General features: G+C 63.6%; 38 protein-coding genes and 1 pseudogene. 14 read left to right on the top strand and 25 right to left on the bottom strand.

Annotated elements, in window-relative coordinates:
- Both MTBSS4_RS10985 and MTBSS4_RS10990 read right to left on the bottom strand, forming a co-directional pair.
- Window positions 1-393 (bottom strand): DUF2924 domain-containing protein (locus MTBSS4_RS10985; RefSeq protein ID WP_173983450.1); only part of this gene is annotated, 393 nt, incomplete at its 3' end.
- Window positions 390-587 carry a hypothetical protein gene (locus MTBSS4_RS10990; protein ID WP_173983451.1) on the bottom strand — a complete coding sequence of 66 codons (198 nt, stop codon included), beginning with the start codon at window positions 585-587 and terminating at the stop codon, window positions 390-392. The genes MTBSS4_RS10990 and MTBSS4_RS10985, both read right to left, overlap by 4 nt.
- A 196-nt stretch (window positions 588-783) precedes the next feature.
- Between MTBSS4_RS10990 and MTBSS4_RS10995 the strand changes: the two genes are divergently transcribed.
- The 3 genes from MTBSS4_RS10995 to MTBSS4_RS11005 all read left to right on the top strand — a co-directional run bounded on the left by MTBSS4_RS10995 (window position 784) and on the right by MTBSS4_RS11005 (window position 1,876).
- Window positions 784-1,005: a hypothetical protein gene (locus MTBSS4_RS10995; protein WP_173983452.1), complete on the top strand. Its 222-nt coding sequence runs from the start codon at window positions 784-786 to the stop codon at window positions 1,003-1,005.
- A 99-nt stretch (window positions 1,006-1,104) separates the two neighbouring features.
- On the top strand, window positions 1,105-1,668 hold the full coding sequence (locus MTBSS4_RS11000) for a DUF3489 domain-containing protein (RefSeq protein ID WP_173983453.1): 564 nt from the start codon (window positions 1,105-1,107) through the stop codon (window positions 1,666-1,668).
- Window positions 1,669-1,678: 10 nt separating this feature from the next.
- Window positions 1,679-1,876 carry a hypothetical protein gene (locus tag MTBSS4_RS11005; protein ID WP_173983454.1) on the top strand — a complete coding sequence of 66 codons (198 nt, stop codon included), beginning with the start codon at window positions 1,679-1,681 and terminating at the stop codon, window positions 1,874-1,876.
- Window positions 1,877-2,004: 128 nt separating this feature from the next.
- Here MTBSS4_RS11005 and MTBSS4_RS11010 read toward each other — a convergent pair whose 3' ends face one another.
- The 4 genes from MTBSS4_RS11010 to MTBSS4_RS11025 form a co-directional block, all read right to left on the bottom strand.
- Window positions 2,005-2,463, bottom strand: a complete 459-nt coding sequence (locus MTBSS4_RS11010) for a PIN domain-containing protein (RefSeq protein ID WP_173983455.1) — start codon at window positions 2,461-2,463, stop codon at window positions 2,005-2,007.
- A 4-nt stretch (window positions 2,464-2,467) separates the two neighbouring features.
- Window positions 2,468-2,704 carry a type II toxin-antitoxin system Phd/YefM family antitoxin gene (locus tag MTBSS4_RS11015; RefSeq protein WP_217425532.1) on the bottom strand — a complete coding sequence of 79 codons (237 nt, stop codon included), beginning with the start codon at window positions 2,702-2,704 and terminating at the stop codon, window positions 2,468-2,470.
- A gap of 376 nt (window positions 2,705-3,080) precedes the next feature.
- The gene (locus MTBSS4_RS11020; RefSeq protein ID WP_173983457.1) at window positions 3,081-6,173 is read right to left on the bottom strand and encodes a toprim domain-containing protein; all 3,093 of its coding nucleotides are present in this window, start codon (window positions 6,171-6,173) and stop codon (window positions 3,081-3,083) included.
- 176 nt (window positions 6,174-6,349) lie between these two features.
- Window positions 6,350-6,985, bottom strand: coding sequence for a hypothetical protein (locus MTBSS4_RS11025; RefSeq protein ID WP_173983458.1), 636 nt, complete (start codon window positions 6,983-6,985; stop codon window positions 6,350-6,352).
- Between the two features lie 133 nt (window positions 6,986-7,118).
- Between MTBSS4_RS11025 and MTBSS4_RS22370 the strand changes: the two are divergent.
- A pseudogene (locus MTBSS4_RS22370) lies at window positions 7,119-7,220 on the top strand (IS110 family transposase); the annotation flags it as partial.
- Between the two features lie 3 nt (window positions 7,221-7,223).
- Here MTBSS4_RS22370 and MTBSS4_RS11030 read toward each other — a convergent pair.
- The 6 genes from MTBSS4_RS11030 to galE all read right to left on the bottom strand — a co-directional run bounded on the left by MTBSS4_RS11030 (window position 7,224) and on the right by galE (window position 16,734).
- Window positions 7,224-10,325: an EAL domain-containing protein gene (locus MTBSS4_RS11030; RefSeq protein WP_173983459.1), complete on the bottom strand. Its 3,102-nt coding sequence runs from the start codon at window positions 10,323-10,325 to the stop codon at window positions 7,224-7,226.
- 84 nt (window positions 10,326-10,409) lie between these two features.
- Entirely contained in the window at window positions 10,410-12,356 is a 1,947-nt protein-coding gene (locus MTBSS4_RS11035) for a glycosyltransferase (RefSeq protein WP_173983460.1), read from the bottom strand.
- A complete protein-coding gene (locus tag MTBSS4_RS11040) occupies window positions 12,343-13,563 on the bottom strand; it encodes an HlyD family secretion protein (RefSeq protein WP_173983461.1) in 1,221 nt (406 codons plus the stop codon). The genes MTBSS4_RS11035 and MTBSS4_RS11040 overlap by 14 nt, the downstream gene beginning before the upstream one ends.
- Window positions 13,564-13,680: 117 nt before the next feature.
- A complete protein-coding gene (locus MTBSS4_RS11045) occupies window positions 13,681-14,754 on the bottom strand; it encodes an endo-1,4-beta-xylanase (protein ID WP_173983462.1) in 1,074 nt (357 codons plus the stop codon).
- A complete protein-coding gene (locus MTBSS4_RS11050; RefSeq protein WP_173983463.1) occupies window positions 14,751-15,740 on the bottom strand; it encodes an HD-GYP domain-containing protein in 990 nt (329 codons plus the stop codon). Before MTBSS4_RS11050 ends, MTBSS4_RS11045 begins: the two co-directional genes overlap by 4 nt.
- A complete protein-coding gene (galE, locus tag MTBSS4_RS11055; protein ID WP_173983464.1) occupies window positions 15,727-16,734 on the bottom strand; it encodes a UDP-glucose 4-epimerase GalE in 1,008 nt (335 codons plus the stop codon). Before galE ends, MTBSS4_RS11050 begins: the two co-directional genes overlap by 14 nt.
- 200 nt (window positions 16,735-16,934) lie before the next feature.
- On the opposite strand from galE, the gene MTBSS4_RS11060 reads away from it, so the two are divergent.
- The 5 genes from MTBSS4_RS11060 to MTBSS4_RS22785 all read left to right on the top strand — a co-directional run bounded on the left by MTBSS4_RS11060 (window position 16,935) and on the right by MTBSS4_RS22785 (window position 19,750).
- Window positions 16,935-18,107, top strand: coding sequence for a PP2C family protein-serine/threonine phosphatase (locus MTBSS4_RS11060; RefSeq protein WP_173983465.1), 1,173 nt, complete (start codon window positions 16,935-16,937; stop codon window positions 18,105-18,107).
- Window positions 18,104-18,433: an STAS domain-containing protein gene (locus MTBSS4_RS11065; RefSeq protein ID WP_173983466.1), complete on the top strand. Its 330-nt coding sequence runs from the start codon at window positions 18,104-18,106 to the stop codon at window positions 18,431-18,433. The genes MTBSS4_RS11060 and MTBSS4_RS11065 overlap by 4 nt, the downstream gene beginning before the upstream one ends.
- Complete coding sequence (locus tag MTBSS4_RS11070; protein WP_173983467.1) at window positions 18,430-18,858, top strand: ATP-binding protein; 429 nt, start codon at window positions 18,430-18,432, stop codon at window positions 18,856-18,858. The genes MTBSS4_RS11065 and MTBSS4_RS11070 overlap by 4 nt, the downstream gene beginning before the upstream one ends.
- Window positions 18,855-19,160, top strand: coding sequence for an STAS domain-containing protein (locus MTBSS4_RS11075; protein WP_173983468.1), 306 nt, complete (start codon window positions 18,855-18,857; stop codon window positions 19,158-19,160). Before MTBSS4_RS11070 ends, MTBSS4_RS11075 begins: the two co-directional genes overlap by 4 nt.
- Before the next feature lie 167 nt (window positions 19,161-19,327).
- The gene (locus MTBSS4_RS22785; RefSeq protein ID WP_173983469.1) at window positions 19,328-19,750 is read left to right on the top strand and encodes a response regulator; all 423 of its coding nucleotides are present in this window, start codon (window positions 19,328-19,330) and stop codon (window positions 19,748-19,750) included.
- A 99-nt stretch (window positions 19,751-19,849) separates the two neighbouring features.
- Here the strand turns inward: MTBSS4_RS22785 and MTBSS4_RS11085 are convergent, their stop codons facing one another.
- Both MTBSS4_RS11085 and MTBSS4_RS11090 read right to left on the bottom strand, forming a co-directional pair.
- Window positions 19,850-20,785: an NDP-sugar synthase gene (locus MTBSS4_RS11085; protein ID WP_173983470.1), complete on the bottom strand. Its 936-nt coding sequence runs from the start codon at window positions 20,783-20,785 to the stop codon at window positions 19,850-19,852.
- Window positions 20,786-20,796: 11 nt separating this feature from the next.
- Complete coding sequence (locus MTBSS4_RS11090; protein ID WP_173983471.1) at window positions 20,797-22,281, bottom strand: WecB/TagA/CpsF family glycosyltransferase; 1,485 nt, start codon at window positions 22,279-22,281, stop codon at window positions 20,797-20,799.
- Window positions 22,282-22,490: 209 nt separating this feature from the next.
- On the opposite strand from MTBSS4_RS11090, the gene MTBSS4_RS11095 reads away from it, so the two are divergent.
- The 4 genes from MTBSS4_RS11095 to MTBSS4_RS11110 are packed head-to-tail and all read left to right on the top strand — an operon-like array spanning window position 22,491 to window position 26,752.
- Complete coding sequence (locus MTBSS4_RS11095; protein ID WP_173983472.1) at window positions 22,491-23,753, top strand: lipopolysaccharide biosynthesis protein; 1,263 nt, start codon at window positions 22,491-22,493, stop codon at window positions 23,751-23,753.
- Complete coding sequence (locus tag MTBSS4_RS11100; protein ID WP_173983473.1) at window positions 23,750-24,706, top strand: glycosyltransferase family A protein; 957 nt, start codon at window positions 23,750-23,752, stop codon at window positions 24,704-24,706. Before MTBSS4_RS11095 ends, MTBSS4_RS11100 begins: the two co-directional genes overlap by 4 nt.
- A 16-nt stretch (window positions 24,707-24,722) precedes the next feature.
- Window positions 24,723-25,718, top strand: coding sequence for a glycosyltransferase family 2 protein (locus tag MTBSS4_RS11105; RefSeq protein WP_173983474.1), 996 nt, complete (start codon window positions 24,723-24,725; stop codon window positions 25,716-25,718).
- Window positions 25,715-26,752, top strand: coding sequence for a glycosyltransferase family 4 protein (locus tag MTBSS4_RS11110; protein ID WP_173983475.1), 1,038 nt, complete (start codon window positions 25,715-25,717; stop codon window positions 26,750-26,752). The genes MTBSS4_RS11105 and MTBSS4_RS11110 overlap by 4 nt, the downstream gene beginning before the upstream one ends.
- Before the next feature lies 1 nt (window position 26,753).
- Here the strand turns inward: MTBSS4_RS11110 and MTBSS4_RS11115 are convergent, their stop codons facing one another.
- The 10 genes from MTBSS4_RS11115 to MTBSS4_RS11160 form a co-directional block, all read right to left on the bottom strand.
- Window positions 26,754-28,418 (bottom strand): ATP-binding protein, encoded by a 1,665-nt coding sequence (locus MTBSS4_RS11115; protein ID WP_173983476.1) that lies wholly within the window; start codon window positions 28,416-28,418, stop codon window positions 26,754-26,756.
- A gap of 173 nt (window positions 28,419-28,591) precedes the next feature.
- Window positions 28,592-29,299, bottom strand: a complete 708-nt coding sequence (locus MTBSS4_RS11120; RefSeq protein WP_173983477.1) for a phosphatase PAP2 family protein — start codon at window positions 29,297-29,299, stop codon at window positions 28,592-28,594.
- Window positions 29,300-29,310: 11 nt separating this feature from the next.
- The gene (locus MTBSS4_RS11125) at window positions 29,311-30,558 is read right to left on the bottom strand and encodes an O-antigen ligase domain-containing protein (protein ID WP_173983478.1); all 1,248 of its coding nucleotides are present in this window, start codon (window positions 30,556-30,558) and stop codon (window positions 29,311-29,313) included.
- Complete coding sequence (locus MTBSS4_RS11130) at window positions 30,513-31,961, bottom strand: hypothetical protein (protein ID WP_173983479.1); 1,449 nt, start codon at window positions 31,959-31,961, stop codon at window positions 30,513-30,515. The genes MTBSS4_RS11125 and MTBSS4_RS11130 overlap by 46 nt, the downstream gene beginning before the upstream one ends.
- A gap of 2 nt (window positions 31,962-31,963) precedes the next feature.
- Entirely contained in the window at window positions 31,964-33,181 is a 1,218-nt protein-coding gene (locus tag MTBSS4_RS11135; RefSeq protein WP_173983480.1) for a polysaccharide biosynthesis/export family protein, read from the bottom strand.
- A 16-nt stretch (window positions 33,182-33,197) separates the two neighbouring features.
- Complete coding sequence (locus MTBSS4_RS11140) at window positions 33,198-33,521, bottom strand: STAS domain-containing protein (protein WP_173983481.1); 324 nt, start codon at window positions 33,519-33,521, stop codon at window positions 33,198-33,200.
- Window positions 33,522-33,569: 48 nt separating this feature from the next.
- Window positions 33,570-34,085: a 3-phosphoshikimate 1-carboxyvinyltransferase gene (locus MTBSS4_RS11145; RefSeq protein ID WP_173983482.1), complete on the bottom strand. Its 516-nt coding sequence runs from the start codon at window positions 34,083-34,085 to the stop codon at window positions 33,570-33,572.
- A 60-nt stretch (window positions 34,086-34,145) separates the two neighbouring features.
- On the bottom strand, window positions 34,146-35,582 hold the full coding sequence (locus MTBSS4_RS11150; RefSeq protein ID WP_173983483.1) for a sigma-54 dependent transcriptional regulator: 1,437 nt from the start codon (window positions 35,580-35,582) through the stop codon (window positions 34,146-34,148).
- A 27-nt stretch (window positions 35,583-35,609) separates the two neighbouring features.
- Window positions 35,610-38,579, bottom strand: a complete 2,970-nt coding sequence (locus MTBSS4_RS11155) for an ATP-binding protein (RefSeq protein WP_173983484.1) — start codon at window positions 38,577-38,579, stop codon at window positions 35,610-35,612.
- 21 nt (window positions 38,580-38,600) lie between these two features.
- Entirely contained in the window at window positions 38,601-39,773 is a 1,173-nt protein-coding gene (locus MTBSS4_RS11160) for an ABC transporter substrate-binding protein (protein WP_254432496.1), read from the bottom strand.
- Between the two features lie 177 nt (window positions 39,774-39,950).
- Between MTBSS4_RS11160 and MTBSS4_RS11165 the strand changes: the two genes are divergently transcribed.
- The gene (locus MTBSS4_RS11165) at window positions 39,951-40,130 is read left to right on the top strand and encodes a hypothetical protein (RefSeq protein WP_173983485.1); all 180 of its coding nucleotides are present in this window, start codon (window positions 39,951-39,953) and stop codon (window positions 40,128-40,130) included.
- Window positions 40,131-40,184: 54 nt separating this feature from the next.
- Here the strand turns inward: MTBSS4_RS11165 and MTBSS4_RS11170 are convergent, their stop codons facing one another.
- Window positions 40,185-42,341 carry a hybrid sensor histidine kinase/response regulator gene (locus MTBSS4_RS11170; protein WP_173983486.1) on the bottom strand — a complete coding sequence of 719 codons (2,157 nt, stop codon included), beginning with the start codon at window positions 42,339-42,341 and terminating at the stop codon, window positions 40,185-40,187.
- Window positions 42,342-42,518: the final 177 nt, after the last annotated feature.

Here is a 42,518-nt window from a genome sequence, read left to right on the forward strand (position 1 = left end):
GCGGGTGCCGGTAATGGCGCGAGCCACCGCCGACAGCGACTGGTAGGGGCGCCCCTGGTATTCGAAGCCGTCCTCGCGCACGGTGACGCAATGCTCGACACCCTTCCATTCGCGCACCAGCCTTGTGCCTGCGATGGGGCGGTCCAACTCCTTCTTGCGACGGCCCTTGGTGGTGTCGAAATCCTCGGCCATGTTTTCCAGGCGGGCGATGGTGGTGACCGCCAGCCCGCCATAGGCCAGTTCCTGAAGGCGGTAGGCCAGGCGGCTTTCCAGGAAGGTGCGGTTGTAGGGCGGCGCCTCGGCCTCGAACAGGTCGCGCCACAGCGTCTTCAGGTCGGGGATTGGTGCGATCTTCAGGGCGGCAAGGCGGGCCAGCAGGGGTTCCTCGGTCATGATTTCCTCCGTCGGTTGACGGGGACATGACCGCTCTGGCGGGCCGTGAAGTCGACGGAACTCTCTCCGCGGTCAGCAGATAGACGACTGGACTTCCGCGCCTTCAGCCGGATCAGGCCAGTGGCCAGGATGTCGGCGACCTCGTCGAGGCGCTCAGGCTGGGTCATGCGATCGGGATGAAGGGCGTTGTGCATTGGAATGTCATCGGCCTGTCTCGGGTGGCGCGAGGCTATGGACGTGCCCTATCCACCGATACGTCTAAACCGGTGATCCCACTGGAATGGGCAAGGAGGTGAACCGTTCCACCCAAGAGCCCAGGAGAGGACTTTCTCCGCTTGATAGATGCCACCGACAGAGCGATGGATGGCTTCGCCAGCAACGGAGGAAGCCATGATGAAGCACATCGACAGCGCCAAGGTTATCGACGCCCTTTTTGCCAGGAAGGCCGAATTCGATGCCATGCTGGCCCGGCTTCAGGAATTGAGCGCCGACCACTTCAACTGGTCACCGGACGAGATCACCTGGGGCCATGTCGGCACCCTGGCCCATTACGCCGAGATGTTGAAGCGGATCTCCGACAGCGCCTTCCACGAGGGCGAGTTCGCCGAGTAGCCGATCAGCTCCGTACCACCCCGTCCGGCGTCACGCTGGCGGGGTTTGGGGTGGTGCAGGCGCGGGACGGTCCCGCGTCGCATCCCGGAGGGAACCACCATGTCGTTGTCCGATACCCAAGCCGTCATTCTGTCCACCGCCTGCGCCCGCGAAGGCGGCTTCCTGCTGCCGATCACCGCCGCCTTGAAGGGGGGCGCGGTGAAGATGGTGCTGACCAGCCTGATCAAGAAGGAACTGGCCGAGGAAATCCCTGCCGAACCCGGCGCCCCGGTCTGGCGCGAGGATGAGGACGGCCCCCCGCTCACCCTGCGGGCCACACCCACCGCTTACGAGGCATTGGGCATGGATGCCGACGCGGGGGCGGAGACGGTTCCGGAAGTGGTGTCGGCGGCGGACATGGCGGACCAGCCGGAAACCCCGCCCTCGGAAGCCCTGGGCGCGAACAGGCCGCGCAAGCCCCGCGAGGGCACCAAACAGGAGGCCCTGATCGCCATGCTGAAGCGGCCCGAGGGGGCCAGCATTGCTGAGATCATGGCGGAGACCGGATGGTTGGCGCACAGCATCCGGGGCTTTATCGCAGGCACGGTGAAGAAGAAACTGGGCCTGACGGTCACCAGCGAGAAACATGAAGCCAGAGGCCGCACCTACCGGCTGGTTGGTTGAGGACCGGCCCATGCCCCGCTATCGCGTCATCATCACCCGCGACGTCACCGAAAGCACATTGGTCGAGGTCGAAGCGGAAACGCCCGAACTGGCTGAAGCGGCAGCATTCGACACGCTGTACGCCAGCGCCGATACCGAGTGGGAACTCGACGAGGGGTCCTGGAACAGGGGCGATTCCCACGTCACCGATATGGATGAACTGCCCTGATGGCGCTTGACCTCGGTCGGAACCATCAGAGCGCCTTCTTCAGCGCCGCCGTTGCGCTGAACTTGATGGTGGTCGAGGCGATAATTTCGATGGCGGCTCACCATGGTCCTCGTCCGTGTCGAATGGGATCAGTGGAGTGGGTCGGCGGCGCTCATCATGCCGGTGAGCAAGGGATGGATGTTGTCCGCGAACGGATTGACCACGGTCACCCCGCGCCAGGTAAATCCTTCGTGCAAATCCTCGGTCAGCAGCAGACGGCATCCGGCCTCGGCGGCGACGGCCAGGATCAGTGCATCCCAGAACGACAGCCGGTGATCGGCCACCAGGTCCAGCGCCGACAGCAGGGCGGAAGACGATGTATCCCGACAGATCAGAGCATCCATCCACGACAAGATGGCATCCCGCGCGGCCTCGGGCGTGCGGCTGGCCTTGACCGTCAGCACACGATGCAGTTCTCCAAGAACCTGCACCGGAACCAGCGCCATGCCCGATGGCAGGGCCGCGATGATCTCCAAGGCGCGAGCCTGGCGGCGGGCATCGTTGACGCCCTCGGCATAGGCCAGGACGTTGGTGTCGAGCGCCAGCATGGGATCAGCCCTCGTACAACTCGTAACGGGTCCAGGTGGCCCCGATGGCAGGCTGTTCGCGCAGGCGCATCAACAGCGCAGCTCGAGCGCTGTCCCGTCCCGGCAGGTCGGCTTCGCCCACGGGCGATATCCGCGCCACCGGCTTGCCGCGCGATGTAACCACGATGGTCTCGCCTTCGCTCACGTCGCGAAGAAGCTTCGAAAACTCGCGATTGGCATCGGCGGCGGGAATGGTGCGCATCGAGTTCTCCATGGCGGAAGATGTAGTGATAAACACTACATGGCGGCCGATGGCCCTGCAACCTTTCTTCGAGACGAGGTGGTACAGGCCGGGCGGCGCCTACCCATTCGGGCAGTTACCACAAAACCACCCATTCGGGGGGTTTTTGGGTAGTTTCCAGCGGGTGGTTACCACCATGGTTTCCACCCCGGCTACCACCCTCAACACCTCATAAATCCTGATGTTTCCGGTGGCCATGGTGGTAACTGGAAACCTGGGTGGTAACCCAGATTTTTTGCCTGTCGCTAGCGATATTCGGCGCTGTTGCCCCCCGTATAGCAAAAGTGCCAGGGAGGACCCAAAAGCGTCACGAGCACTACTTTTGGTGGGCGATGCGTTATTCTTCCACATCCCATCGGACCAGAGGCCCGAGGCGCTGTTCCAGCCACGCCTTCGGGTCTTTGATCATATCCAGATCGAACATTGCCCGTCGGGGCTTCTGCCCGGCACCGGCGGGCTGGTAGGTCGCTGTGACCGAGGACCGTAACATCTCGCTATTAGAGATATTCCTATAATAGCAGTTTGTTACCCTCCTCCAGCGGTCCTGCTTCGCTGCCTCGGGTGTCGGCCACAGATCGGGAAAGCACCGCGCCCGGTCGGCGGCGTTGTCCAGCATCACCCCATGGGTGGCCATGATATCGGTGCGGCCGGGGCGGGCCTCGTCCCAGGACAGCACCGTGTCGATGGTGACCGGCAGAACCACGTCGGTCAGTAAGTCCACCTCCAGCGGCGTCTCGGAGGTCCGGTTGACACCGCGTCCACGACCGATGGCCTGGATCAGTTCCGCCTCGCAGATGCTCCACCGAATGGCCTCGGCCAGAGGATCGGCATGATGATCGCCCGGCAGGATTTGGGTGCCGCCATCGGCCAAACGGATCGCCCGTTTGCTTTCGCCATACCACCAGGACCGCCCGCCAGCCGCTTCGACGGGGCGATTGGTCATGGCTCGGGCCAGATGCTCCACCGCCGCCGGACTCGGCAGCGTGCGTCCCAGGATCAGCATGCCGGCCACCCCACCCCAGCGGTCAAGGCCGCTCAGCGCATTGAAATGGACCACATCTACATTGGCAGGCAGACCGCTGGTCCGCAGATGGTCGAGCGTGTCCTTCTGGCCGATCACCAGAAGATCGGGACCATCCCTGCCACGGCCACGCAGGGCGGCGGCGCGCAGGGCGATGATGGCGGCGATATCACGCCGATGAGTCTCGGCCGCAGCCCGGTCGCGGTCGCGCGCTGCTTCCGGCGGGCACAGCGCCTTGGCCGAGGTCGGAGCGTCCAGAACCTGCCGGACGATAACATGGGGCTGCCGCGCCAGGACCGGCGGGGCGAAGACCATGTCCGGCAGATAGGGGCGGACCAATTCCTCACTCAGGGTGGCGTCGAGATGCAGCACCGGCACTCCGTCGGCCCATCCTTCCCGCAATGGCGCCCGCCAGGCAAGGCGCAACGACCGCACGCTGCCCGATTTGGTCTGGTCATCGAACAGCGTCACCCCGGCGGCATCGTGGTCTCCGTCGAGGGCATCGGCCAGCAGGGTCCACAGCGCGGCCGCTCGCCCAGGTGGCGCCCATGGTTCGTCCGCAGGTGGCAGCACCTTGTGGATGCGGTCCATCCGCTGGCCCGCATTCATGCCCGGCAGCAGGCCGGGATTGCGCAGACGCCGCCGCTCCAGCCCGGAGGCAATCCGGCACGTTTTGGCGCTCAGGCCGCTGGCGCGAAGCGCGGCAACGGTAATCATGCCCTTGTCGTGGGTGGTGAGCATGCAATGCAATTTCCGCCGGGCCTCGACCAGATCGGCGGTGACATCCCAGTCGGGCCTGTTCAGGACATCGTAGCACAGCACCCCGGCGGGACTGAGGCCATCCAGCGACAGCACCGCCCGCCCGTCGATGCCGCGCAATCCGGCCTGCCAGAACGCCTCGTCGATCACCAGTAGGCGGGCGGTGCCGATGGCGGCGGGCTTCTGGTGGAACAGGCTGTCATGGGCGCACAGGATGACGCTCGCCGCCTGGGCCTCGGCCTTCTGCCGCTGGTAGCCACAGACATGGTAATGGGGGCAGATGTGGAGCGTTCCCTTCCGCTTGAGCTTGCACACGGCCTGCTCGACCGGTTGCTCCACCTCCAGCGCGTCGAACTGGGCAGCCGGGTCCAGGCACATCAGGCGTTCGGGATCGTCCGGCGTTGGATCAGGCGCGGTACGGCCCCGCCACACCATGGCTGCCACCCCGAGAGCGGCGAAGGCCGCCACCTGCTCACATCCCAGATCATGGCGGGGCAGCGCGATGACGATCTTGCCTCCGCCGGGCAGGCCGTCCACCAGTACAGAGGTGATGGCCCGACGGGCCACCGAGGTCTTGCCCAGGCCGACATCCACCGGCAGTGCCAACTGGGGCGGCGGGTTGAGATCGATGCCGACACCCTGCCAGCAGGTGACCACTTCGGCCATGAAGACGTTGATCCGCTCCTCCAATGCCGCCCGAGCCTCGGCGACCGACAGGGTGGGAGCCGGATAGGCCGGGGCCGGAGTGGATGGAGCAGTCGCGGCGGCAATGCGGTGCCGGACCTCGTCCGCGCCGAGGCCAAGCGCCAGGTCGTTGAAATCCCCCGGCAGCGGCGGAACGGCCAGCCGCCCGCCCACCGCCTCGGCGGCATGTGTCGCGGCGGCCAGGCCGGGATTGGCATCCCGGTCGGGCTTGAGGTCGTTGTCGGCGGCGACGATGATGTCGAGAGCGGGGTAACGCTGCCGAATCCGTGTCGCCACCGGCCGTAGATTTCCGGCATCCATGGCGGCGACGATCGGCAGCCCTGTGGCGTCATGGATCGAGGCGCCGGTGACCCAGCCTTCGCAGATCACCACCCTGGGGGCCGTGCCCAGCGGCGGGCCGATGCGGGCGAAATGTCCGGCCTTGGCTCCGCCCTTGAGGAAGCGTTTGGTGCCGTCGCCGTCGATCCATTGGATGGTGTGGATCGTCTCATCCAGGTCGATCAGCGGGATGACCAGACGCCCGGCGGAATCCTGACGCAGGTCGTGCGGGGCGACGCCCTTGCGACGCAGATAGGGATGGTCCGCCGCCACCGGGGCGGCCATGTCCCAGAGGGTCCGGGCGGCAATGCGGGCGCGGGAATGTCGGGCATCGTCAGCGGCCGGTTCGGGGTCCTTCCTCCTGGGGGGCGATGGAGCCGTCCGCTCCAGTCCCAGCCACCGCCGCGCCCAATCCGCCGCCGCCTGCCAGTCGTCGCCACGTTCTCGCTGGATCAGCTCCACGGGGCCGCCGCCAGTCCCGGCTTCATGGTCGAACCACTGTCCGGCCCGTTGTCCCGCCACCACCGCCGACAGACTGCCGCGCCGGTTCCAGCGCCATTCGCCGCCCATGCGGCTGACGGGTTTTCCCAGCAGATTGAGCAGTAGGTCCGGCCAGCGCTCGTGCAAGCCCGCCCGCACATCGGTAAGGCTGCCGGTGTCGGGATGGTCTCGAACGGAGGGCGCGGGTTGGTGCGAAATCGGAATCCCCTGGGGCAGGAGACTCCGGAAAAAATCAGGTCGCTATCGATTGCGAAACGTCGGAACCGGTGAAGGCGGCGGGGGGCTTGGTGGGGTCAGAGGTTTCACCCACCCCCCATGCGCTTGGCGCCGCCCCGCTGCGACGACGGCATCCGCACCAGAGTCGCCATGGCGCTGGCCAGATTCTCGGACAATGGTTCGCCCTCGACCGTCTGCTGCAGGAACCAATCCACCAAATTGTCCTTCTTCGGCTGGGATTCCCCGGTGATCCGCCAGTGGGCGATGGCCCGGTCGAGCAGGTCGAGATAGGGCGTCCGGTATCCGCCCGGCTCGGCCGGTGCCGGGGGCTGATCCGGCCAGATGGCCAGGACCATGAAGCGGGCGACCCGGATGTCGATGAACTGCGTCTCGATGCCGGTCAGGGCCCCCAGGTGCCAGTTAATGTCGCCACCGCGCCAGTGCTCCACGGTGATGCCGGTATGGTGCCCGGAATGCAACTGCCACAGCGATCCCTGAGCCCAAGTCCCGTTGGGTCGGGTGGACAGGCGGCCGGTGGCGTGAAGGTCTCCGTCGCGCAAGGCGACCAGGATTTCATGCCGGGCTTCGTTGGTGCCGGCGGGAAGCTGGTCGCGCACCCAGGACGGTGCCGTGGGTTTCAGATGCGGCTCCAACAGCCCCCGGACGTGCTCCACTGCCTCGGCCAATGTCCATTGCGTCCGGTCCAGCCGTTCGATCAGCATGCCTCACCTCCCATTGCCATTATGGGAAACGTAAAACGAACGGATGGAAGGGTTCAACCTCCTTAGCGATGAAGGACGTGTACATTGATGCTAGGTGTGGCATGCCCGACGCAAAGCCACCACCGTCAGCAGGTGGGCAAACCAACTTCCGGAGCACAAACCAGCCCGCCTCGTCACATTGGCGATCGCCAACAAGGTCGCCCGGATCGTCTGGGCCATCATGACACGGAAAGAGCCCTCACCGCCCCGTCAACCACGTCTCCAATTCCGTCTCCGTCAGGGCGCGGGCAAAGTGAAAGCCCTGGGCGACGGCACATGCGGACTCACTCAGTAATGCCACTTGCGCCAAGGTCTCGACACCTTCGGCGACCACATCCATGTCGAGCGTCTTGCCCAGCGCGATGATGGTACGGACGATCTCCGCGTCCTCCCTGTTGGTTTCGGCGTGCAGGACGAAGGAGCGGTCGATCTTCAGGGTATCGATGGGCAGACGGCGCAGATAGCTGAGGCTGGAGTAGCCCGTTCCAAAATCATCGATGGCGATGGTTACCCCCAATTTCCTAATCGCCTGCAGGCTTTCGATCACCTGGGACGGATTGGCCATGACCATGCTCTCTGTCAGTTCGATCTCGATGGCCGAGCCGGGCAGGCCGTGCTCGGCCAGGATGGCGGCCAGGGTTTCGGGCAGCCTCCCTTTCTTGAACTGGCCCGCCGATACATTGATGGCGACCTTGAGATTGGGGTGGGCGGCGGCGAACCGGATGGCCTCGCGCATCACCCATTCGCCGATGGGCACGATCAGTCCTGTCTCCTCGGCCAGTGGGATGAAGTCACCCGGCGGAATGATGCCCCGGTCAGGCCGGTTCCAGCGAATCAGGGCTTCCACCCCGTGAACCTCACCGGTGGAAAGGGAGACCTTGGGCTGGTAATGCAGTTGGAACTGCCCCTCGTCGATGGCGTGCCGCAAGTCGATCTCCATGCGGCGCTGCTGGTCGGCATGTTCGGTCATGCTGCTATTGAAAAATCGATAGGTATTCTTGCCGGCGGTCTTCGCGGCATACATGGCCGTATCGGCTCCCTTCATGAGGCTGACGGCATCCGCGCCATCCTCCGGGAACATGGCGATGCCGATGGAGGTGCCCACATGGGCCGGCTGTCCGTCGAAGTCCATGGGCTGGTTGATAAGGGCGACGATGCGCTCGCCCACATGGGCGACCTCGTTCTCGTCGGCGGGGTTTTCCAGCAAGATCACGAACTCGTCACCACCCAGCCGTGCCACGGTGTCGGTGGTGCGCACCAGATCCTGGAGCCGTTTGGCCACCACGCGCAGCAACTGGTCTCCCACGTCATGCCCCAGGGTGTCGTTGACCGCCTTGAAGCGGTCAAGGTCGAGGAACAGAACGGCGATGCGCCGCTTCTCCCGCTGGGCCAGGGCGATGGTGTGCTCCAGCCGGTCATTGAGGAGCGACCGGTTCGCCAGCCCCGTGAGGGCATCGTGGAAGGCCAAATGGCGGATGCGGTCATCCTTGCGCCGCATCTCGGTGATATCGCTGAACACCGCCACGAAGCGGTAGGGGCGGCCCTCGTCATCGCGGATCATGTTGATGGTCTGGCGCTCGAGGAAGACATCGCCGTCCTTGCGGCGGTTCCAGATCTCGCCCGACCATTGGCCGGTCTCGGTCAGCACATGCCACATGCCCTCGTAGAACGCCTGATCATGGTGGTCGGATTTGAGGATCCGCGGCGTCTTGCCCACCGCCTCTTCCGCCTCGAACCCGGTAATGTCGGTGAATGCCTGATTGACCGCCAGGATGGTGCCCAGGGTATCGGTGATGATGATGCCCTCGGAGGTGCTGTGGAAGACGCTGGCGGCAAGGCGCTGGTCGGCCTCGGCCATGCGGCGGGCGGTGATGTCGCGGACGATGCCGGTAAACAGTCTCTGCCCGTCCAGTTTCACCTCGGACACCGAGAGTTCCATGGGAAAGGTCAGCCCGTCCTTCCTCAGGCCGGTCACTTCCCGCCCGATGCCGATCACCCGGGCCTGAGCCGTCCGGCAGAACCGCTCGACATACCCGTCATGGGCGCTCCGATAGGGTTCCGGCATCAGCATGCTGATGTTACGGCCAATCACCTCGTCGGCGGTCCAGCCGAAAATCCGCTCCGCCGAGGGCGTGAACCATTGCACCTCGCCTTTTTCATCAATGGTGATGATGGCATCCACCACGGTCTCGACGATGGCCCGCGTTCGGGCCTCGCTGGCCGTAAGGTCGCGCGTCATCTGCCGGGCCAGCGCCACGGCGCGCGAGCGCGAGCGGGAAAGTCCCTGGAAAACGGCGAACAGCAACGTGCTGATCAGAATCCCGCTGACCAGGATGGTGCGGGCGTCGCTGTGGTCCAGAGTTTGGCTGAATTGCCTGGTGCCCCGGAATTCCAGCGTCCAGCGGCGATTGGCGATCTCGATGGTCTCCACATGGCGAAAGCGGTCAATGACCGTCCCTTGAACCGCCTTGCGATGGGAGTCGAACATCAAGGCATCGGGCTGGGTCGCCTCGCCGTCAAAAATCCTGAGCGCCAGGGTATCGGCGCCACTCCCCAGGATTCCGGCCATCAGGTCGTTCATGCGGAACGGCGAGTAGACGAAGCCGCGAATGGCGGCGCGCCGGTCGGCCTCGGTGTCCAGCGGCAAGCCGCGTCCATAGACCGGCAGATACATCAAGGCCCCCGCCTGGCGCTCGCCTTCCGCTTCCTGAACCAGGGTCACCTTGCCAGACAGGGCCGCCAGACCGGTATTGATGGCAAGATCCATGGCGGTCCGGCGGGTCGGTTCGGAATACATGTCGAAGCCGAAAGCCCGCTGGTTCAGGCGATTGAACGGCTCCAGGTAGATGATGGCGGAATAAAGCGCCCGTTCTCCGCCGGGACGGAGGGAATATTCAGGAAAACCTTCATCGCGGATGGCCTGGACATGCCGGCCCAAATCCGCGGGCAATACCAGAGTCGAATAGCCCATGCCCTGGAGACCGGGGAACCGCTCGTGGAGACGCAACCGCTCGACAAACGTTTTCCAGTGGGCGCGGGATACCGACGAAGAGGAGTCGAATAGGGCGACACCGCTCCACAACCCCTGCTCGTAATGAGCCATGCGGACCTGTATCTGGGTCCGGGCCTCGGATACCGCCGCATTGAACCGGCTCTCGGTCCTGCGGACGGCGTCATCTTCGGAATCGCGCCACCCTAGCCAGGTGATGATCAGGCCGAAGGCAAGTATGGCGAATGACAGGATCTTGAAGGCCGCTCCCTTGGCGACGGGATCATTTGCTGTCGGCAATTGGGTTGGCATGGTCTCGTCTCCCTCGGAACAACTGTACCAAACCATTTGCATTAGCCAATGGTCATAACGCCCAAAAGGACTTCTTCTTGCCGGTCAGGAAGCAAGGCGAACCAGCAGGGAGCGAACCACTTCCGTGGGCTCAAGGTGATCGACGGCGTTGGAGCGGCCCGCGCCGTAAATGGAACGGACCAGTCCCGCCAGTTCATCATCCCCGGGGCCGGAAAAGTTGACGCAGATGAAATCGCTGCCGCGGCGCACGATCCGGCATTGCAGTCGCCCTACCTCTGGCAAATCCAGAGTGATCTCGTCAGGCAATCCCCCCTCAACGGCCACCCGCGCCCCGGCCAGAGACAGGTCGAGAATGCGGCAGGGCCGCCTGATGTCGTCGGCCAGCAGGGATGCGGCGTCCTGGGCGGGAAAGCGTTCCTCGTTACGATGACGCTTGGCCTCGAAGCACAGCAGCGAGGCGACCAGGACGATGGAAAGATTGAGCATCGCCCAGCCGGAGGCATAGGGAAAAAACTCGTCGGCACTGAGAATACGCCATTCCGGAATCAGGTTGATGGCCAAGCCACCGGCGGTTACGCCGCCCATCAGACCAAGCAGCGACAGGGTCAGCAGATCGACCTGACCGCCGGCCGTCAGGCTTCCCTTTGGCGTCACCTTGAAGCCGACACCAAAGGGACGGACCAGTCCGGCGATCACCGTCGGCAGAAGACGGAACGAGGAAAAGACGCTGGCCACCGTGGACAGGAACGGCATGTAGGTGTCGGGCGCCAGCCAGCGCATGCCGGCGAAGGCCATGATCATGGCGGGCAGCAGGAAGGCTGCTGTTTCCCCTGCCCTTTCCGGCACCAATGGCGTCACGCCGGTCCACAGATAAACCGCCGGCACCGCCAGGAACAGGATGCGCACCGGATACTGGATGATCCAGCTGAACGGAAAGAACATGATGCGCTGGAACCATGACAGCCCGCGCCCCAACGGACCTTCGGGCAGATAGATGGCCTGAAGCGCGCCCCGGCACCAGCGCTGACGCTGGACGAAGAATGCCTCAAGGGTTTCCGCCGCCAAGCCCTGGGCCAGACGCTCGTTGAGGTAACGGGTGATCCAGCCCTTGCGCAGCATGGCCAGGGTGGTCAGCAGATCCTCGGTGATGGAGGCGGTTGGAAAGCCACCGATGGCATCCAGCGCCTCGCGCCGCACCACGGAACCGGCGCCACAGCAGAAGGCCGCGTTCCAGGCGTCGCGCCCGGCGGCCATGACGTCGAAGAACAGCCGCTGTTCGTCAGGCCAGCAGCGCTGAAGCGACAGGTTGTTCTGCACCGGATCGCGGTTGAAGAAGTGCTGCGGGGTCTGGACGATCCCGATGGTCGGATCATCGAAGAAGCCCACCGTCCGCCACAGGAAATTGCGCCTCGGTACGAAGTCGGCGTCGAAGATGGCCACCAGATCGCCGGTGGCATGGCCCAGCGCGTGGTTCATGTTCCCGGCCTTGGCGTGATTGCGCTCGGTCCGGCGCAGATAGCGGGCACCATGGCGATCGCAGAACTCGCGCAGCCAGTCCCGGCCGCCGTCATCCAGAACCCAGACGGTGAGTTTGGGATAATCCATGCTCAGCGCCCCCAGGATGGAGCGTTCCACCACTTCGGGGCCTTCGTTGTAGGTGGGAATGAAGACGTCCACGGCGGGAAGCGCGTCCACCAGCATGGCTTGCAGCCGGGCCTGATGGCGGTCGGCTTCCGGCGTGCGGTTGGAGGTCCTGCTCAGCACCAGCATGAACGTCACCAGTTCCACGAACGCCGCCGTCTCAGCCAGCAGGCAGAACCAGGCCCAGGCGAAGGTTCCGATTCCGGCGTCCAGGTCAGGGATCGTCCTTGTGTAGCGCCATAACAGGTAGCGGGCGGCGGTTGCAACGATCAGCCCGGCGACCAGAGAGCGGGCCCAGTTTTCATTGCGGGGCAGCCCCGGTAGGGCGCCGATGCAGAAGGCGGCGATGGCGAAGCACAGGCCCCAGGCGGCCAGATCAGTGGGTGACATGGGCGACCTCCTGCGGCTTGTCCGCCTGGCGCGACTGGAACACCACCTTGGCGCTGCGGCCGACTTGGCAGAAGTTGGCGGCATTGGTGCCGACGGTCTTGGGAAGGGTGATGATCACTTGAAGCTCGCGGTCCTTGCGGCCGGGCAGGCGCGCCGCCAGATGGCGGTCGTCAGTCACCGAAGCCGCACCACGCACCGACTTGACCACCCCCTCGACGACATCGTCCGAGCCGATCAGGCGGACTTCGGCGACATTGCCGGGACGGATACTGTCGAAGTGCCTCTCGGCCAGCGAGACGTCGAGGAAAAGGTTCGAGCAATCCAGAACCTCCATCAGCTCGGTCCCGATCACCACGTCGGTGCCCGGCGTAACAAAGCTACGCCAGACCACGCCGGAAATGGGGGAGGGCTGGGTGAAGCTGGCTTGGTACCGCAGACGGTCGGTCTCCACGGTGATCTGGCGGTCGATGGCCTCGACGCGGGTTGCGTATTCATCCCGGCGGGCAGCAATTTCCTGAAGCCGCAGCCGGACCTCATCCATGCGCTGGCGGGAATAGGGAACGTCGTTCTGGCCGTCCCCGAGAAAGACGTTCCCGTCAATGGAGCGCAACTCATCGCGCATGCGGGCCACTTCGGATTTGTGGCGGTCCACCTCGGCCGCGGCAAGGCGATGGGCGGCCTCGCTCTCCTCGACGCGCGCGGTGGCGATAAAGCCCTTTTCCGCCAGCATCCGATGACGCCGGACCCGCGAGGCGGCTTCCTCCGCTTGGGCCTGAACTCCCTTCAGACCGGCCTCGGCCTCGTTCAAGCGTCCCGAGGCCCGAATCCTGGTGGAGTTGCGATAAGCCGACGCACGAGCATCAAGGTCCGCCAGCATGGCGTTCAGAGCCGCGCTTTGCTCATCGAGAGCAGAGATCCGCCGGGTCAGGCTTTCCCGCTCGGTCTTCAGCTCACCCGAGAAGCTGGCATCCTGGCGGTCATTGAGGATGGTTACCATCTTCTGGCCGGCCATGACCTCGGCCCCCACCGGCGCAACGCCTTGCTCCACCTTGCCTTCGATGGGCGAGCGAAGCACCACGATACGGGCATTGACCACCGCGTCGATGCTGATGGTGTTGAGCAGCGGCGGCACCACCAGCCAGGCGCCCAGGCTGAGCATGCCGCCGCCAGCCAGTCCTCGGGCCATTCTGCCGAAATTGATTGTCATGGCGAGATACTCCAGGAAGTCCTGGCCCTCACCACGCAATGGCCATGCCGACGAAATCGGCCCCAAAGCCACAAACTTTCGCAATATGCGATGCAATGTCGTAGCAAGTCCGGGAATTCAGGGCCGCCAACGCGCTCCGGCGAAGGCGCGGGCCAGCGCACCGGCCAGAGGCTTTGCAACAAGACCGGCATCGAAGGGAAGAGGGCGGGTTCGAGCGCCATCGGCCCGCCATCCCGCCGGATGGTGATGCAGCCAGCTATGGCGGTCACTCAGGCCCCAGCAATAGACCGACTTCACCGCCAGCTCGTCGAGCACCACGTCGAGGAAGCGCGATGCATGGTCGGCCACCACCCGATCCCGCCGTTCCGGATCTCCGGACACTTCGGCATCATTGACGTCCAGCTCGGTGATCAGAATATCCAGCCCCAAGCCGCCCACGTCCGAGAGAAACCTCCTCAGTTCGCCCTGATCGATCGGCTCGCTGCACCGGAGATGAGCCTGGATGCCCAGCCCGTCCATGGGAACACCACGGGAGAGCAACGTCTCCATCAATTTCAGCAGGGCATGACGCCGCTGTGCATGGGGCCCGGCGGCCGATTCGATGGCTGTCTCGTTGAGGATCAGCCGGGTATTGGGCGACGCGGCACGGGAGGCGGCAAAGGCGATGGTCACGGCTTCCAGTCCCAGGGCATCCACCCAAGGACCAGGGCGCAGACCGCCATCACCCAAGACCTCGTTGACCACATCCCAGCAGCGGATGAATCCCCCGTAGCGGCGCACCACCCGATCCACATGGTGGATGAGGACTTCCTCGGCCCGCTCCGGTGTATCGGACAGGATGCGCGCAAGCCAATCTGGCAGTGAATGCTGCCACAGCAAGGTATGGCCGCGAAGGGCCAGACCTCGCCCGCGCGCGAGGCCGGCAATGGCATCCAGTGGCGCGAAATTGAAAATATCCTGGCTCGGTCGCAGGGAAGCCCACTTGCCCTCGCCCTCGGGAACGATCCCGGCGCACTCCCGCGAGACCAATTCCATGAGATCGGCCTCGCCCAGATGGCGCGAGGAGATGGCGCAACCGAATTCGATCCCCTGCCGGGCGGCCAGGGATCGCAACGGCTCCGCCGCCCTGGCGAGAGGCGCTCCGGAGAGCGCCAGGGCTCCGGCCACGAAGGTGCGGCGGGACAGGCTCATGCCTCGGCGTATTGGGCTTGGATCGCCTTAACCGCATCCAGACGGCTTAGGAAAGCTCCCACCACTCCCGTGTCAAATTTGCGCCCCGCATTTTCCACGAGATAGTCGATTACGCGATCCAGGGGCCATGCAGGCTTATAAGGACGCGGGGAACTGATTGCGTCAAACACATCGGCAACCGCGACGATCCGAGCGGCCAGAGGGATCTCATCCTTGTGGAGCCTGTCAGGATAGCCCGTGCCATCCACGTTCTCGTGATGATGACGGACGATCTGGCGGAGCAGGGAAATATCCTCGCCCGAGCTATCATTCAATTGCCGTCCGATCTCATCAACCATATCCAGTCCGAACATCGGATGATTCTTCATGACGTCGAACTCCTCGGGCGTGTAGCGGCCCGGCTTGAGCAAAATCTGGTCGGAGATTGCGATCTTGCCGATGTCATGGAGCGGCGAAAACAGATGGACATGCTCGGTGAACGAGTCGGACAGCCCATGGCGGGGCGCCAGTGCTCCAGCAATTTCACGGGCGTAGAGCCCCATCCGGTTCAGGTGCGCCCCGGTGTCGTCATCACGGTGCCGGGCCAAGGTCCGAGCCAGCCCGACCAGAGACCGGATGCGGCGACTGCCGTCACGACGGCTGTGGGCTTCCGTCTCCACCAGGGCGGAATAGGGTTCGAGGTCGCGCAGGACACGGGGCGTAAAATAATGGGGCAGCACCGCATCGAACCATGCCACTCCCGACAGTTCCCCATGGCGGAAGACGGGAAAGGCGCCTCGCGACATTGCCCCTCTCTCACCATCACAACTCACCTCACCCGGGTAACGCCCCTTGATGATCTCGGTCAGGCCACCGCCGGAAACCTCCACCCAGGTCTCTCGGGCGTAGATGAAACCCAGCCGGGAGATGGACGGATTGTTCCGCCGCACCATGGCGAGGATGTCGTCGAAGCGCGTGTCGTGCGCCATATGATCATCCCAGGGCATGGCGGGCCTCCTTGATCTCGAAGTGACGGCTGTTCCAGTTCCAGGCATCGGCGACGATATCGTCCAAACCGCTGCGGATGGGCGCCCAGCCGAGAACCTTGTGGGCGCGGTCGCTGTTGCTGACCAGGGACGGCGGATCGCCGGGGCGCCGGTCGCGGACCAGCACGGGAACCTTCCGCCCGGAGACCTCTTCCACGGCCTTGATCACCTGGCGCACCGAATAGCCCCGCCCGGTTCCCAGATTGAGGGCTGTGGACCAGCCGCCATGCAGCAGCCTCCCGAGGGCCAGCACATGGGCGCGGGCCAGATCGGCCACATGGATGAAGTCGCGCACGCAGGTTCCGTCCGGAGTGTCATAATCCTTGCCGAACAGGGTAAAGGCGCTACGCCTCCCGACCGCCACCTCGATGGCTAGGGGTATCAGGTGGGTCTCGGGCTGGTGGGCCTCTCCCAGCTCCCCTTCGGGATCGGCGCCGGCGGCATTGAAATAGCGCAGCGCCGTCCAATTCAGACCCTTGGCGTGGGCGAGGTCGGTGATCATCTGTTCGACCATCAGCTTGCTGCGGCCATAGGGGCTGACCGGGGCCAGGGGATGGGTCTCGTCGGCGGGTGAACGCTCCAGCGTGCCGTAAACGGCGGCGGTACTGGAGAACACCAGGGGGATAGGGGCGGTGGCCATGATCGCCTCGAGCAGCGCCATGGTTCCCCTCACATTGACATCGTAGAACCGCATGGGCTCGGTGACCGAAAGACCGGCTTCGATCAATCCCGCGAAATGCAGAATCCCCACCGGATTGTGACGTCGGATAACCTCGATCAGACGATCCCGGTCGCGGATGTCGCCCACCTCCAGAGGTCCCCAGCGCACCGCCCAATCGTGACCGTTGGACAGATCGTCATAGGCGACGGGAAGCCAGCCGGCTTCGGAAAGCGCCTTGCAGGTGTGGCTGCCGATATAGCCGGCACCGCCGGTAACCAGAATGGTGGGGAGCATGGCCGAAACCCTCGCGAAAATGTGACTTCCGCTGATGAGTGCAAGAGCCGTGCACAAGATTTCAGGCCGGTTTTCCTCGAATCGCTTCGCAAAATGCGAAATCAGGCCGGCCCCATCGCAACGTGCGACGGATTACTCCCCTTTTCCCCTGGCATCCCTGGTGCAACGGAGTTTTCCGAAATTCGATCCGGAGATGACCCGTGAAAGCCCTGATCATCGACGACTCCCCGTCCTCCATCGCCTTGCTCGAGGCCCACCTGTCCCGCTGGGGTTACCAGGTGGAATCGGCGTCCAGCGGCGAGGATGCCTGGCGCATTCTCTCGGAAGGCGGAATCCGGCTGGTTCTGTGCGATTGGGAAATGCCTGGAATGGACGGGCCGACCCTGTGCCGGAAAATTCGATCCGCCGATCTTGGCCACTACGTCTACATGATCCTGTTCACCGGCCGCAGCCGCAGCGAGGATCTGGTGGACGGGCTGTCTGCCGGCGCCGACGACTTCGTGCGCAAGCCTTTGATTCCCGAGGAATTGCGCCTCCGCCTTGGCGCCGGAACCCGAATCCTGGCCTTGGAAGACAAGCTGGAAAGCCGCAATCTGGCGCTGGAGAAGGCCTTGTCCGATCTGGATGCAGGCTATGCCCGCCTGCGGGCCGATCTGAGCGCGGCGGCCCGGCTGCAGGCCAGCAACCTTCCCCCCGCCGATTTTCGTCTGGGCGAAGTGCGCTTCACGTCGCTGTACCGGCCGTCGCAATACGTGGCCGGCGACATGTTCAACTATGTCAGGCTGAACAGTACCCATACCGCCTTCTACATGATCGACGTGGCCGGACACGGGGTTCAGGCGGCGCTGCATGCCGTGGCTCTGCACCAATGGCTGACCCCGGATCATCTGGTGGATGCCGGCTGTGCGCCTCTCGACCCGGCCCAAGTTCTCGTCACCCTTAACCATCATTTCCAGGGGCATGACGAGGACACGCCTTACTTTACCATGATCTATGGGGTGCTGGAGGAGGCAAGCTTCGAGATCAGCCTCGGCATTGCCGGCCATCCCGCGCCGCTGTTGCTCGATGGCCGGGGGGGGCTGCATCCTGTCGGCGGTCCCGGCTATCCCGTCGGCCTGCTGCCCGACGCCACATGGGAAAGCGTCCATCTCTCGTTGCGGCGGGACCACGATACGCTGGTCCTTTACACCGATGGCCTCGCCGAGGCGCTGAACTGCCCCGGCGGCGATATCGCCGCCCAAATGGACTCACTGTCCCACGGCGATCCGGTGGCGCTGCGCCACGGGATCCTCGGCCTGCTCCAGCATCAGGCCGAACAGCACGACGACATATCCCTGGTCATCCTCAGCCATGAGAAGGAGGATAAATCATGACCGGCACAACCATTCCCGTATTCACCATACCATGGCCTCGGCTGGATCTGGCCCGCGTCGCCGCCCTGAAGGACGCCGTGCGCCCTCTGACGGTCGAGGGCCAAGATGGACTGATCATCGACATGAGCGGGGTCGATTTCCTCGATTCCAGCGGCCTCGGCGCCCTGGTCAGCCTGTCCCGGCAATTGGGCGGGAGGGGGAGAGTGGCCCTGAGCGGTGTCCGTGAGCCCGTGCTCAGCCTGCTCACCATGTCGCGCATGGATCAGGTCTTCGTTCTGGCATCAAATGTCCAGGCGGCCCGCAAGGTGCTGGGAGAAAAGTCATGACCCCGGCGCTGAGTGTCACCATCCCCGGAGACGCGGAAGGCATTTCCGCCATTTGCCGGGATATCAGGCTGGAGGTCGCCGGAAGGACAGACCCCGACATGGCGGCCCGGGTGGAGCTGGTCCTGGCCGAGGCCCTCAACAACGTTGTGGAGCATGGATACCAGGGGAGAAGCGAACACCCCATCCAGGTTGAATTGCATCTTGATTCTGCCGGAATTCGTCTGGTGGTGATCGACCATTCCCAACAGTCATTTTCCATTCCCACCCACGCATCCATGCCGGATTTCAACCCGGATGATCCCGACACATTCCCCGAGGGCGGCTTCGGACTGGCAATCATTTTGCAATGTACGGATCAGGTAACCACCGAGCGACATGGCGATGCCAATCACCTGATCCTCGAATTCAGAAAGACCGAGCCATGACCAGCGCCACCATTCCCATCGGGACCAACAGCCTGGACCGCACCAACACCCAAAAGATCTTCACCCACCTTACCCATTCGTTCGACCGGCTGGCGGCCCTGGGACACGCCCCCGAACAGGTGAGGGTGGACCTGGCCGGTCTGGGCTACATGGATGCCGCCGGCGGCCGCTGCCTCCTGGATTTCTGGGCCTATATCGCCCGGAGCAGCGAAACCGCCCTGTCCCTCAGCAATGTCTCTTCCGCCACCCGCCCGACCATCGAGCGCTGCAAGCTGGATCATCTGTTCACCCTGAATGGCTGAAACGTAGAAATCTACGCTGCAACAATGAATTCAACGTTCCGGCAGCGCTGGCGCATCCATGGGAGTCGGGGCGGATCACATTCAATGTGATGATAAAAAATTCACAGCTGGGCAAAAATGTGGTATGGCCTCCTTTAGTAGGTATTGACTTATACTAAAGGCGCATCGTGGCTCGGATAGGGAATGCAATAAGAATCCTACTGGTTGATGACAGCCCCGGGGATTCACGCCTTTTTGCAGAGGCCGCCCAAGCAGCCGGGTTCCAAGGAACCATACAATACGCCTTTGATGGAGTGACTGCGCTTGAACAACTGGATTCCCATGCGAATGATATTGACATAATTGTTTCGGATCTAAACATGCCGCGCATGAATGGATTTGAATTGCTAAGACATATAAAATCAAGGCCAGACACAAGAAAGATACCGGTGGTAATCTTATCAACAAGCCATCGACACAGTGACATTATAATGTGCACCGAAGCTGGCGCCGCCATATACCTAACGAAGCCACAGGATATTAAGGAGTACATCGACATAACAGATGGAATATTTTCATTTTATAACAATGTTGTATGCGGCGATGTATAGGCCTGTAGAACATATAAAGTTGTGCCGTTAAAATCTTCCTCCGTCGAATCTTTGTATGATGTATGGGCATGACGACAAGCCGCCATGCCCATCCCCCCATTACGAAACAACCTTCGTCGCCCATCCGCTAAGCTTGCGGCAAAAATTATGCGGAATCCCGTCCTCCTTCGGACTACTCACGCGGCCCAGCAGGAAGGGATCGGCAATCTCGGTAACGATGGCGGTCTCCGCAGCGATCAGACACCCCGGCGCCACGATGGCCCCACGCACATCGAGACCCGCCCCCACATAGGTTCCGGGCATCACGATGCTGTTCTCGATACGGGTGCCGGGCTCGATCACCGCTCCCTCGCCAATCACCACACGGCCAATCAGATGGCTGGAGGAGGCGATGCGGGTGAAGGCCCCCACATAGGCACGGCCCCGCAACAGGGACGAAGCCTCCACCCTTGACCCGCGGCCGGCGATCAGTTCATCGCCATCCTCATCGACAATGGCCCGCCCGTCTATGAGCAGTCCGCCGAAGCGACCGTCCAGAGCGTCCATATTGGCCTGATGGAAGGCCGAGAAGCCATCCACCAGCCGGCATTCCTCGTTCAGATGGATCTCCGCCATTCCGGAGACACCGGGGCGCCACAGATCGATTCCGCACTCCATCCCGTTGGCCACGGCACGCAGCCGTCCCTGGGATGCCTGGACGGCTTGATCCAGGAAGGCTCTCACCAGGGGTGGGCGGGCAATATCGGCCCGGACCACCAGCAGGGGATGGTCCGACCAGGTTTCATCGTCACGGCCCTCCACGACCCTGATCTCCAGCCCCCAGCGCCGCCCATCGCCCAGACAGCGGGCCGCGGCAGGGGTGAAGGAACCGGCCACCACCAGAACCTGCTTCAGCCCGGCCTGAGCAAGATCCTCGACGGCATGGACCAGCAGGGGCTTGCCCAGCAGGGGCAGCATCGCAACGCCGATGCCGTCGTTCAAGGGACTGAGGGAGGGATCGGCCTGATCGGCCAGAATGACTGCGGTGACGTCCATATTGCTCTCCATCACATGGCCCCCCGTCCGGTCAGGACAGCAGGCACGGTCTTCAGAAGGATGACGAGGTCGCGCCACAGCGAGCGGCTTTCCAGATACTCGACGTCGAGGGCAACCTGGCGGGGAAAAGGAATGTTCGAACGGCCGGACACCTGCCAGGTGCAGGTGATGCCGGGAACGCCATCCAGGCGGCGGCGGTCGCGCAGGCTGTACAGCGCGACCTCGCTGGGCAGCGGCGGGCGCGGCCCCACCAGCGACATGTCGCCGGTCACCACGTTCCAAAGCTGCGGCAACTCGTCGATGGAGGCCTTGCGGATGAAGCGGCCGACGCGTGTGATGCGCGGATCGTTCTTCATCTTGAACAGCACGCCCCCCTGCATCTCGTTGGCGGCCATCAGGGCCGCCTTGCGGGCTTCGGCGTCGATGTACATGCTGCGGAACTTCCACATGGTGAACAGCTTGCCGTGGAGACCAACCCGCTTTTGGCGGAACAGCACGGGGCCGGGGGATTCCAGACGGATCAGAGCCGCAACCGCCAGGAAGAACGGCATCAGCATCAGCAGCAAGGTTCCCGCAGCGGCGATGTCCAGCCCGCGCTTGGCCGCATGCCAGGCCCAGATACCGGCCCGCCAGAGGGCGGAACTGACCGCAAAGCGCAGCCGGTGCAGCATCAGGGCGAAGGGGCGGTCATAGCGACTGAGCAGGCGTTCACGCGCCCGTTCCTCGAAACGCCGGTCAAGGCGCTCCCTCGCCACCCTGGCGATGAACAGGGGATTGCCCAAAACGTAGCGCCGCCACATGCGGGCCGGCTCCTGGGCCAGACGCCAGCACCATTCCAGCCCGGTCCGGCGCATCCAGAGGGGGGCACGGGGAATACGGCCCGAATAGAAATCGAACAGGCCGCCGACGCCCATTACCAGGGCAGCGTCGATCCGCTGGCGGTTGGTGTCGATCCACATCTCCTGGCGGGGCGCTCCCATCCCAACCAGAACGATGTCGGCGCCGCTGCGGTTGATGTCGGCGCAAACACTTTCGTCCTGGTCAGGGCCGAAATAGCCGTGGCTGTTGCCGACGACCTTCAGGCCGGGGTAATGCCGGACCAGTTCCTGCGCGGCATAGCAGGCCACCGAGGGGGCGCCGCCCAGGAAGTATAGCCGCAACCCATTGGCGGCCGCCCGCTCGCACAGCAAGGGCAGCATGTCGGTCCCGTTGACGTTGTCGGGCTGTTCCAGGCCCAAGATGCGGCAGGCCAGCCGGATGCCGCTGCCGTCGGCGAAAACGCGGTCCGCGCGGGACAGAACACGCGAATAGCTGCGGTGCCGGTAGGCCAGATTGAGGCAATGGGCATTGACGAACTGCGCGGTGTGCCGTCCGCCCTGGGTGACCCGGCTCTCGATCCAGTCGAGGGCGCTCTCCATGCTCTCCCGGTCGATGCGGACGCCCAGTATTTCAAAGCCGGAAGGCTTGGCGGATTCGGAAACGGTATCGCGGGGCATGGGGACCTCCTGGGGGAATGGACTGCCCCTCCCAGCCGCAACCGTCATGCCAGCCCGAAACGCCGGAAAAGACGGATGACGTCGCAGCCTGCGTCCCATTTTGCAAAACCAGACCCTCGGATTCCCGATTCGCCCAGGATTTTTGGTCCGTTTCCTGGCCCGCCCCTTGCTCCTTATCCGGCATCGCAATTCCGGACAGGAGCGCCGGCATGATCCGCCTTACCTCGCCCAGCCGCTTCATCCGCAACATCGGATGGATCGGCATGACCGAAATGGTCAGCCGGGCCTCCCGTCTGATCACCGTCATCGTTCTGGCCCGCTTCCTGTCCACCGGAGATTACGGTCTTGCGGCCATCGCGCTCACCACCAATGAACTGGTCAAGGTCCTGACCAATACCGGCATCGGCCAGCGGATCATCCAGAGCGGCGACGAGCAACTGGGAGCCGTCTGCAATACCGCCTGGAAGATGAACTGGGTGGTCTGTATCGGCCTTTTCATCCTGCAATGCGCCATCGCCCCCATCATCGGCCTGGTCTATGACGATATGCGGCTGGCCTGGATGGTGGCGGCCATGGCCGGCGTCTATCTGATGATGCCCCTAGGACTGGTCCAGTGCTTCCTGGTCCAGCGGGAGTCACGCATGGGCGTGCTGGCCTTCGTCGCCACCGCCCAGATGACCATCGACAATATCCTGACCGCCATCCTGGCCGCCGGTGGCCTTGGCGCCTGGGCGGTGGTGCTGCCCAAGCTGCTGGTGGGACCGGTCTGGGTGGTGGGCATGGTCCGCGCCCGCAAATGGCGCTTCGACCCTGCCATGGGGGGAGCGGACTGGCGCGAAATACTGTCCTTCGGCCGTTCGGTGCTGGGCGTGGAAGTGCTGAAGACGCTTCGTCTTTACGCCGACCGCCTGATCATCGGCGCTGTGTTGGGCCTGGACGCGGTCGGTCTCTACTTCTTCGCCTTCTCCGCCGGTCTAGGCCTGTCGCTGTCCTTCGTCAACGCCTTCGGCATCGCCCTGTTCCCCCATCTCTGCGAGATCCGCGACGATGTGGCCGAATTGCGCCGCCGCTGGCTGAACGCCCTCAAGCTGGCGGCCAAGGTCGCCGTGCCGGTGATCCTGGCCCAGGCCGCCCTGTCCCCCTTCTACGTGCCCCTGATTTATGGTCAGCGCTGGGCCGAGGCGGTGCCGGTCCTGGCCCTGCTGTGCCTGTCCGCCATCCCGCGCCCCTTCGCCGAGGCCGCCGGCCAGTTGCTGCGCGCCCAGGGGCGTCCGGGGCTGGAACTGGGATGGAGCGTCGGTTTCACCGTGCTCTACCTGGCCGCCGTGACCGCGGCCCTGCCCTGGGGCATCCCCGGCATCGCCGTGGCGGTGTGCGCCGTCCACTGGCTGGTCCTGCCCGCCATGACCCTGTGGGTCGCCATCCGCATCCTTCCCCCATCCCTTCCTCTGGCCCAGGAGGCCGCAGAATGACGCACTCATCCCCCTATTTCAGCGTGGTGATGCCCGCCTACAACGCCATTGCCACTTTGGCCGAAGCCACAAGCTCGGTCATCGCTCAAACCGATCCCGACTGGGAACTGCTGATCGTCGATGACGGCTCCACCGATGCCACTTTCGAACTGGCCTGCCGTCTTGCCCTCGACGAGCCGCGCATCAAGGTGTTGACCAAGGCCAATGGCGGCGTCTCGGCAGCCCGCAATCACGGTGCCGCCCTGGCCTCGGGCAAGGTGATCGCCTTTCTCGACAGTGACGACGCCATGATGCCCGATGCCCTGGTCCGCCACCGCCGCCGCTTCGAATCCGATCCGGAACTGGCGGTCAGCTACGGACGGGTGGCGTTCTGTGATTTTCGCCTGGAACCCCTGGGCCGCTGTTCCGCCCACCCGCCGACAGAGCTGCATCCGGCCATGGCCTTGGGCGAGAATCCCGTTTGTACCGGCTCGAACCTGGTGGTGCGGAGCGACATCTTCGCCTGGACCGGTGGGTTCGATGAAACCCTGCGCCACGCCGAGGACCAGGAATGGCTGTTCCGGGCCTTGGCGTCCGGCGCAGGGACCATTTCTGGCATCGACCGGGTGCTGGTGCTCTACCGCGCCAGCCCCGGCGGCCTGCATGGTGACCTGGTGGCCATGGAAGCCGGGTGGGAAGCCATGATCGCCCGTGCCGCCCTGGCCGCGCCCGAGGCGGTCCGCCGGCATCACTCCCTGGCCAAGGCCCTGCATCTGCGCAGTCTGGCGCGGCGCGCCCTTCGGGTTCCGTCACAGGCCGGTCAGGCATTGCCCTTCATGCTGCGCGCCCTGGCCCACGCTCCCTCACTTCTGTGGCACTCGCGCCGCACCATCCAGACCCTGGCCGGCGCCCTGGCCGCCGCCCTGATTCCCACCCCAAAGGGGCGCGCCGTACTGGCCCGCCTGCTCGGTTGAACCGGAGGATACGATCATGAGCCCCAAGTTTTCTGTCGTCATGCCCTGCTACAACGTGGCGCCCTTCGTCGCCGAGGCCATCCATTCGGTGCTGCGCCAGAGTTTCCGCGATTTCGAGCTGATCATGGTGGATGACGGCTCCACCGACCAGACCGCCGCCATCTGCTCGCGCTTCCTCGGCCACAACGTCCATCTGGTGAGCCAGGAGAACCGGGGCCTTGCCGCCGCGCGCAATTCCGGCATCCGCGCCGCCAAGGGCGAATACATCGCTTTGCTCGATTCCGACGATCTGTGGCACCCCCGCAAGCTGGAGCACCATCTGGCCCTGCTCGAGGCCAATCCGGAACTGGGCATCAGCTTCGATCCCTCCACCTTCATGGACGACCGGGGCGCCCTGCTGGGCATCGTCCAGACTCCCCGGCTGATCGGCATCGAGGCCAGCCATGTTTTTACCCGTAATCCCATCGGCTGCGGCTCGGCCCCGGTGATCCGCCGCGCCGCCCTGGATGAGATCCAGACCGAGAACGTCAACGGCGCCTGCTGGTTCGATGAAAGCTTCCGCCAGTCCGAGGACATCGAAATGTGGGTGCGCCTGTCGCTGACCACATCGTGGCAGATCGCCGGGCTCGAGCAGTCCCTGACCTTCTACCGGGTTTCCGATCACGGCCTGTCCGCCAATGTTTCCAAGCAACTGGAAAGCTGGGAAAAGATGGTGGCGAAGACAGCCCTCTATGCCCCTGGCTTCATCGCCCAGTGGGGAGAACTGGCCAGGGCTTATCAGCTCCGCTATCTGGCGCGGCGCGCCGTGCGGTCGCGCGACGGTCATCTGGCCCTTCGCCTGCTTGGCCGCTCGCTCTCCGCCAACTGGTCCATCAGCCTGCGCGAGCCCAAGCGGACGCTGGCGACCCTGGGCGCCGCCTCCCTGCTCAGCCTGCTGCCGCGCCGGCTCTACGAGTTTGTCGAGCGCTGCGCCATGGGCGTGGCGTCCCTTCATCGGGGAGCCACATCATGAACCGCCCGTGCATCGCCCACATCATTGATGACCCCGCCGTCGGTGGCGTCACCCGCGTCATCGAGCGCATGGCCGTTTCAGCCCTCAGTCATCACTATGATTTCGAGACGGTGGTGATGGACAGCACGTCCTTCCGTCCACCTTTCCTCCATCATGACGCCATGGTGGTGCACTACACGTTGTCCTGGCGCAAATTACCCCATCTCGCCTTGTTGAAGGCGGCCAATCCCCATACACCGCTGATCCTGGCGGAGCATTCCTACAGCCAGGCGTTCGAGGACCTGCACGTGCCATCGAAGGCCCGTTACCACGCCATGCTGCGGCTGGCCTATGGCCTGGCCGATCATGTGGTCGCCAATTCTGAAGCCGTGGGCCAGTGGATGCTGCGCCATCGTCTGGTGGCCGAGGGCAAGCTGTCGGTCATTCGCCAAAGCTGGGACATCTCGGACCTGACCAGTCTGCCCCTGCCCATCCATGGCAAGGCACAGCCTCTGGTGGTCGGCGCCTATGGCCGTTTCTGCGGCCAGAAGGGGTTTGAACATCTGATCCGTGCCATGGCTCTTCTCTCTCCCCAAGAAGCGATTCTGCGTCTGGGCGGCATGGGGCCGGATGAAAACAAACTGCGTCAACTGGCCGACGGTCTGGGAAACGTGACGTTCTGCGGACAGGTCAAGGACCTTGCCGGGTTTCTGTCCGGATGCAATGTGGTCGCCATTCCCTCCATGTTCGAGCCTTTCGGGCTGGTTTGCCTGGAAGCCAAGGCCGCCGGTCGCCCGGTGATCGCCTCGGCGGTAGACGGGCTGGTGGAGCAGGTTTCCGGAAACGGCCTTCTGGTTCCCCCCGCCGCCCCCCATGCCCTGGCGGATGCCATCCGCCAAATGGCCCGGCGGGATCTGGGCAAGATGGGGGCCATTGGGCGGCAGGATGCTCGCGGCAGTTGGGACCGCTTCATGCAGCAGTGGACCCATCTCTACAGCAAGCTTCTCCCCCAGATGCCTCTCTCGCTAAGGGAGCCTCATGAACTGGCCCGATAGATCACGAGGGCTGCTCCGCCAGGGCCTGAGGTCGAGGCAATCCTGAGGGCATGAGGATCTGGATGAGGGTTCCACTTCCTGGCTGGCTGTCGATGGAGAACGTGCCGCCCATGGCCCCGACCAGATACATGCTGAGGGGCAGCCCAATTCCCCGCCCCTCGGTCCGGCGGGCGACATTGGGGTCGGGCTGGCCGAACAGCGTCAGGGCCATGGCCAGTTGCTCGGCATCCATGCCCACCCCGCTGTCACTGATCTCGAACAGAACCTGCCCGCCACCCGATGCCCTGGCCGTCATCGAGATGCGGCCTCCATCCGGAGTGAATTTAACCGCATTGCTCAGAAGGTTGGTCAGCACCTGAACCAGCCGTCGCCGATCCGCAATCATCATCAATTCAGCCGGATCACAGAGGGTTTCGATGCGTAGATCCTTTTGCCTGGCCCTGGGGCCGGTCATTGTCAGTGCTGCCGCAAGAAGTTCGGCAACATTGACCGGCTCGGGGTTGGAATTGAATTTCCCAAGCTCGATGGATGAAATGTCGAGGACATCCTCGACCAAATGCAGGAGATGAATCCCCGCCTGATTGATATCTCGGATGTATTCCAGGACTTTTGCATTCTGGATCGGACCGAAAGCCCCAAGGGAAACGGCCTCTGAATAGCCGATGATGGCATTCAACGGAGTCCGGAATTCATGGCTCATGCTGGCCAGGAACAGGGTCCGTTCCCGGTTGGTGGCTTCCGAGCGTTCCAGGGCCAACGTCACTATTTCGCTTTTCCGCTGACGCCGGATCGCCTGCAATGCCAGGATCAGGATCACTGCCGAACAGATGGCGACAAACAGCGCACGATAGATGCTGCTTTGAACCCATCTGGCCATGACATCGGTCATGGGGCGCGCGGCATTCACGATCAGCGAGGTTCCCTCCACATTGCCGAAAACGATGGCCCGCCTGACCCCGTCGACAATCGAGACTCCGACAATCTGGGTGATGGGCTTGCCCGATTGAAGATGGGTCTTGAAGGGGGCGCCGGCACCGCTGGTTCCGATGAGCGCCTCCATCCCCGGCTGACGGTTGAGAATATCGCCATATTGATTGAACAAGGTGGCATTGCCGTTCCCCTCGGGAACGATATTGCGGATGATCTCGTCAAAAAAGTTCGGGCTTAACCCTGCCGCCGCGATACCCCTGAACGAGCTATCGGGAGCCAAATCCGGAATCGAGCATGCGATACTGAGGTCGCCGAAACTGGTTTTATAGGGCCTGGAGGCGTAGAGGCCATGACCATATCTTCTCTCCCGATGCACCTTAAAGTAGTCTCGCTCCGAAGAATCGAAGTCTTTGAGACCAGGCGTTGCGGAATGTTCGACCCTGCCGCTGCCATTGACATAGACAAGGGATCGGACACCCGGATCCATCTCCTTCAGCCTTGATGCCAGCACATCGTCGAGCAGGGCCAGGTCATCGAGCTTATCGGAACGATGATCCCGAACCGTTTCATTGAGATTGAAGGCCACATCCCTCAGCAGGACGTTGATCTGGGCCGATGCAATCCGGACATTGGACGTCAGCAAGCGAAATTCGTTGTCCAAAGTCTGGTTGTACTCGTCGTAGGCGGACCAGCTTTGCCCAAAGGCCAACAGCACGACAGCGCCGATGGGAACCAACCACCCCCCCACCCCACTTCGCTGCCTCTGCTTTGTCACGGCCGCCATGTCTTCCCCCGAAATGGAACAAACAGCGCCGCGACCCCAGGCGATGAGGGCGTCAATGACTTAATATGTATGTCGCTAGTATGTTGTTGTGCCGTTTGGGTTTTCAAGTCCGCATTCACGGATGCCTACATCCATCCTGCCAACCGGATCATGCCGTTCAGGCCCACCTCGCCCAGATTGCGCACGTCGTTGAACATCACCGCCAACTGGGCGGTAAAGGCGAAGAAGGCGGGATAGAACAGGGATGGCGCCCCGGCCTCGGCCCCTCGCGCCAGACGATGAAAGGTCTCCGCCAGTGCCGGGCAGAACGCCAGCCAGACGGCAAATGCGCCAACCATCATTCCGGCCAGGACGTCGGACAGATAATGGTAGCCGAGATAGAGCCGGGGGGCGCAAATGGCCAGCAGCGCCCAGGCCAGGGCCAGTGAGCCGGCCCGCCGCGACCAGCGGAACCAGCCGAAGGCGAAGGCGGCGAAGACTCCGGCGTGATCGCTGGGAAAGCTGCTCAGACCGCACAACCCCTCCACATTCACTCCACGGACCAGGGGGAGGTCCAGGGCCAGATTGTGCAAGGGACGCGGATTGAAGGGACCGGACATCTGCAATCCCCGCGACAGCACGATGGCAAGGGTGACGCCAAGGATGAGGGAGACCACGAAGCGGCGGCTCTCGTCCCTGGGCTCGCGGTACCAGCACCACCACAGGCCCAGGACCATGGGCATGCCCTTGAGGAAATGAGCGTCGGCCAGCCAGAGGATCAAGGTATCCAGCAATGGGCGGCTACCAACCGAGGCGGTGATCAGATGGGAAAACCAGGGATCGAAGGGAAACATCCACTCCTCCTTCAGATCGGGCGCTTGAGTGCGGTTCCCACCGCGATCAGGCCCGGCCAGAACAGGTAGGAGAGAATCTCGAGGTTCTCCCCGAAGGTGTAGAAAATCAGGACCATGATCACCATCAGCGCCGAGCGTACGGTCTTGTCCCGCTGGGACCGCCACAGCAGAAGGAGCACGGTGAAGGCCAGGGGCACGGCCAGGGCGGCCAGCCCGACCGCGCCCTTGACGAACAACAGGCCGTACCAGGTGTGGTGAGAGCCGATGGGCATGTACTCGACCAGGTGAGGACCGCGCTCCACCACGCCGTGACCAAAGATCGGGGCCTCGCTCTGCCAGCGGTTCAGCGCGATCCGGGCCAGGGCTTCGCGCACCCGCGAGGAATCGGCCCGCGCCGAGCGGAAGGCGCTGAAGGTATCCTCGACCATTTCCATGACCGGCGGTCCCAGCAAGGCAACGGTGGGAGCGAGGGCCGACAGGGCGAACGCCGTCAGCGGACGCAGCAGGTTGAAACAGGCCACGGCGATCAGCGGCCCGACCAGAAGAACCACCAGGGCCAGCCGCGACTTGGTGAAGAGAGCGACCAGAATGGCGGCGGCGATCAGCCAGATGGCCCGGCGGCGGCTGGAGCAATCCAGCGCCAGGGCGGCATGGATGCAGGCGATGAAGCCTGCCGCCGGCGCCCAGGGCGAAAAGAAGTGCCAGCGCGGCTGATGGTTCGAGGGATCGATGCTGAAGAAATTGAAGGCGAAGTATTCCGGTCCCGGCCCGCCGACCACGCTGATGGGCGAGATATAGACCCGGCCCGGCAGCCCCACGTAATAGGCCGCCACGAAGATGGGCAGCAACAGCACCGTCTGCTTGGCCAGCCCCGCCACCGAGTCGGCCAGAACCTCGCGGCGGATATCCAGCAGGGAGGCCGCCAGGATGAATACCGCCAGCAGCGCCCAGCCCTTGGCCCAGCCGATGGAGGATTTGAGGATCAACGCGGTCGGCAGGCCGAAATCCACATGGCCGGCCACCAGGGCCACTTCCATGACCAGCATGCCGAACACCCACAGCCACACCACCCAGCCGACCCGGCGCCAACGCTCCGGCTCGCGCCGGGCCTTGAGAACGCCCATGATCAGCAGGACCCAGCCGAGCACCGGACCGACCACGTACAGCGCGCCCAGGGCATAGAACACCCAGGTGAGGCTGAGAACGCGGCTGATCAGGCGTTCTTCAGGAGTCCATTGATGAACGGCTGTCTGATCCATAGCAGGGCCAATCCGATGAGGAAGAAGATGCTGCCGAACACCGCCCCGGCCAGGGTCAGGATGGTGCTGGGCGACGAACGGCGCTCGGGGAGGGTGGGCAGTTCGAAGGTCTGGATCATGGGATAGGACGAAAAGTGATCGGTCTTACCCGTATCGATGCGGGCCAGGGCGGTGCGGAAAACCGCCTCGGCCAGTTGCAGATCCCGCATCAGGTCTTCCAGGATGGCGGCGTCATGGGATTTGGAGACTACCCGCTCGCGCAAGGTAGCGATGCGGCTTTCCAGCTCCTGGGCCTGGCGGCCATAACCGGCGGCTTCGGACCCGACCGAGACCAGACGCTGTAACAGGTCGGCCTGATTGCGGCCGGCATCCGCTTCCAGGTACTTGAGCAGCTTGTCGTCGATGCGGCCGATCAGCTGGCGTGCGCGCTTGCGCATATCAGCCTGGGCGGCATCACGTTGGCCGCGCGCCGCCATCACCTCGGGATGCTCGTTGCCCCATTTGGTCAGATTGGCCGACAGCTTCTGGGTCGCCTCGGCGTAGGAGCCAAGCAAGCCCCGGAACACCGGGTCCGATTGGAGCGCCAGGGCATCGGCGGCGCCGCTGGCGGAGATTCCCAGGCTGGTCATGAGCTGGGATGCCTCGCCATCCTTTTGCTGGCGCATGGCGGCGACTTCGGTCGCCTGCTTGGCCAGTTGCTCGATGATCTCGATCAACTGACTGTACTGGTCCATGGTGACCAGTCCGGATGACGCCTGATGGGCCAGGATACGGGCGCGGATCTGCTCGAGATTCTTCTGAAATCCCTTGATCATGATCCGGTAATTGGTATCGCGCTGGTCGGATTCGTCGCCGCGCAGACGTTCAAGTTCATCCTGGAACACCGAAAGCAGGGTGGCGAGGCGCAGTTGGGCCTCGGCTGCCGATGGCCCCGTCATCTGGACCGAGATCAGCTGAGTCTGGTCGATGACCTTGGCGCGCGGCTTGGCCAGCTGGGTCTTCTCCACATCCAGAATGTCCGCGGTGACGGTCAATACCTGACGGCTTTCCAGGATTTCCTTGTAGTTCACCATGGGGCTGAGGCCCGAAGCGCCGAAGGGAGACGCCGTATTGCTGGACGCCTGTCCGATGCGTTCGAGGTTCACCGCCATGGTGCCGCCAGCCGACGGCAGAACCAAGGTTGCCTCGCTGGTGAATTGCCGGGGCCAAAAGGCCAGAACCAGAAGGCTGAACAGCCAGATACCGCCCAACCCGCAACCGGCAACCATGCCGTAGCGCCGCTTGCGCCCCTCGATACTGCCGTGCCAGGTCAGCACCTTGCGCATCAGCTCCCGCCAGTCGGGCAGCTTGAAGCGGGGCAATTCCTCCACCGGAGCCATGGGATCGACGGGAGGCTGGGACATGACTATTTCCCTCCGCCCGACGGTGTTTTGAAGATGCCCACATGCTGCATCAGGCCAAGCACGGCCACGGGCGCCAGGAAGTCCATCATGGCACGGGCCACGTCCCGGAAGGTGGCGAAACCACCCTCATAGCAAGCGATGCCGTCATTGGGCAGAAGGTAGGGGTTGAAGTCGTCACGGTTGGGCTCGCGCACCAGATCCTCGATGGAGCGCTGCACCGCCTCACTTTTGCCGGTAGCCGGATTGGTGGTGACCAGCACCGCCACCCGATCCGCATTGGTGATCGGATTGCCGCCGACGCAGTTGGACGAGATCAGCGCCTGGAGCAGCCGGGTCCCGTAAGGAAAACTGGAGCTGTCCTTACCCACCGCCGATAAGGAGTTGCTGTAAGCGGGCGTGGTCAGATTGGAGAGGTAGACACGCACACCGGGCGGGCTGATGGAGGACGGCTTCATCAGCTCCTCCTGGAAGCAGCCTCGCGACGGCACGGTAATCCGGTCGCCCGCCACCAGCGGCAGATCAAAGCCGGTATCGCCGGTCAGGGCGCCACGCATGTCGAGGACGATGGGCTTGCCGGCTCGCTCGACCGTCACCTGGGCCAGGTTCGCGTCGGGACGGACGCCACCGGCATTCCTGAGCGCGCTCGACAGGGTGCGGCCGGGGGCGTAATCGCCGCTATTGGTGCCTTCGGGGCGGCTGCGCTCATCGGCCTTGCGTTCATTGATCACCAATTGCCCCGGCTGGAACACCGCACCCGCCACCCATATCTGGGCCGGAGCCCATTGCACCGGCTGAACCGCCACGCGGACGAAGGAGGCCCGAAACAGCTTGGCGCCCACCAGACGATCGGCGATGACGCCCTCCAATCGGGCGGCCGGAATGCCCGCCGCCTGGATCGGTGACAGGAAGGGCAGCTTCAAGGTGCCGTCGGCGTCGATGACGTGCAGGCCGGTGAAGTTCTCACCCTGAGGCACGTTGACCTTGACCGTGTCGCCCGGCGACAGAGGCAGGCCGTCGCGCTCGAAATGGGGGGCGGCCTTGCTGGCGGGAAGCGGATCACGGCAGACGAGATCGGCCTTAGCCTTGGCATCGGGCTCGACCCATTGCGGCATGTAGGCTTCGCCATTGACCTTGATCGGCCCCTGAACCGAGCAGGCCGACAGCGAGCAGGCCGCCGCCATCACGCCCGCTATTGTCCGCTTTGCCCGATTGCGTGCCATGATCTTCTCCTCCGCCTCAGGACCACAGAGCCGGGATGTCGGCTTCGGAGCCGGCGATGGGGAACACGGTCTGGAGGCGGGTCAGTTCGATCAGCCCCCGCACCTGGGGTTGGGGGGCCAGCAGGGCGACATCACCCCCCTTGGCCTTGGCCGCCTTGAGCGCGGAAACCATGGCACCGAGGCCACTGGAATCCATGAACTCCACGGTTCGCAAATCGATGATCAGATGGGAACCGCCGCCATCCAGCGCTTGGCGGACCTGCTGGCGGATGGCATCCACATTGGCCAGGGTTACACGGGGCGGAAAGCTGACGGTTTGGATTGCGGTGTTGTTGACCATGACGGCCTCCCAAGAGAATGAATTGTCCTGCTTGGGATAGCGCAAGGCTCATGCCAGGGATTTCAGGGCGTCGCGGGCATATTCCCGCGCCGAATTCGCAATATGCATCGCAGGCTGAAGCAATTCGCCACTGAAAAAATCCCACAGATGGCGATCGGGGAAGATGTCGATTCCCGCCATGGACTTGAGCAGGTAGGCCGCCAGAAGCCCGATGACGGTCAGGACCGAGAAGCTCATGAAGCCCGCCACTCCCAGAGTGGCGCCGGTACCGGCGTGGAAACTCAGCCGCCGCCGGCGAGCCAGGGTCTTCATCACCTTGTGGCGACGATCCGGCCCTGCAAGCAGGACAACGTAATAGCGCTGAAAAAACAGCGAAACCTGGGCCCGCAGGTCAATGCTGTGGCGCTGGCGGTTCATCCGGGTGAGAGATGAGACCAGGGCATTAATCTGCGTCTCGGTGAAGCTTGCCCGGATGTCCGGTCCCAGGCTCTCGAACAGCGCCTTGCAGAACGGGTCCGCCTCGAAAGGCGCCTCGGGCGCATTGTCGTTCACATCACCCGTCATGGCCAGTCTCCGGTCACTTGCAAAACGCAATGACCGGCGCAAAAGCCGTGCCGGTTGGGATCAGCCGGTTTCGCCGGCTTCCCAGGATTGCTTTTTGCGATAGATGGTCGAAGGGCTGACCTCGAGATAGGCGGCAGCCTTGGGGATGTTGCCGCCGCATTCGGCGATGGCCGCCTCGATGATTTCCTTCTCCTGCCGCCACAAGGGCCGCAACACGTCGCGGGCAGGCGCCGCGACCGCGACCGCGACCGCCTCGACATCGGCGGTTGGCGGAATTGAAGACGGTGCGGGCGGAAGCGGGCTTGCCTTCGCCTGGGGTGCGCCGGCATTGACCAGGAGCGGCAGCATCTCGGGCAGAATTTCGGCGCCGTCGTGCAGCACCACCGAGTTGCGGATGACGTTTTCCAATTGCCGGACGTTGCCGGGCCAGGAATAGGCGATCAGGGCCTGACGGACGGCGGAAGACAGAGACTTGAACCCCTTGCCCTCCTCCTTGGCGAAACGCTTGAGGAAGAATTCGGCCAGTTCCAGCACGTCGCCCTCGCGGTCACGGAGCGGCGGCATGGTCATGGGAATGACGTGCAGGCGGTAATAGAGATCCTCGCGGAAACGCCCGGCGCGGACTTCCTCCAGGGGATCGCGGTTGGTGGCGCACAGGAAGCGCACGTCGGCCTCTTCCGGCTTGTTTGCTCCCACCTTCTGGAAGGTGCCGGTCTGGATGAAACGCAGCAGCTTGCTTTGCAGGCTGATGTCCATCTCGCAGATCTCGTCCAGAAACAGCGTTCCGCCGCGCGCCTGGGCAGCCGCGCCGTCGCGATCCGAGGTGGCGCCGGTGAAGGCGCCCTTCACATGGCCGAAGATCTCGCTTTCGATCAGATCCTTGGGAATGGCCGCGCAATTCAGCGCGACAAAGGGCCGCTTCGCCCTTGGACTTTGGCAGTGAATGGCTTCGGCGCACAATTCCTTGCCGGTCCCCGATTCCCCCGTGATGAACACAGAGGCCCGGCTGGGCGCCGCCGATTCGATGATGCGATACACCGCCTGCATGGCCAGGGACGAACCGATAATGCCCTGAAAGCCACGGCGGTCGATCTGTTCGCGATAGGTGGTGACGATCTCTTCAAGGCGGCCCCGTTCCAGGGCGTTGCGCACAGTCACCAGCAGGCGGTCACCGGCAAAGGGCTTGACCAGGAAGTCATAAGCCCCCAGCCGCATGGCGGCGATGGCCACCTGGATGGACCCCTGGGCGGTCACCACGATGGTGGTGGTGGGAATCCCCTGCTCGGCGATCTGCTTCAGGATATCCATGCCGTTCATGTCCGGCAGGCCCAGATCCAACAGCAGCACGGCGGGCGGGGCCGAGGAAATGATCTCCCACGCCTTGGTCCCGGTATCGACCACCCGCACATCCCAATCACCGGAGCGCAGATACTCCGTGTAGGTGTAGGAGAGCGCTGGCGAGTCTTCGACGATCAGAATGGCTGGGCGTGCTGACATTAAGCATTTCCCTAAATATGCGCCCCATCATGCCCCAGCCGGCGCATCCTCGTCCAATTGGAACCGGTGGGTAATGGCATCGGCCGCCGCCAGGGCCAATCCGGGTATCTCCTCGGCCATGGAGAGGGTGGAATGATCGCCGTTGCGGCCCGCGTTCTCCACCTGCTGGGCCAGAGCGCGCAGATCCTCGAGCCCGAAGGTGGCCGCCAGACTCTTCATGGTATGGGCCTCGCGGCCGATGGCCTCGACGCCCCCGGCCTGGATATGTCCGGCAATGCGTTGGGCGCGGTCACGGATTTCCGCCGCCACTTTCGAAGCGATCCGCCGGGCGGTGCGGTCATCGGTATCGGCGATCAGGTTGCCGATCAGGCGTTCATCCAGGCTCGGCCCCGAAGCCCTGGCCTTCAATGCCGGCTCCGCCGGCTTCAGCCAGGTTGCCAGCTTCGAGAGCATGAGTTCCAGGGATAGTGGCTTGGTCAGGTAGTCGTTCATGCCCGCCTCCAGGCACATCTCGGCATCACCCTGCATGGCAAGGGCCGTCATGGCGATGACGGGAATGTCACGAACGTCCTCGGACAGGGCACGGATCAGGCGGGTTGCCTCCAGGCCGTCCACTTCGGGCATGGTCACGTCCATCAGAACCAGATCATAGCGTCCGGTAGCTACCGCCTCGACGGCGGCGCGGCCATTGTTGACGCAATCCACCTCAAGCCCGGTAGGCGCCAGCATGGCGGTGGCCACAAGCTGGTTGGCCTCGCTGTCCTCCGCCAGCAGGACGCGGCCGGCAAGTCGTGGAACACTGTCCAGGTGTTCTTCCACCGGTTCAGGTTCCTCCCCCTCGCGGATGGGAAGCGTGACCACGAAGGTGCTGCCTTGCCCAAGGGAGGAGGTAACGGCGATGGTCCCTCCCATGGCGCCGACCAGATTGCGGCAGATGGCCAGCCCCAGCCCCGTGCCGCCATGCCGGCGGCGAAGGCTTCCGTCCACCTGGGTAAAGGGGGTGAACAGACGGTTCAGATCGCCGTCGCCGATGCCTGCGCCGGTGTCGGCCACGCGAAGAGACATGAAGCCTGGCCGGTGCCTGTCGGGGGCAACGCTCAGCGTCACGCCCCCCTGGTCGGTGAACTTCACCGCATTGTTGAGAAGATTACCAAAAATCTGGCGGAGACGATCCGGGTCTCCCTTCAGCCAGCGGGGAAGGTCATCCGAGAACTCGACGTTCAGGCCGAGGGATTTGCCACGGGCCAGTGGCTCCACCATTTCCACGGACTCCGCAACCAGACGTCTCATGTCATAATCCGCTTCGTTAAGTTCGAGACGCCCGGCCTCCATTTTCGACATGTCAAGAATGTCGCCGACGATGGTCAGAAGAGAACGCCCCGAATTGCGCGCCACTTCGGCCAGCCGCCGCTGGTCAGGCGCCAGGTCCGAGCGAAGGAGTAAATCCACCGAGCCGAGGATGCCGTTGAGCGGAGTGCGGACCTCGTGGCTCATGACCGCCAGGAATTCCGACTTGGCGCGATTGGCATTCTCGGCCAGCAGGCGGGCTTCCTCGGTACGCTTTTCCGCTTCCCTGCGCTCGGAGATATCGCGGATCAGGCCGATCAGGAAGCTCTCGCTGCCCTGGCCCACCACGGAAATGGACAATTCCATGGGAAACTGGCTGCCGTCGCGGCGCTGTCCCACCAATTGCCGGTCCTTGCCCACCACGCCGCCACGCTCTCCGAATTCGGCGTAGCGCCGCATGTAGGCCCCGTGCCCGGCCCGCAAATCCTCGGGCATCAGCAGGCTGATGTTCTTGCCCCGCAACTCGTCCAGCGGCCAGCCGAAGATCCGCTCGGTGGCGGGATTGGCGGTGATAATGGTTCCCAGGGGATCGACGCTGATGATGCTGTCCAACACGTTGGCGAGAATGGCATCCAGGCGTTCCGCCTGCCGGCCCAGGCGGATTTGAGCCTGGGTTAATTCGGCGGTACGCGCCTCCACCTTGTCTTCCAGGGTCCGCTTGGCCTCCCGCAGATTGCCCAGCATGGCGGCAAGGGACGATGCCAGTTGGGCAACCTCGTCCTCGCCCGAGCTGTCGATCTCCACGTTTGCCTGGCTGTCGGCGGCAACGGCCGTGGCGGCCGCGCTCAAGCAAGCCAGCCGGCCGGTCAGCCGGCGGGCGGCGAGCCACGCCAGGATGAACGTGGCGGCCAAAGCCAAGGCGCCTACCAGCGTGAAGAGCATGATGAACCGGGTCACCGGCAGCATGGCCTCGTGGCGGGGATGCGATATCCGCAACTCAATTCCGGCCCCGGCCAGCGGTTCGACGAAATGAAGCTGCTTGGCCGCGACGATATCGCCGGCTTTGAACGCCTCTCCTGCTGCCGCGATAACCCGTCCGCCCCGAGCCGAGAGACTGACATTCTGGTTGAGCGGCAACTGCGCGAAAACCCTGCCGGCGAGCGCGGAAGAGGAGATCCGGGCCGCCAGCACCCCTTCCGGCGTTCCGGTTCCGGGATAGATAACCGGAAAGGCCAGCACCACCTGGTCACCTTCGATCTCGGCCCGAGGCGTGCCGGCCAGAGCCTCTGAAAACCAGGAGGTGGACGGAGATACGGCATCTTTTCCAGCCGTGCGGTTGGACGCGTAGAGCTGTCCCTGGAAATCATAAAGCTGGACGGCTACGCCGTTAAGATCGTCAGCCCGATATCCCTTCAGAAACGGATCGAGATAGGTCTTACGCCCGGCGGTATCGACCAGGGCGTTGCTGATCAGGGGATTGCGGGCCAGGGCATCCATGTCGTGCTGAAGATCGCCCAGGGTCAATTCGACCTTCTGGGCCAGCATGCCCGCCTGGGCATCCACCTTGCCCTGGATATTCTCGACAATGATGGACCATGTGGAGACAAAGGACAGCCCCCCCAGGGCCGCCCCCGCCAGCAGGGCCAGCCCCATCGCCACCGCCAGGAACTGATTGGCCAAGCTTTTGCCGATGAACGAAAGACGTGCCATGCTCCCAGTCTCCTGCGCCGCCTAGCGGATACCATCCGGGCCAAAACGGCCCAGGAAGACCAGATCCGGAATCAGTGCCTCGTGCCGGTCCGGCGCGAAGGGAGGTGCGTAGGTCTTCACCAGCCCATCCCAGCGCTCGACTTTCTCCAAGGCGTCGCGGATCGCCTTGCGATCGGTGGAGCCCGCCTTGTCGATGGCCAGGGCCAGGATGTGGGTCAGGTCATAGGCATGGGCGAGGCCCACCTGGGACTTCAACCCGTTCAGCCCCTTGATGCCGAACAGCCGCTCTGCCGACTGGATCACGGCCTTGGCACGGGCATCGGTCTTACCCACGAAGGTGTAGGTCTGCACTACAGAGAAATCCACCTCGGCCAGGGCACCGCCGGTCATGGCCACGAAGTCGCCGCCGGAGACCCCCCAATGGGACAAAACCGGCAAGCGCTCTGCCTTGGGCAGTGCGGCAATTTCCTTGACCAGGATCGACCCCTCGCCCTCGTTGGCCACCAGCACGATGGCCTTCGCCCCCGCCAGGCGAAGCGCCTGGTAGCGGTCGATCAGGCTGCGTTCCCCCCAATTGTACCAGGCGCTCTCGACAATGCTCACGCCGCTGTTGCTGCGGGTCCAGGTCTCGGCGGCCTTCAGGCTGGAGCGGCCCCAGGCGGTGTTGGGCAGCATCATCGCGACCTTGTCCAGGCCACGCTTGCGGGCCTCGGCCAGAATGGCGGGCAGAGCCCAGCCATCCCGCAGGGACAGGCGGAAGACGAAATTGGGAGTCTGGCCGTTATCGACGATCTCATCGGCTGCCGCCCAGGGGTCGAGAAGCGGAATGCCCAATTCGTGGACCACGCCAATCTGCTCGATCACCACCGGTGAGAATTTTCCGGAAAACACCGCCACCACATCGGGGTCGGCGGCCAGTTCACGGATATTGGCGACGCCACGCGCGGGCACGGAGCGATTGTCGCGCTCCACCAGTTCAAGCTTGCGGCCACCCAGCACGCCACCCTTGGCGTTGATTTCATCCACGGCAATGAGGATGCCTTGGCGGATGGCCTGGGCCGAGGTGCTGGTCACGTGACCGAATTCACCATCGAAGCCGATCTTCACCGGCTTTGTCTCCGCCGATCCGGTCGAGGCGGCAAGACACAGCCCCAACCCCAGTATCAACCCGGCAATGCGCATGGCGACCTCCATCTTCTTTCCCGATCATTCGGGGTTATGGCCATCACAGCAAGTTCCGTTCCACGGCAAGGCGCCATTTTTCCGGAAACCGCATTGCAAAATGCAAATCATGCCATTCCATGAGGCCGTCGTCGCGGCACGAGGTTTGCAGTTCGTTGATCAGAGAATTCCACATCCCCGGAGGTCATCATGGAAAGCTTTACCATCTGCTGGCAATCCCGTCCGGGTGGGCGCGTCGAATCTTTCGGCCCCCTTCCGCGAGATCTTGCTGAGTTCCGCCTGCGCGAGCACAACGCCAGCTATCCCCATATCCGCGCCTGGTTGACTCAGCCCTCCATTCAGATCAGGGAATGCGAAACTGTTCTCTGAGAGCCTCTTCCATCAGGCGGAAACAAAGGCCCCGGATTTCCGGGGCCTTTCGCATCATGCCGCCTTCAGGGGGCGGCGGACATGCGCCCAGCGGGAAACCACGTTGAGCAGGCGGCGGGGATCGACGGGCTTGGCGATATAGTCGTCCATGCCCGCATCCAGGCAGCGCCGCCGCGTCCCGGCAATGGTATTGGCGGTCAGCGCCAGGATCGGGGTATCGCGCCATGCACCATCCCCTTTCCGGATGGCACGGCACGAGGTCAATCCGTCCATGCGGGGCATCTGCAGGTCCATCAGAATGATGTCGTATCCCTTGGATGCCATCTCGGCGCCGTGCAGCCCATCCGGCGCCTCATCCACCTTCCAGCCAGCCTTTTCCAGAATGGTCCGGATGACCGTGCGGTTGAGGTCATTATCCTCGACCAGCAAGACATTGCGCCCATGGCCGCCCAGATCGCCGCCCCCCGATGTGCTCGCCCCCAGAACCTGGATAAGCTGGGATATGACCATCTCGAATGATTCCCGCCCGTCGCCCAATCGGACCACGGGAACATGGGGCAATTCCGCTTCTGTCCCGGATTCATCCCTGTCACGGACCACCGCCTGAACCGCTCCATGATCGTCGCCGGGCAGGACGGCCCATGCGCCAAAGCGCACCAACTCGCGAATCAGCGGAGCGCAAAGATCGAGATCCTGGACATCCACCAGAACCCGGTAGCCCATCAAGGGCGGCAGGGGCTCGTCCTCGATGCCATCGTCCGCATCGTTCCATGCCCGATCGGCAAGGCGCAAAGGCACCTCGAACCAGAACACCGCACCCCCGCCGGGATTGTCGGCTACACCGATCCTGCCGCCCATCAACGTCACCATTTCCCGGCATATGGCGAGCCCAAGCCCGGTTCCGCCATACTTGCGGGTATGCGACGCGTCGGCCTGGACGAACTTGCGGAACAGCAGGCCCTTGACCGTATCCGGCACACCGATGCCGGTGTCGGAAACGGTGAAGCGAAGCATGGCTGCTCCATCGCGGCTGGCGGTTTCTACCGAGATTCCAACCGAGCCGCTCGAGGTGAACTTCACCGCATTGGCCGTCAGGTTGATGAGGATCTGCCGGAGCTTGGTAGGGTCTCCCACATGGCGCACTCCCTTGGGCAAAGCCAGGTTGACCGCCAGGAGAAGCCCCTTTTGACGGATCTTCGGGCTGAGCAGGCGCTGAACGGATTCCACGGTCTCGGCGACACTGAAATCGATCTCTTCCAGTTCCATGCGGCCGGCTTCCAATTTCGAGATATCAAGAATGTCGTCGATGATGTCCAGCAGGGCCTCGGCACTTTCCTGAATGCCAAGGGCATAGGATTTCTGTTCATCGTCCAATTCCGTTTCCAGCAACAGACTGTCCAGGCCGATCACCCCGTTCATGGGGGTGCGCAACTCGTGGCTCATGGTGGCGAGGAAGTCGGACTTGGCCGCATTGGCGGCCTCGGCCTCGGCGCGGGCGCCCTCCAGCAATTCCAGGTCACGATCCTGACGGGTCAGCAGCCGGGCGATCCAGAGGGTCAGGGACGCCACGGCAACGGCTAGTATCCCCGTGATCAAGGCGATGAACAGGGCCGAGTCCCGCCAGCGATCCAGGATCACCTCCTCGGTGGCGGTAATGTTGACCACCAGGGGGTACTGGCTGACCTGCCGAGGAGCAACGATCCGGAAGCGGGAATCAGAGGTATCAACCAGACGGGCTTCGGATGTTACGGCAGTTCCGCTCGTCAGACCGGAACGCAGCAGCTTGAACGCCGGCGCATCGCTGAAAGAACGGCCAAGAAACTCCTCCTTCTCGGGATAGCGGGCCAACAGGGCGCTGTCCGAGCGGAAGAGCGATATGGCGCCATGCTCGCTGAAGGTCACCGCCTTGTAAAAGTCTTGGAAGAACGCCGTCTCGATCCCGGTCAGTACGACGCCAAGGGTTTCTCCCGCCGTCGTCTTGATCTTGCGGGCCAGGTAGAACGTCCAGCGGCCGGTCCCTCGGTTTTTGACAGGAACGCTAAGAAACACGGACAGGGCCGGATCGGCCATATGAGCCTTGAAGTAGTCGCGGTCAGCCAGATTGATGGGGGGCGGGGGATAGGAGCGGGTAAAGTTCAAGACGTCGCCATTGGCGGCCACAATGGTGGCCACATCGATCTGCGGCACGCCGCTGGCCTTGTCGCGCAGCATGTCGAAGACCTCGCGGGTTCCCATGACACGGCGCAAATCGGCATCACTCTCCACACCGGCATCGTGCACCCGGTCGGAAATGCTTCTCAGCACCAGGTCGGCGGCCTTCACCGATTGCAGGGCGTGCTCGGAAATCACCGTGGAAAACCCGGACAGGTTCTCACTCCACTCCCGCAC

This window comes from Magnetospirillum sp. SS-4 (assembly GCF_902729425.1).
In the GTDB taxonomy this organism is placed as follows: domain Bacteria; phylum Pseudomonadota; class Alphaproteobacteria; order Rhodospirillales; family Magnetospirillaceae; genus Phaeospirillum.

What these genes read in the sequence shown, in the direction of transcription:
- MTBSS4_RS11070 (WP_173983467.1), top strand. Translation starts at nt 18,430, where the DNA reads ATGACCCCGGCGCTGAGTGTCACCATCCCCGGAGACGCGGAAGGCATT.
- MTBSS4_RS11050 (WP_173983463.1), bottom strand. Translation starts at nt 15,740, where the DNA reads ATGCCCTGGGATGATCATATGGCGCACGACACGCGCTTCGACGACATC.
- MTBSS4_RS11010 (WP_173983455.1), bottom strand. Translation starts at nt 2,463, where the DNA reads ATGCTGGCGCTCGACACCAACGTCCTGGCCTATGCCGAGGGCGTCAAC.
- MTBSS4_RS11140 (WP_173983481.1), bottom strand. Translation starts at nt 33,521, where the DNA reads ATGGTCAACAACACCGCAATCCAAACCGTCAGCTTTCCGCCCCGTGTA.
- MTBSS4_RS11130 (WP_173983479.1), bottom strand. Translation starts at nt 31,961, where the DNA reads ATGTCCCAGCCTCCCGTCGATCCCATGGCTCCGGTGGAGGAATTGCCC.
- MTBSS4_RS11045 (WP_173983462.1), bottom strand. Translation starts at nt 14,754, where the DNA reads ATGAGCCTGTCCCGCCGCACCTTCGTGGCCGGAGCCCTGGCGCTCTCC.
- MTBSS4_RS11105 (WP_173983474.1), top strand. Translation starts at nt 24,723, where the DNA reads ATGAGCCCCAAGTTTTCTGTCGTCATGCCCTGCTACAACGTGGCGCCC.
- galE (WP_173983464.1), bottom strand. Translation starts at nt 16,734, where the DNA reads ATGCTCCCCACCATTCTGGTTACCGGCGGTGCCGGCTATATCGGCAGC.
- MTBSS4_RS11155 (WP_173983484.1), bottom strand. Translation starts at nt 38,579, where the DNA reads ATGGCACGTCTTTCGTTCATCGGCAAAAGCTTGGCCAATCAGTTCCTG.
- MTBSS4_RS11025 (WP_173983458.1), bottom strand. Translation starts at nt 6,985, where the DNA reads ATGCTGATCGAACGGCTGGACCGGACGCAATGGACATTGGCCGAGGCA.
- MTBSS4_RS11085 (WP_173983470.1), bottom strand. Translation starts at nt 20,785, where the DNA reads ATGGACGTCACCGCAGTCATTCTGGCCGATCAGGCCGATCCCTCCCTC.
- MTBSS4_RS11150 (WP_173983483.1), bottom strand. Translation starts at nt 35,582, where the DNA reads ATGTCAGCACGCCCAGCCATTCTGATCGTCGAAGACTCGCCAGCGCTC.
- MTBSS4_RS11005 (WP_173983454.1), top strand. Translation starts at nt 1,679, where the DNA reads ATGCCCCGCTATCGCGTCATCATCACCCGCGACGTCACCGAAAGCACA.
- MTBSS4_RS11165 (WP_173983485.1), top strand. Translation starts at nt 39,951, where the DNA reads ATGGAAAGCTTTACCATCTGCTGGCAATCCCGTCCGGGTGGGCGCGTC.
- MTBSS4_RS11075 (WP_173983468.1), top strand. Translation starts at nt 18,855, where the DNA reads ATGACCAGCGCCACCATTCCCATCGGGACCAACAGCCTGGACCGCACC.
- MTBSS4_RS11035 (WP_173983460.1), bottom strand. Translation starts at nt 12,356, where the DNA reads ATGTCACCCACTGATCTGGCCGCCTGGGGCCTGTGCTTCGCCATCGCC.
- MTBSS4_RS11170 (WP_173983486.1), bottom strand. Translation starts at nt 42,341, where the DNA reads ATGCTGCGCGACAAGGCCAGCGGCGTGCCGCAGATCGATGTGGCCACC.
- MTBSS4_RS11100 (WP_173983473.1), top strand. Translation starts at nt 23,750, where the DNA reads ATGACGCACTCATCCCCCTATTTCAGCGTGGTGATGCCCGCCTACAAC.
- MTBSS4_RS11000 (WP_173983453.1), top strand. Translation starts at nt 1,105, where the DNA reads ATGTCGTTGTCCGATACCCAAGCCGTCATTCTGTCCACCGCCTGCGCC.
- MTBSS4_RS11145 (WP_173983482.1), bottom strand. Translation starts at nt 34,085, where the DNA reads ATGACGGGTGATGTGAACGACAATGCGCCCGAGGCGCCTTTCGAGGCG.
- MTBSS4_RS11030 (WP_173983459.1), bottom strand. Translation starts at nt 10,325, where the DNA reads ATGCCAACCCAATTGCCGACAGCAAATGATCCCGTCGCCAAGGGAGCG.
- MTBSS4_RS11015 (WP_217425532.1), bottom strand. Translation starts at nt 2,704, where the DNA reads ATGCGCACCATTCCCGCCGCCGATGCCAATCGCGAGTTTTCGAAGCTT.
- MTBSS4_RS11065 (WP_173983466.1), top strand. Translation starts at nt 18,104, where the DNA reads ATGACCGGCACAACCATTCCCGTATTCACCATACCATGGCCTCGGCTG.
- MTBSS4_RS10995 (WP_173983452.1), top strand. Translation starts at nt 784, where the DNA reads ATGATGAAGCACATCGACAGCGCCAAGGTTATCGACGCCCTTTTTGCC.
- MTBSS4_RS11095 (WP_173983472.1), top strand. Translation starts at nt 22,491, where the DNA reads ATGATCCGCCTTACCTCGCCCAGCCGCTTCATCCGCAACATCGGATGG.
- MTBSS4_RS11135 (WP_173983480.1), bottom strand. Translation starts at nt 33,181, where the DNA reads ATGGCACGCAATCGGGCAAAGCGGACAATAGCGGGCGTGATGGCGGCG.
- MTBSS4_RS11090 (WP_173983471.1), bottom strand. Translation starts at nt 22,281, where the DNA reads ATGCCCCGCGATACCGTTTCCGAATCCGCCAAGCCTTCCGGCTTTGAA.
- MTBSS4_RS11125 (WP_173983478.1), bottom strand. Translation starts at nt 30,558, where the DNA reads ATGGATCAGACAGCCGTTCATCAATGGACTCCTGAAGAACGCCTGATC.
- MTBSS4_RS11160 (WP_254432496.1), bottom strand. Translation starts at nt 39,773, where the DNA reads ATGGAGGTCGCCATGCGCATTGCCGGGTTGATACTGGGGTTGGGGCTG.
- MTBSS4_RS11120 (WP_173983477.1), bottom strand. Translation starts at nt 29,299, where the DNA reads ATGTTTCCCTTCGATCCCTGGTTTTCCCATCTGATCACCGCCTCGGTT.
- MTBSS4_RS11040 (WP_173983461.1), bottom strand. Translation starts at nt 13,563, where the DNA reads ATGACAATCAATTTCGGCAGAATGGCCCGAGGACTGGCTGGCGGCGGC.
- MTBSS4_RS10990 (WP_173983451.1), bottom strand. Translation starts at nt 587, where the DNA reads ATGCACAACGCCCTTCATCCCGATCGCATGACCCAGCCTGAGCGCCTC.
- MTBSS4_RS11110 (WP_173983475.1), top strand. Translation starts at nt 25,715, where the DNA reads ATGAACCGCCCGTGCATCGCCCACATCATTGATGACCCCGCCGTCGGT.